The sequence below is a fragment of the Streptomyces endophytica genome, from assembly GCF_026153355.1.
Lineage (GTDB): Bacteria > Actinomycetota > Actinomycetes > Streptomycetales > Streptomycetaceae > Streptomyces > Streptomyces endophytica.
The window spans coordinates 2,186,136-2,243,806 of record NZ_CP110636.1 but is presented as its reverse complement, the minus strand read 5'-3'; the positions used below and the strand labels follow the sequence as shown (position 1 = coordinate 2,243,806).

The following is a 57,671-nucleotide window of genomic DNA, read 5'->3' as shown; positions in this document are numbered from 1 at the left end:
CGTACCGGCGGGAGAGCTCCGGGGGGACGTCCGGGTCGTCGGTGCCGTGCAGGATCGTCACCGGGACGCCGGCCGGTGGATGGCGGACCGGGTCGGCGGCGGCCAGGCGTTCCGCCAGGCCGGGCTCCGGTCCGAGCAGCTCCGCCACCGCCCCGTCGCTGAGGCCCAGCTCATGGGCGCGGGCCAGGTCGGCGACCGGCGAGACGGCCAGCACCCGGGCGACCGGGGTGCCGGGCCGGGCCGCGGCGAGCAGCGCGAGGTGGCCGCCCGCCGAGTGCCCGACCAGCACCGGAGCGCCGGCGCCGGGTGTCAACGCCGCCACGGCCGCGATGCCGGCCGCCACGTCCTCGAAGGTCCGCGGCGCGCCGCCGCCCGCCCCGACCCTGCGGTACTCGACGAGCGCGACCGGCCGCCCCTGCCCGGCCAGCGCGGCGGCCAGCGGCGACAGATGGCACCGGTCGTAGGCCGCGCGCCAGAACCCGCCGTGCAGCAGCACCACCGGCGGGCCGGTGACGGCGTCCCACGGGCCGTGGAGATCGACGACCTGGTCCGGGTGCGGCCCGTAGGCCAGCGTGCGGTCCGGCGCCACCGGGGCGAGCCCCAGCAGCGCCGACTCCTCGTCCGCCGCGCTCACCCGGCGGTCCCGGGCGCCACCGCGTCCGGCTGCGCGCCCAGCACCTCGCCGAGCACCCGCGCCGCCCGCTCCGCGTCCGCGAAGGAGGTGTAGAGCGGGGTGAAGCCGAAGCGCAGCACGTCCGGGTGGCGGAAGTCGCCGACCACGCCGCGCCGGATCAGCTCGTCCATCACCTCGCCGGCACCCGCACACTCCAGCGCCACCTGGCTGCCGCGCTGCCGGTGGTCGGCCGGGGTGACCGACCGGACCCGGCCCGGCGGCACATGGGCCGCCACGCACTCCAGGAAGAAGTCGGTCAGCGCCAGGCTCTTGGCCCGCACCTCCTCGATGGACACCCCGTCCCAGGCCTCCAGCGCCGCCTCCAGCGCCAGCAGCGACAGGATGTCGGGGGTGCCGACCCGGCCGCGCAGGATGCCGTCGGCGGGGGCGTAGCCGGGGTCCATCGCGAACGGGTCGGCGTGCGAGTTCCAGCCCGGCAGCGGTGACTCGAACCGCTCCTGGAGCCCCTCGCGGACGTAGAGGTACGCGGGCGAACCCGGGCCGCCGTTGAGGTACTTGTACGTGCAGCCGACCGCGAGGTCCACGCCGTACGCGTCGAGGCCGACCGGCAGCGCGCCCGCGCTGTGGCACAGGTCCCAGACGGCCAGCGCGCCCGCGGAGTGCAGCGCGGCGGTGATGGACGGCAGGTCGTTGAGCCGGCCGGTGCGGTAGTCGACGTGGTTGACCAGCGCGACCGCGGTGCGTTCGGTGACCTCGTCGGCGATCCGGGCGGGCTCCACCGGCCGCACCGCGAGTCCGGTCATCCGCGCCGCCGACCGGGCGATGTAGCCGTCGGTCGGGAAGGTCGTGGCGTCGACGAGGATCTCCGTACAGCCCTTCCCGGCCATCCGGACGCCGCCCACCACGGCCTTGAAGATGTTCACGCTGGTCGAGTCGCCGACCACCACCCGGCCGGGACCGGCCCCGATCAGCGGAGCGATCTTGTCGCCGATCCGCTCGGGCGCGGTCCACCAGCCGGATTCGGTCCACGAGCGGATGCGCAGCTCGCCCCACTCGCGGGCGACCACGTCGGCGATCCGCCCGGGCACCGCCCGGGGCAGCGCGCCGAGGGAGTTGCCGTCCAGATAGACGGTGTCGTCGAGGACGAACCGCTCACGGACCGCGGCGAGCGGATCGGCGGCGTCCAACTCCGCCGCGCGTATCGCCAGTTCGCTCCCGGACGCGGGAGCCACGGGGAACTCGGGGGTCTCAGACATGGCTGCGCGCCGTCCACAGCTCGGGGAACACGTTCTTGCGGGCCCGCTTCTCCAGCCAGGCGACGCCCGCGGAACCACCGGTACCCATTTTCGCCCCCATTGCCCGCCGGGTCGCGACCAGATGGTCGTTGCGCCATCGCCAGACCAGCTCGGCGACCTCGGTCAGCGCCTCGCCCAGCCGGACCAGCTCGGACTCCTGCTCCCCCGCGTAGATCTCCGCCCACACGGCCTCCACCGCCGGGTCCGGCTCGTAGCGCTGCGCCGGGTCCCGCTCCAGTACGGCCGCGGGGACCGGGTGGCCGCGGCGGGCCAGCAGCCGCAGCACCTCGTCCCACAGGCTCGGCTCGTGCAGCGCCTTCTCCAGCTCGGCGTGCGCGCGGGGGGCGCCGCGGTGCGGCACCAGCATCGACGCGGACTTCTCACCGAGCAGGAACTCCAGCCGCCGGTACATCGCCGACTGGAACCCGGAACCCTCGCCGAGCGCGCTGCGGTAGGCGTTGAACTGGGCCGGGGTCAGCTTGGCCAGCGGCTTCCACGCGGCGTTCAGCGCCTCCAGCTCGTACGCGGAGCGGCGCAGCGCGTCGATGGCCACCGGCAGGTCGTCACGGCGCAGCGCCTCGGCCGCGGTCCGCCACTCGTGGACGATGACGGTGAACCACAGCTCCATGACCTGGGTGGTGACCAGGAAGACCATCTCGCCGGGATCGTCGGAGAGCGGCTGCTGGAGATGGGTGAGGACGTCCGCCTGGACGTAGTCCTCGTACGGGGTGGTACCTGCGAAGTCGAGGTTCGGGGTCTCAGGCTCCTGAGCCCCGCCGGTTACCTCGTGGGACATCGCTGTCTCCTCGAAACGTACTCCGGGTAGCGGTCCGCCCCTGCCGATTCCGGCACGGGGGCCCCGGTCCCCACCGGGCATCTTCCGCAATGGTCCCTGGCATGTGCAAGGCCCGCCTGGTCTGGAGGCCAGGCGGGCCAGCGGGCACCTTCGCGGGCGCGGCGCCGTGGGCCGGGTCCCGTCGGGGCCCGCGGTCGCGTCGGGGGGTCAGCCCAGGGTCTGGGCGGCCGTCGGCGAGGAGTCCTTCAGGAACTGCGAGCAGCGCTCGTACTCGTCCTGCTCGCCGATCGCCCCGGCGGCCCGGGCGAGGGCGTGCAGCGCCCGCAGGAAGCCGCGGTTGGGCTCGTGCTCGAACGGCACCGGGCCGTGGCCCTTCCAGCCGGCCCGGCGCAGCGCGTCCAGGCCGCGGTGGTAGCCGGTGCGGGCGTACGCGTACGACTCGACGACCCGGCCGCCCTCGAACGCGTCGTCCGCGAGCTGCGCCCAGGCGAGGGAGGACGTCGGGTACTTCGCGGCGACATCGGCCGGCGCGGTACCGGCCGCGAGCGCCTCACGGGGCTCGGGGTCGTCGGGGAGGTGGGTGGGGGGCGGTCCCCCCAGCAGGTTTTCGTGAATGGGCATGCTCTTAGTTTCCCCACGGTGTGCGTGCGGCGGCCCCGCGCAGGTACGCGGCTTTCCCGCCGCGGGGCGACCGCTTCGCCTCACGTCCACGGACCAGGCCCCTCCGGCCCGTCCCCTCCCGTGGGGGAGGAGCGGTGGTGGGTGGGGGCCGGCGTCTTGGCTCAGGTGACTGGTCGCCGGGGTCCAACGGTGGGGAGGCCACCCCGCAGTGGTAGGTGCATTCGGGGTGGCAGGGTTCCTTGGTGGGTGGGGTCGGGGGGTGGGGTGCGGGGCGCACCGTCGTCCAGGCGATGAGGGCGCCGGCCAGGAGGACGGCGGCGCACAGGGGCATGGCGCGGCGGAAGGTGGCGGCGAATTCGTCGGCCGAGCGGTACGCCTCGGGGCCCATGCCCGCCAGGAGGGGCAGGGCGGCCACCGCCATCAGGCCCGCGGCCCGGGCCGCCGCGTTGTTGATGCCGCTCGCGAGACCGGCCCGGTCCACGTCCACCGACGCCAGCACGGTCGAGGTGAGCGGCGCGACCAGGGTCACCATTCCCATGCCCAGCACGACCAGCGCGGGCAGCACGTCGGCCAGGTACGAGGCGCCCGGGCCGACCCGGATCATCAGCAGCATTCCGGCGGCACACAGCACCGGTCCGGCGGTGAGCGGGATCCGCGGCCCGATGCGCTGGCCGAGTTCACCGGAGCGGGCGGAGAGCAGGAGCATCAGCACGGTGGTCGGCAGCAGGGCGACGCCGGCCTGGAGGGCCGAGTAGCCCGCGACGACCTGGAGCTGGAGGACGGCCAGGAAGAAGAAGCCGCTGAACGCCGCGTAGACGCACACCGTCACCGCGTTGATCGCGGAGAACAGGCGGATGCGGAAGATCGCGGGCGGCAGCATCGGGTCCGTCCGGCGCCCCTCGACGCGGACGAAGGCCGCCCCGAGCAGCACACCGGCCACCGCGGGGACGACCACGCCGGGCGAGGCGCCCCGGCCGGGCGCCTCGATCAGCGCGTACGTCACCCCGGCCAGCGCCAGCGCGCCCAGCACCGCGCCCGCCACGTCGAACCCGCGGCGCGCCGCCGCGTCCCGCTCCCGGGTCTCGGGGACGTGCCGCAGCGCCACCGGTACGCACACCAGCGCCAGCGGTACGTTCACGAAGAACACCCAGCGCCAGCCGGGCCCGTCCACCAGCCAGCCGCCGACGAACGGGCCGATCGCCGCGGCCACGCCGCCCAGCCCCGACCAGGCACCGACCGCCCGGGCCCGGTCGTCCGGCCGGAAGACCGCCTGGATCAGGGCGAGCGAACCGGGCGTGAGCAGCGCACCGCCGACCCCCTGCAGCGCCCGGGCCGCGATCAGCACCCCGGCCTGCGGCGCCAGACCGCACAACAGCGAGGCGGTGGCGAACCAGATCACCCCGATGACGAAGATCCGCCGCCGCCCGTACCGGTCCCCCAGCGCCCCGCCCAACAGGATCAGCGCGGAGAGGGTGAGCAGATAGGCGGTCACCGTCCACTGCAGCACCGCCAGGTCCGCATGGAGGTCCTGTCCGATGCGCGGCAGCGCGACATTGACGACGGTGCTGTCCAGCATCGCCATCCCGGACCCCAGGACGGCGGTCAGCAGGACCCACCGCCCCTGCGGGGACCTCAGCCGCACATCGCTCATAGCCCGAGCCTGCCCGCCACCCGGGCCCCTCGCACGACGAAGGGGCGGACGCCCACGGGCGCCCGCCCCCACTCGGCCCACCAGCGGCGGGCCGGCCGTAGACCTACGGCTACTTGATCTTGGTTCCGGTGGAGCGGAGGTTCGCGCAGGCCTCCGTCACCCGCTTGGCCATGCCGGCCTCGGCCAGCTTGCCCCAGCTGCGCGGGTCGTAGGTCTTCTTGTTGCCGACCTCGCCGTCGACCTTCAGCACGCCGTCGTAGTTGCGGAACATGTGGTCCGCGATCGGACGGGAGAACGCGTACTGCGTGTCCGTGTCGAGGTTCATCTTGACCACGCCGTTCTCCAGCGCGGTGGCGATCTCCTGCTCGGTGGAGCCGGAGCCGCCGTGGAAGACGAAGTCGAACGGCGCGGACTTGCCGTACTTGGCGCCGACGCCCTCCTGGAGGTCCTTGAGGAGCTCGGGGCGGAGCACGACGTTGCCCGGCTTGTAGACGCCGTGGACGTTGCCGAAGGAGGCGGCGAGCAGGTAGCGGCCCTTCTCGCCCAGGCCCAGCGCCTCGGCGGTGCGCAGCGCGTCGTCGACCGTGGTGTAGAGCTCGTCGTTGATCTCGTGGGTGACGCCGTCCTCCTCGCCACCGGTCGGGGTGATCTCGACCTCAAGGATGATCTTGGCGGCGGCGGCCTTGGCGAGCAGCTCCTGGCCGATGGCCAGGTTGTCGGCGAGGGTCTCGGCCGAGCCGTCCCACATGTGCGACTGGAAGAGCGGGTTCTGGCCCTTGGCGACGCGCTCCGCGGAGATGTCGAGCAGCGGGCGGACGTAGCCGTCGAGCTTGTCCTTGGGGCAGTGGTCGGTGTGCAGCGCGACGGTGATGCCGTACTTGTCGGCCACGACGTGCGCGAACTCGGCGAGCGCGACCGCGCCGGTCACCATGTCCTTGTTGTGCTGGCCGCCCAGGAACTCCGCACCACCGGTGGAGATCTGGATGATGCCGTCGCTCTCGGCCTCGGCGAACCCTCGCAGTGCGGCGTGCAGCGTCTGCGTCGACGTGACGTTGATGGCCGGGTAGGCGAACTTGCCTGCCTTCGCCCGGTCCAGCATCTCGTTGTAGACCTCGGGGGTTGCGATGGGCATCTGTCCGCTCCTTGTATGTGCGGGTGTGCGTTCTTGGCCCTGACCTGGGACGGCGACGTTGCCGAGCACATCTTCCCAGACTCCGCGGATTGCTCCACCTCCCCCATCCGGCCACCACGCGAAAGGGGTGGTCGGTTTCCCGTGAAACCGCCCACCCCTCAACGAACCCGCAGGTCAGCGCGGTAGGTCCGCGTCAGCGCCGGGTGCCGCGCCGCCCTCAGGCAAGGCCGAGGTCGGCGAGCTGGAAGCCCGTGATATAGGGCAGTCCGGCGTCGGCGATCGCGGACGCGGCGCCGCGGTCGACGATGGTGGCCACCGCGACGACCTCGGCACCCGCCTCGCGGGCCGCCTCGACGGCGGTCAGCGGGGAGCCGCCGGTGGTGGAGGTGTCCTCGACGACCAGGACCCGGCGGCCGGTGATGTCCGGGCCCTCGATGCGGCGCTGCATGCCGTGCGCCTTCTGGGCCTTGCGGACGACGAACGAGTCCAGCCGCCGGCCGCGCGCGGCGGAGGCGTGCAGCATGGAGGTCGCGACCGGGTCGGCGCCCAGCGTCAGCCCGCCCACCGCGTCGTAGTCCAGGTCGGCGGTGATGTCCAGCATCAGCTGCCCCACCAGCGGCGCGGCCTCGCCGTCCAGGGTGATCCGGCGCAGGTCGATGTAGTAGTCGGCCTCCTTGCCGGAGGAAAGCGTCACCTTGCCGTGCACCACGGCCTTGTCCTTGATCTGCTGCAGCAGCTCGCCGCGCACGTCGTCACTCATGCTCTTGAGCTTATGCGGTGTCCCCGGACAGGCTCCGCCAGCTCCAGGTCATGGAGATCTCCAGCGGATCGATGGGCGTGACCAGGCGCGGCAGGGTGTTGAGTCCGTTGGGCGGGCCGGTCTGCGGTTCGACGCAGACCGCGGCCTCCTGCTCGTCGTAGACCACCACCCACTCGGTGCGGCTGGTGACCTTCAGTTCCAGGCGGCCCGGCCAGGTGAGGGTGGCGGCCACCCCGCGCGGCATGCCGAAGCAGTCGTCCCAGGGGCCGGGCCGCGGGGTGATCCGGCGGCCGGTCGGGAGGTGGTCGGGGCCCCGCTCCTCCTGCCACTCGGGCAGGAAGTCGAGGTGTACGTCCTCCCCTCGCCGAGGTTGCGCCGGAACCACGGGTGCCAGCCGGCCTGCGCCGGGAAGGAGTCGCCGGTGGCCTCGACGCCCATGGTGAGGGTGAGCGAGGCGCCGTCCGCGCCGAGCTGGACGAGCTGGGTGACCCGTCCCGGGTACGGCCAGGGGGCCGCCGGGTCGGTGAGGTCGTAGGTGAAGGCCGCCTCCGTGGGGCCGGTGCGGACGGTGCGCCAGCGGAGGTTGCGGCCGGTGCCGTGGATCGCGTGCGGCGGGGCGTTCAGCGGCATGCGGTGCAGCTCGCCGCCGTTGCGGAACTCGCCGTGCGCGAGCCGGCCGCACCACGGAACCATCGGGAAGCAGCCGTACTTGTCGCCCTGCCGAAGCAGTTCCGTACCGCCGACGCGGAGGCTGTCGATCCGGCAGCCGTTGTCCGGCCGGACGGTCACTTCGGTGTCTCCGGCGGCCAGCCGTACCCCGTCCGGCGCGCCGCCCTGCGTGGTGTTGTCGGTACTCACGGGGCCCGACCCTAGCGGTGCGCCGGGCCGCGCCGCGGGAAGTCGCCGGGGGCCGCGGTCAGCGGCGGCGGCGCAGCACCCGGCCGACGACGACGGCGGACGCCAGCACCACCGCGGCGGCCGGCGCCGCCCAGCGCAGGGTGAGCGACGTGGCGTTGGGCTCGGGTGCGGGTACCGGTGCGTACCGGCCGCGCGGCGGGGCGTGGTCGACCTCCTCGGCGCTGCGCCCGATCATCGTGCGGCGGGCGTGCGCGGCCTCGGCCGGGGCGACCTCGTCCAGCTCGCCCTCGTAGCCGAAGCCGGCCTCCTCGGCGGCGTCGCCGGCGTCGGCCAGGTCGGCCTCCTCGATGGCGTCCTCGTCGCTGAGCGGGTCCAGGGCGGGCGGTGGCACCTCGGCGTCGAAGACGCCGGTCCGGGCGGGCCCCTCGGCGACCGGGTGCTGCCGCAGGTCGTCCGCGAGGTTCTCGGCGAACCGGTCCAGCAGCCGGCGCCCGGCGGTCTCGGCGGACCGGTCGGTGGCCTCGGCCAGCCGGCCGTCGCTGTGGACCGTGCCGGCGCAGGCCAGGGTGGTACCGGGGCCGGGCTCGGTGGCGGGGGAGAGCCGTACGGTCAGGGTCAGCACGACCGCGCCGTCGCCCACGGATTCGGTGCCCTTCGCCTCGACGGTCAGTTCGGCGGTGCCGTCGTCACCGGGGCCGCCGTCCGCCGGTTCGCCGACCGTGAGACTGCCGCGGTAGGTGATGGTGGAGCTTCCGATGCGCAGCCGCAGCCGGCCCTCGGGGCGGTGCGGGGCGGCATCGGCGTCGAGCTGGACTCCGGGGACACAGCGCGCCACCCGCTCCGGTTCGGTGAGCGCCTGCCGCACGGTCCGGACGGGAAACGGAACGTACACCTCATGCTCCATGACAACGGAGCCTACCCAGCAGCTCCGGGACCGTGCCCGCCCACGCACAACTTTCTGCACTCCGGCCCGGGTCGGGGCCGCCGCGCGTACCCTGCCCCGGGTCGCGGAGGGGGTCAGTCCTGGTAGCGCGGACGCATCAGCGTGGAGGCCGGCAGGCCGGGGATGCGGTCGCGGAGGTCGCCGTGGCGGGCGGCCCGGAGCGCCTCGCGGGTCACCGGTGGCGGGGGCGCGTCGGGCGCGGGGCCGAAGCGGGGGCGCTGCCGGGCGGCGAGCACGAAGCCCCAGTAGCCGGGCGACGGTCCGGCGGTGAGCGGTTCGCCGGTCGGCCGCGGGGTGGGATCGGCCGAGCGGTCCGGGCCGAGGAAGGACGCGGGGCGGCCGGGCATGCGGTACGGGTCGGTGGCCAGGCCCACCGAGCGGACCGTCGCGTCCACCGTCCAGTACGCCCGGGCCCGGGCCACCGGCGGTCCGGCGTGCACCACCAGCCGCCCGCGGTCGGCCAGCAGCCGCGTGGCGAGGCCGTAGAACTCCTGGGAGTACAGCTTGGTGCTGGCGGTGATGCCGGGGTCGGGGAGGTCGGAGACGATGACGTCGTACGGCGCCGTGCGGTGGCCGGGGACGTCCCGGTCGCGCAGCCAGTCGAAGGCGTCGGCGGTGACGACGTGGACCCGGGGGTCACCGAGCGAGTGGCCGTTCAGGCGGGTCAGGCCGGGGTCCGTACGGGCCAGCCGGAGGACGCCGGGGTCGAGCTCGACGACGGTGACCGAGCGGACCGCGCGGTAGCGGAGGATCTCGCGCACGGCCAGGCCGTCGCCGCCGCCGAGGACCAGGACCCGGGCGTGCGGCCCGGCGGCCATCGCCGGGTGCACCAGCGCTTCGTGGTAGCGGCATTCGGTGTCGCCGCTGACCCGGAGCCGGCCGTCGAGATAGAGCTCCAGGGGCGGGCCGGAACCTTTCCTCTCCCGTCCCGCACCGGTTCCCGTACCGCCGGTCAGCACCACTTCCTGGATCCCGGTCTGCACCGCGACCCGGGCCGCCGAGCCGTACACCGCCCGGCGCGCGGCCCGTTCGAAGGGCGCGGCCAGCAACACGCCGGTGGCGAGCAGCGCCAGCACGAGGGCGTTCGCCACGAGCAGGCTCCAGCGGGCGCGGCGGGACAGGTCGCGGCGGAACAGCCAGAGCACCAGGGCGCCGCCGGCCACGTCGTTGACGGTGCCGGTGACCAGCGCGCCGGTCAGCTGGCCGAGGCTCGGCAGCAGCAGGAAGGGAAAGGCCAGGCCGCCGACGAGCGCGCCGACGTAGTCCGCGGCGAACAGGTCCGCGACCGCCCCGCCGGCGTCCTGCCGCCGCACCCGCTGGATCAGGGTCATCAGCAGCGGCACCTCGGCGCCGATCAGGACGCCGATGACCAGGGAGAAGGCGACGAGTGCGGAGCGGGACTGGGCGAACCAGGCGAAGCAGGCGTAGAGCGCCATCGCGGAGCTGCCGCCGACCAGCGCGAGGCCGGCCTCGACCGCGCCGAAGCCGACCGCCGCCCGGCACCGCAGCCGCTTGGCGAGCAGCGCGCCGATGCCCATCGCGAAGACCATGACGGACAGCACGACCGATGCCTGGGTGACCGAGTCGCCCACCAAGTACGTGGCCAGCGCGACGAGTTCGAGTTCGTAGACCAGCCCGCAGGCGGCGCAGACGAAGACCACGCAGAGCACGAGCAGCCGGCCGAGCCCGGCCGGGACGGGCAGCCGCGCCGGCGTCATGACCTCCGGCGGCCCGAGGGTGCCGGTGAGAGCGGACTCTGGCGGGTCGATCATGAAGTGAACGCTACGTGACGATTCCGTACTGATTGGTCACCCACACGTGTGCACTCTGCGGGCTACACGCGTCAGTTGAGCGAAGTCGTCGTGCAAGTCGGCGGCGGACGGCGGGCGTTGTGCGCCCGCGTGCACCACACCGCGCGCGCCCCGCCGCCATTCCACCCGCCTGGCGCGTACCCGCAAGGGAGAGGTGTCCGCTCTAGACGGCCGCGACCGCTGCGCGTACGCCCACCCGGGTCCGGGTGGCCACCAAACGGCCCTCCTGCGGATACGCGTGCCAGGTCCGCCAGCGCACCTGGTCCCGCTGGCACTGCGCCAGCAGCGCCGTGAAGGCGTGCGGCGAACCGGGGAACGTCCCGGCGAGCCCGTACGGATGCTCGGCGACCAGCGCGAGCAACTCCTGCGCGCGCCCCGCGAACGAACCGCGCGACAGGGTCTCCACATGCGCGGCGAACTCGTACTCCCAGTCCCCCAGCCGCTTGGCCACGCCGAGCGGCAGCGGGGTGCTGCTGCCCGGCATGCAGGCGACGGTCTCGGAACACGTCCCGCGTTCCTCTTTCAGGATGACCTGGTGGGAGGCGCCGAGCAGCCTCAACTGGACCTGGATGTCGTGGTGTTGGAGGTCGAGCACGGCCAGGGCCGGCAGGGGTTCCCTGTCCAGCGCCCAGGCCAGGTCACAGGCGCGGGTATCGGTGTACGCCGTCTTCAAAGTGGTGAGCATGGGTCGGCTCCGCAAGCACGCAGTGGAATGGTGGGCCGGCCCGCCCGTGAAGGATCAGGAATGTACGTCTGCCTGCCGGCTCGTGCCCACGTGGGAATCGGAGAACGTGGGGGATTCTCTATGAAGAGGGAATCATGAATGCCCGGTCACCACAGCAGCTTTACCCATCTTCTCCGGGTTTCCATCCCCTAGAGGGCCTAGCAGTTCATCTGTTCAACTGCCGTGCGCCCAGCGGGTGTTGGCGCTCATCAGCGACCCGCCGGGCGCATATGCGGACGTGCATGCGCCACCCGCATGTGTACGGATCAGGACCCTCCGCCGCAGCCCCCGCCACCACCGCAGCCACCACCGCCGCCGCACGAGTGCCCGCCGTGGTGGCCACCGCCGCCGTGATGCCCGCCGTGGTGGCCGCTCGACCCCGAGTCACCACCCGCCCACCAGCTGGCGCCGGCCGAGCTCCCGCCGCGTCCGCCGCCCCCGTTCCGCGCGGCCGCGACCACGACCCCGATCACCACCGCACAGACCAGCGCGAAAAACACGAACCCCATCATCTGCCTCACACTCCTTTCGCTCCCCCGAAGCGAGGCACGCTCCGTCCGGCGCCCCATGCGCCGTCCCGGCCCCTCCCGGGCCGCCGGCCGCCGCGTCGGCGGCCGCTTGTCTCCGTGATGTGGTGGGGCTGATGCCCTGGCCCTCCCCGTCTCAAAGCACAGTTGAGGAAGTCCAGAGGTTCGGCGCAGGATGGCGCGCATGGACCGACCGCTGCTCAATCGCTGCCTCGCCGAATTCGGCACCACGATCTTCGCCGAGATGTCGGCACTCGCCGTCCGCACCGGCTCCCTCAACCTCGGCCAGGGCTTCCCGGACGCCGACGGCCCCGAGGAGGTCCGGGAGGCGGCGGTGCGTGCCCTGCGCGACGGCCGCGGCAACCAGTACCCGCCCGGCCCCGGCGTCCCCGAGCTGCGCACCGCCGTCGCCGCCCACCAGGAGCGCTTCTACGGCCACCTGGGCCTGTCGTACGACCCCGACACCGAGGTCCTGGTCACCGCCGGCGCCACCGAAGCCATCGCGGCCGCGCTGCTCGCCCTCCTCGAACCGGGCGACGAGGTCGTCGCGCTGGAGCCGTACTACGACTCCTACGCCGCCTGCATCGCCATGGCGGGCGGCCGCCGGGTGCCGGTGACCCTGCGCGCCGAGCCGGAATCCGGTACCTACCGCCTCGACCTCGACGAGCTGCGCGACGCCGTCACCGACGACACCCGCCTCCTCCTCCTCAACACTCCCCACAACCCCACCGGCACCGTCCTGACCCGCGAGGAGCTCTCCGCCATCGCCGCGCTGGCCGTGGAGCGGGACCTCCTCGTGATCACCGACGAGGTCTACGAGCACCTGGTCTTCGAGGGCGAGCACCTGCCCCTCGCGTCCTTCCCCGGCATGCGCGACCGCACCGTCACCATCAGCTCGGCCGGCAAGACCTTCTCCTTCACCGGCTGGAAGGTCGGCTGGGTCACCGCGGCGCCGGAGCTGATCACCGCGGTCCGCTCGGCCAAGCAGTTCCTCACCTACGTCTCCGCCGGCCCCTTCCAGTACGCCGTCGCCGAGGCACTGGCCCTGCCCGACGACTACTACACCGGGCTGCGCGACGATCTGCGCGCCAAGCGCGACGTGCTCGCCGCCGGCCTGGCCGACGCCGGCTTCCGGGTCTTCCGGCCCGCCGGCACGTACTTCATCACCACCGACATCCGCCCGCTCGGCGCCGAGCTGTCCCAGGACGGCGACGGCTTCGCCTTCTGCCGTGCCCTGCCCGAGCGCGCCGGCGTCGTCGCCATCCCCAACGCCGTCTTCTACGACCACAAGGACCAGGGCACCCCCTTCGTCCGCTTCGCCTTCTGCAAGAGCATCGAGGTGCTCCAGGAGGCGGCGGGGCGGCTGAAGGCGCTGACGGCCGGATAGCCGGCCGGCAGGACCCGCACACGACGACGCGGGCCCCGGAGCGGATGCTCCTGGGCCCGCGCAGCCGGGTCCGGGGTGAAAGGGGGCGTCAGCCCTCCTCCTCGCCCGGCTTGTCGTCGGAGTCGCCGTCGATCTCGGCCTCCAAACCGAGCTGCTCGACGATCCACTTGTCGAATTCGATCGAGGCGCGAACCCAGCTGACCGTGCTCGACACGAAGTGTTCGAGCGAAACACCGGTGCCGATCAGCATCGATGCCTCACCGATCAGACGGACCGTGCCGTCGTCATGGGTGTGGGTGTAGGCCTTGGGCCACAGCGTCCGGCGGTTCCAGTCGTCGATCGCCTCCAGCAGCTTCGACTTCTCGTCGAGGCCGTGGACACGGTCGTAGAACGTGCGGACGGAGAAGATCTGCTGCTCCTCCTCGCCCCGGAACATGAAGTACGTGCGGAACTGCTCCCACGGGGCGGCGAGGTCACCCTCCTCGTCGACTACGTACTTCAGCTCCATCTGGTCGAGGAGCTGCTTGACCAGGTCCTGGTCTGGCAGGACGGGACCATCAGGCCCCGACGGCTGCGGTTCGGGCTGGCCCCCGAAATTCGGAATCGAGGACGGGTCGATGCTCACCGTGGAATTCCCTTCGTATGGTCCCTGCCATCCTCCCCCACATCCGCCCCACCCTGGCAAGCCCGGACGGGGCCGGTGCGGGCAACGTGTGGGTCAAGGGCATGATCCGGACGGTCCACCGGCGGCACCTGGCCCGGCCCGGGCGGGCGGTCCGCCGCCCGGGCCGGGCCGGCTCAGGCCGCGGCGCGCCCGGCGGCCGCGATCGTCAGCCGCTCGCCGTCGCCGTCCACGTCCACCCGTACGGTGTCGCCGTCGAGCACCTCGCCGGCCAGGATGGCCCGGGCGAGCTGGTCGCCGATGGCCGTCTGCACCAGCCGGCGCAGCGGCCGCGCGCCGTACGACAGGTCGGGCGCGGGGGCGTCGATGACCGGTTCGTGCCCCAGCCAGGCGAGCCAGTCCAGCGCGCGGTCGGTGACGTCCAGGGTGAGCCGGCGGTCGCCGAGCCGGCGCTGGAGGTGGTCCAGCTGGATCCGGGCGATCCGCTGCAGCTGTTCCGTGCCGAGCGGGTGGAAGACCACCACGTCGTCGAGCCGGTTGAGGAATTCGGGCCGGAACGACGCCCGGACGGTCTCCAGCACCCTCTCCTTCTTCTCCTCCTCCTTCAGCAGCGGGTCCATCAGGAAGGCGGAGCCCAGGTTGGAGGTGAGGATCAGGATGGTGTTCCGGAAGTCGACCGTGCGGCCCTGGCCGTCCGTGAGCCGGCCGTCGTCGAGCACCTGGAGCAGGACGTCGAAGACCTCGGTGTGCGCCTTCTCCACCTCGTCGAGAAGGATCACGCTGTACGGGCGGCGGCGGACCGCCTCGGTCAGCTGGCCGCCCTCCTCGTAGCCGACGTAACCGGGCGGTGCGCCGACCAGGCGGGCGACGCTGTGCTTCTCGCCGTACTCCGACATGTCGATCCGGACCATCGCCCGCTCGTCGTCGAAGAGGAAGTCGGCGAGCGCCTTGGCCAGCTCGGTCTTGCCGACGCCGGTCGGGCCGAGGAAGAGGAACGAGCCGGTGGGCCGGTCCGGGTCGGCGATCCCGGCGCGGGTCCGGCGGACCGCGTCCGACACCGAGCGGACGGCCTCGCTCTGGCCGATCAGCCGCTTGCCGATCTCCTCCTCCATACGGAGCAGCTTCTGGGTCTCGCCCTCCAGGAGGCGGCCGGCCGGGATGCCGGTCCAGGAGCCGACCACGTCCGCGATGTCGTCCGGGCCGACCTCCTCCTTGACCATGGACTCCTTGGCGGCCTCCTGCTCGGCCTCGGCGGCCGCGGCCTCCTCCAGCTCCCGCTCGACGCCCGGGATCTCGCCGTAGAGCAGCTTGGACGCGGTGTCGAAGTCGCCGTCCCGCTGGGCGCGCTCGGCCTGGCCGCGCAGTTCGTCGAGCTTCTCCTTCAGCTCGCCGACGCGGTTGAGGCTCTGCTTCTCCTTCTCCCACCGGGCGGTCAGTCCGCGCAGCTCCTCCTCCTTGTCGGCGAGGTCCTTGCGCAGCTTCTCCAGGCGCGCGACGGAGCCGGCGTCGGTCTCGTTGCGGAGCGCCAGTTCCTCCATCTTGAGGCGGTCGACGGCGCGCTGGAGCTCGTCGATCTCCACCGGCGAGGAGTCGATCTCCATCCGGAGCCGGGACGCGGCCTCGTCGACCAGGTCGATCGCCTTGTCCGGCAGGAAGCGGGAGGTGATGTAGCGGTCGGAGAGGGTCGCCGCGGCGACCAGCGCGGAGTCGGCGATCTGCACCTTGTGGTGCGCCTCGTAGCGGCCCTTGAGGCCGCGCAGGATCGCCACCGTGTCCTCGACGGTCGGCTCGGCGACCAGCACCTGCTGGAAGCGCCGCTCCAGCGCGGGGTCCTTCTCGATCCGCTCGCGGTACTCGTCGAGCGTGGTCGCGCCGACCATCCGCAGCTCACCGCGGGCCAGCATGGGCTTGAGCATGTTGCCCGCGTCCATCGACGAGTCCCCGCCGGCGCCGGCGCCGACGACGGTGTGCAGCTCGTCGATGAAGGTGATGATCCGGCCCTCGCTGGACTTGATCTCCGCCAGGACGGTCTTCAGCCGCTCCTCGAACTCACCGCGGTACTTCGCGCCCGCGACCATCGCCCCCAGGTCCAGCGCGACCAGCCGCTTGTTGCGCAGCGACTCGGGCACGTCGCCCTTGACGATCCGCTGCGCCAGCCCCTCGACGACGGCGGTCTTGCCGACGCCCGGCTCGCCGATCAGCACCGGGTTGTTCTTCGTACGGCGGGAGAGCACCTGCACCACCCGCCGGATCTCGTGGTCCCGGCCGATGACCGGGTCGAGCTTGCCCTCGCGGGCGGCCGCGGTGAAGTCCGTACCGAACTTCTCCAGCGCCTTGTAGGTGCCCTCCGGGTCGGGGTTGGTCACCCGCTGCCCGCCGCGGTTCGCCTCGAACGCGGCCAGCAGCTTCTTGGCGGAGGCGCCCTGCTGCTCCAGCAGCTCGCCGGTGCGCCCGCCCTTGGCGGCGATCCCGATCAGCAGGTGCTCGGTGGAGACGTAGTCGTCCCCGAGGTCCCTGGCCCGCTGGGTGGCGTCCGCGATCGCGGTCAGCAGCTCGCGGTCCGGCTGCGGCGGGGCGACCGTCGAGCCCTGCGCGCTGGGCAGCCCCGCGAGCTGCCGCTCGGCACCGTTGCGCAGCGCGGCGGCGTCGGCCTCCACGGCGGCCAGCAGGTCCATGATGTTCTCGTTGTCCTGCCCGGCCAGCAGCGCGAGCAGCAGATGCGCGGACGTCATGTCCGCGTGCCCGGCGGTGACCGCCCGCTCATTGGCGGCGCTCAGCGCCTCCCGGCTCTTGTTGGTCAGCTCGGCGTCCACGGCCTCGTGATCCTCCTCGTACTCGTGCCCATAGCCCGTACCGGCGCAGGTTCCCTGAGCCAATCCTGCCTATGCCAACGTGCGATAAGTTGAGTCTATTCCACTCAAGCCTGATCCAGGCTCCGGCGCCCCTCCTTACCCTGCCCCCCATTACGCTGGCCCGCATGGCCCACGACCTCAGCGCCCTCAGTCCCGAGTACCTCGCCTTCTGGGGCGAGTACCTGATGTCGACGCTCACCACGCCGCGGCCGAACGGGACGCCGCACGTCGTTCCGGTGGGGGTCACCTACGACGCGGAGCAGCGGATCGCGCGGGTCATCACGCGCAAGGACAGCACCAAGGTCAAGAACGTGCTGGCCGCCGGGCCGGACGGGGCGAGGGTCGCGGTGTGCCAGGTCGACCGGGGCCGCTGGGCGACCCTGGAGGGCGTCGCGCGGGTGCGGACCGAGGCCGAGGCGGTGGCCGACGCGGTCGCGCGGTACGCCGAGCGGTACGGCCGGACGCCGGCCCCCAACCCCGATCGGGTCATGATCGAGATCGCGGTCACCAGGGCCATGGGCCGGGCCTGAGCGCTACCGGAGACCCCTGGTCCAGACCTGTCCGAAAACGGACTCTCCGCATCCGGCGTCACAGCATCACCTGGTACTCAAGTACGACGGGGACCGAACAGCACCGGACAACGACGGGCGACTTCAGCCTCGTCCCGGCCGGAAAAAGGCAGCTGGAGGCGCCATGGCGTCGGCTTTGCGCATCGTGACGACCGTTCCGCGCCGTCCGCACCCCGCCCGTCCCCGCCCGCACGCCGAGCTCTGCCCGCGCTGCGGCGGCCAGCTCGCGGTCAACCAGGACGGCTGGAAGATCTGCCACGCCTGCGGATACGCCTCGCCACCCGGTACAGCCCCTCCACCACGGACCGCCCTCGGGGGTATCGTCGCCCCCACAGTCGCCACGCACCGGAGGGCACGATGAACTCGGTCCGAGTGACGGCGATCGCCTGCCTGATGCCGCTGTCCGAGCTGGACGAGGACCCGTTCCTGGTCGATGACCGCAGCCAGCACGACATGTGCAAACAGTGGGCGGCGGCCCGTGATTACCACCTGACCTGCCAGCTCACCCTGCATCACCTGCGCGCCGACCACAGCGCGCTGTGGCGCGACGTCGAAAAGGGCCTGGTCGATGTGTTCGTGACGCCCAATCGGCGGGCGCTGGAGAACGCCATCGACGGCGCCGACGAGTTCAGCGCCCGGTGCGCGGCGGCCGGCGTCCGGCTGGAGATCGCCGACCTCGACGAGCCGGTCTACACGCTCGCGATGAAGTCCCAGGTGCACCGCCGGCTGTCGATGCCGACGGCGGGCTACAACGGCTGCTGAACGCCCCGCGCAGCGCCCTCGCCGGCCGGCAACGCCCCCTCGCCCGCCCGCACACGGCGAAGGGCCGGGGCGGCTCGTCACCACCCCGGCCCCAGGCCGGTGAACCGCGAGGCGCGGCGTCCGTCACTCGGACCGCTTCGGCCGCCACACCACCAGCGCGCTGGTCTGCTGCACGTCCTGATACGGCACCAGATCACGCCGATAGGAGGCGTGCACCGCGGCCTCCCGCTGCTGCATCGCGCTGGCCGCGCCCTCCAGGGCGCCCTGCAGCTCGGCGACCCGCTGCTGCAGGGCCGCGACCTGGTTCTCCAGCTCGATGATGCGCTTGATGCCGGCGAGGTTGATGCCCTCGTCCTGGGACAGCTGCTGCACCGTGCGGAGCAGCTCGATGTCCCGGGCGGAGTAGCGGCGGCCCCGCCCGGCCGTGCGGTCGGGCGAGACCAGCCCCAGCCGGTCGTACTGCCGAAGGGTCTGCGGATGCAGGCCGGAGAGCTGAGCCGCGACGGAGATGACGTACACCGGCGACTCTTCGGTCAGTTCATACGGGTTACGACGCTGCCCGCCCCGGCTCTCCATCTCAAGCTCCCTTCGCGGCCTGGAACAGCTCCGCCCGCGGGTCGGACCCCGCGGTCGCCTCGCGATAGGACTCCAGCGCTTCCCTCGCCTCGTCGCTGAGGTCCTTGGGAACGACGACCTCGATGGTGACCAGCAGATCACCCCGGGTGCCGTCCTTGCGGGCCGCGCCCTTGCCCCGGGCCCGCATCGTGCGTCCGTTGGGGGTGCCGGCCGGCACCTTCAGCGTCACCGGCGGGCCGCCCAGCGTCGGGACCTTCACCTCGCCGCCGAGCGCCGCCTCCGGGAAGGTGACCGGCACCGTGACGGTGAGGTTGTCGCCCTTGCGGCCGAAGACCGGGTGGGCGCCGACGTGCACGACCACGTACAGATCGCCGGCCGGGCCGCCCCGCTCACCGGGGGCGCCCTTGCCGCGCAGCCGGATCCGCTGCCCGTCGGAGACGCCCGCGGGGATGCGGACCTGCATCGTGCGCGCGCTGGTGGCCCGTCCGCTGCCCTTGCAGACGTCGCACGGGTCCTGCGCGATCAGGCCGCGGCCCTTGCAGTCGGCGCACGGGTCGGTCAGCGAGAAGCCGCCGCCCGCGCCCCGGCTGACCTGGCCGGTGCCGACACAGGTCGGGCAGACCCGAGGCGTACCGTTTTTGTCGCCGGTGCCCGAACAGGCCTTGCAGGCCGCCTGGCTGGACATCCGCAGCGGGACCGTGGCCCCGTCGACCGCCTCGGTGAAGCTCAGCGTCACCTCGGACTCGACGTCCTGGCCGCGCCGCGGCTGGGTACGCGTACCCGCGCCGCCGCCGCGGTTGAACAGACCGCCGAAGACGTCGCCGAGCCCGCCGCCGAAGCCGCCGGCACCGCCGCCGCCACCGGCCGAGCCCCCGAACAGGTCGCCCAGGTCGAAGTTGAAGCTGCCGCCGCCGCCCGGCCCCGGCCGGAAGCCGCCGTTGCCGAACAGCGCGCGCGCCTCGTCGTACTCCTTGCGGCGCTTGGCGTCCCCCAGGACGTCATTGGCCTCGGAGATCTCCTTGAAGCGCTCCTCGGCCTTGGCGTCGCCCTTGTTGGCGTCCGGGTGGTTCTCCCGGGCCAGCTTGCGGTACGCCTTCTTGATCTCCGCTTCGGTGGCGTCCTTGGGGACGCCGAGGACCTTGTAGTAGTCCTTCTCGACGAAGTCCTTGGTGCTCATCCCCGACGTCCCTCCTCCCGCGCGGTTCTTCTGTTGGTCCTCACGTCAGCCCTCTTCCGGGCCACCGTTCTCCTCGTCCGAAGCCTTGGCGTCCTCGTCCGAGGCGGACTTGGCGCCCTGCGCGCCCGGCTGCGGTTCGGCGACGGCGACCCGCGCGGGGCGGATCGTTCGCTCACCGATGCGATACCCGGGCTGCAGAATCGCCACGCACGTCGTCTCCGTGACGTCCGGCGCGTACGAGTGCATCAGGGCCTCGTGGATCGTCGGGTCGAAGGGCTCGCCCTCCTTGCCGAACTGCTGCAGACCGAGCTTGGCGACCACGGTTTCCAGCGACTCGGCGACCGACTTGAAGCCGCCGACCAGCTCGCCGTGTTCACGCGCCCGGCCGACGTCGTCGAGCACGGGAAGGAGCTCGGACAGGAGGTTCGCCGACGCGATCTCCTTGACCGCGACCCGGTCCCGTTCCACCCGACGGCGGTAGTTCTGGTACTCCGCCTGGAGCCGCTGGAGGTCCGCCGTGCGCTCGTTGAGCGCCGTGCGCACCTGGTCCAGCTGCGCCTGGAGCGCTACGTCCGTTACGTCCCCGGCCGGGGCCGAGCCCGCCGTGTCGGCGGACTCGGCTTCCTGCGCCGCGTCTTCGGGGGATGCGGCGTCAGAGGGGACGTCGGGCTTCTCCTCGAAGCCCGGGGTCTCCTCCGTCACGCGGCACCGTCCTTCTTGGGCTTCTCGTCGTCGACGATCTCGGCGTCCACCACGTCGTCGGCGGCGTCGGCCTTGGCCTGCTCACCGGCCGGAGCACCCTCGGCGCCCGCGGCCTGCGCGTCGGCGTACATGGCCTGGCCGAGCTTCTGGGAGACGGCCGCGACCTTCTCGGTGGCGGTGCGGATCTCCGCGGTGTCCTCGCCCTTGAGCTTCTCCTTCAGCTCACCGACGGCGGCCTCGACCTCGGTCTTGACCTCGCCCGGGACCTTGTCCTCGTTGTCCTTGAGGAACTTCTCGGTCTGGTAGACGAGCTGCTCGCCCTGGTTGCGGGCCTCCGCGGCCTCGCGGCGCTTGTGGTCCTCGTCCGCGTACCGCTCGGCCTCCTCCCGCATCCGGTCGACCTCGTCCTTCGGCAGCGAGGAGCCGCCGGTGACGGTCATCTTCTGCTCCTTGCCCGTGCCCAGGTCCTTCGCGGTCACGTGCATGATGCCGTTGGCGTCGATGTCGAAGGAGACCTCGATCTGCGGGACGCCACGCGGGGCCGGCGGCAGACCGGTCAGCTCGAACATCCCGAGCTTCTTGTTGTACGCCGCGATCTCGCGCTCGCCCTGGTAGACCTGGATCTGCACGGACGGCTGGTTGTCCTCGGCGGTGGTGAAGATCTCGGACCGCTTGGTCGGGATCGTCGTGTTCCGCTCGATGAGCTTGGTCATGATGCCGCCCTTGGTCTCGATGCCGAGGGACAGCGGGGTGACGTCCAGCAGGAGGACGTCCTTGACCTCACCCTTGAGGACACCGGCCTGCAGGGTGGCGCCGATGGCCACGACCTCGTCCGGGTTGACGCCCTTGTTGGCGTCCTTGCCGCCGGTCAGCTCCTTGACGAGCTCGGCGACGGCCGGCATACGGGTCGAACCGCCGACCAGGACCACGTGGTCGATCTCGGCCAGCTGGATGCCGGCGTCCTTGATCACGTTGTGGAACGGGGTCTTGCAGCGCTCCAGCAGGTCCGCGGTGAGCTGCTGGAACTGCGAGCGGGTGAGCTTCTCGTCCAGGTGCAGCGGGCCCTCGGCCGAGGCGGTGATGTACGGCAGGTTGATCGTCGTCTCGGTGGACGACGACAGCTCGATCTTCGCCTTCTCGGCGGCCTCGCGCAGACGCTGCAGCGCCATCTTGTCCTTGGACAGGTCGACGCCGTGGCCGTTCTGGAACTGCTTGACCAGGTAGTCGACGACGCGCTGGTCCCAGTCGTCACCACCGAGGTGGTTGTCACCGTTGGTGGCCTTCACCTCGACGACGCCGTCGCCGATCTCCAGCAGCGAGACGTCGAAGGTGCCGCCACCGAGGTCGAAGACCAGAATGGTCTGGTCGTCCTTCTCCAGGCCGTAGGCCAGGGCGGCCGCGGTGGGCTCGTTGACGATGCGCAGGACGTTGAGGCCCGCGATCTCACCGGCCTCCTTGGTGGCCTGGCGCTCGGAGTCGTTGAAGTAGGCCGGAACGGTGATGACCGCGTCGACGACCTTCTCGCCCAGATACGCCTCGGCGTCCCGCTTGAGCTTCTGCAGGATGAAGGCGCTCATCTGCTGCGGGTTGAAGTCCTTGCCGTCAATGCCGATCTTCCAGTCGGTGCCCATGTGGCGCTTGACCGACCGGATGGTCCTGTCGACGTTGGTCACCGCCTGGCGCTTGGCGACCTCGCCGACCAGCACCTCGCCGTTCTTCGCGAAGGCGACGACGGACGGCGTGGTCCTGGCGCCCTCGGCGTTGGTGATGACGGTGGGCTCACCGCCTTCAAGAACACTGACGACGGAGTTCGTCGTGCCCAGGTCGATGCCGACCGCACGTGCCATTTCAATTCCTCCAGCTGACTTGAGTGGAACAGGCTCAAGAGTGCAACACCGAGAAAAACCTGTCAACAGAGCTGAGTCGAGTCCACTCAACTTTTATGTCGCCCTTATCGTCACCCGGCCACCACCGAGGACGCCCGCCCCCGACGGAGGGTTGCCTTCGCGACACAGATCACCGGCCGGGCGCCTTCATGGGGCCGGGGAGAATGGGTAACCTCAGCCGCAGACTCAAAAAGTTACTCAGTAGTAGAGCGCTGGGCCCGCTCCACGCTCTCCGTCTTCCGCTCTCGCAGGTCCGAGGAGCCCCTCATGCAACTCGCCGCGATCATCGTGTCGCTGGTCCTCATCGCGGTCGGTGTCGCGCTATTCGGCCGCGCCATCTTGCAGATCTACCGCCAGATGCGGCTCGGCCAGCCCGTACCCGCCGGCACCCGCACCGATGCCCCCGTTCAGCGAACGGTCACCGTGGTCAAGGAGTTCCTCGGCCACACCCGGATGAACCGCTGGGGCATCGTCGGTGTCGCGCACTGGTTCGTGGCGGTGGGCTTCTTCTCGCTGCTGCTGACGATCGTCAACGCCATCGGCCAGCTCTTCAAGGCCGACTGGATCCTTCCGGTCATCGGTGACTGGACGCCGTACAACGTCTTCGTCGAGTTCCTCGGCACGATGACGACCCTCGGCATCCTCGCCCTGATCGTGATCCGCCAGCTGAGCAAGCCGAACAAGGCGGGCCGCAAGTCCCGCTTCGCCGGCTCCAACTTCGGCCAGGCGTACTTCGTCGAGGCCGTCATCCTCATCGTCGGCGTCTGCATCTTCACGCTGCACGCCCTGGAGGGCGCCCAGCACCACGTGGACGCCTACGAGGCGTCGTTCTTCATCTCGTACCCGGTGGTCGCCTGGTTCAGGGGCCTGGACGTCGCCACGCTCCAGAACCTGACCTACTTCTTCGCCGGCCTGAAGATCGCGACCTCCTTCATCTGGATGATCACGGTCGCCCTGAAGACCGACATGGGTGTGGCCTGGCACCGCTTCCTGGCGTTCCCCAACATCTGGTTCAAGCGCGAGGCCGACGGCGACGTCGCCCTGGGCGCGCTGCAGCCGATGACCTCGGCCGGCAAGCCCATCGACTTCGAGGACCCGGGCGAGGACGACCAGTTCGGCGTCTCCCAGATCGAGCACTTCTCCTGGAAGGGCCTGCTGGACTTCTCCACCTGCACCGAGTGCGGCCGCTGCCAGTCCCAGTGCCCCGCCTGGAACACCGGCAAGCCGCTCTCCCCCAAGCTGCTGATCATGGCCCTGCGCGACCACGCACACGCCAAGGCGCCCTACCTCCTCGCCGGCGGCGGCAAGACGATGGAGGGCGAGGAGAAGGCCACCGAGGAGCAGCTCGCCGACGTCCCCGCCAGCGCCCTCGCCGAGGCCGAGCGCCCGCTGATCGGGACGCTGGAGGAGAACGGCGTCATCGACCCCGACGTGCTGTGGTCCTGCACCACCTGCGGCGCCTGCGTCGAACAGTGCCCCGTCGACATCGAGCACATCGACCACATCGTCGACATGCGCCGCTACCAGGTCATGATCGAATCCAGCTTCCCCAGCGAAGCCGGCACCATGCTCAAGAACCTGGAGAAGAAGGGCAACCCCTGGGGCCTGGCCAAGAAGCAGCGCCTGGAATGGACCAAGGACGTCGACTTCCCCGTCCCCGTCGTCGGCAAGGACGTCGACGACCTCACCGAAGTCGACTACCTCTACTGGGTCGGCTGCGCCGGCGCCCTCGAAGACCGCGCCAAGAAGACCACCAAGGCCTTCGCCGAACTCCTCCACATCGCCGGCGTCAACTTCGCCATCATGGGCGGCGACGAGAAGTGCACCGGCGACTCCCCCCGCCGCCTGGGCAACGAATTCCTCTTCCAGCAACTCGGCGCGGAGAACGTCGCCACCCTCAACGCCGCCTTCGGCGAGGACGACGAAGACGAATCCACCAAGAAGCCCAAGGCCGCCAAGAAGATCGTCGCGACCTGCCCGCACTGCTTCAACACCATCGCCAACGAATACCCGCAGCTCGGCGGCCACTACGAGGTCATCCACCACACCCAACTGCTCCAGCACCTCATCGACGAGGGCAAACTCATCCCCGTCACCCCCGTCGAAGGCCTGATCACCTACCACGACCCCTGCTACCTGGGCCGCCACAACAAGGTCTACACACCCCCGCGCGAAATCATCGCCAAGGTCCCCGGCCTGCGGAACGAAGAAATGCACCGCCACAAGGAACGCGGCTTCTGCTGCGGCGCCGGCGGCGCCCGCATGTGGATGGAAGAGCGCATCGGCAAGCGCATCAACAACGAACGCGTCGACGAAGCCCTCTCCCTCAACCCCGACATCGTCTCCACCGCCTGCCCCTTCTGCCTCGTCATGCTCACCGACTCCGTCAACGGCAAGAAAAACGATGGCAAGGCGAAGGAATCCATCCAGGTCGTCGACGTCGCCCAGCTCCTGCTGGACTCGGTGAAGACGCCGACCGACCCGACGGACGAGCCGGAAGCGGCGAACGAGCCGGAGCCGGAGCCGGTGAAGTAGCCCACACCTGAAAACCCCGGGTGGGGGTGCACGTGAGCGATCACGTGCACCCCCACTCAGCTTTTGAGCGGGGGAGCGACTTTTCAGCGGGGGGGGCAACTTTTCAGCGGGGGAGCAACGGTGAGCAACCCCGCGGCGGGACAGCCGAGTACGCGGGCGGCACCGCACGGCGCGGCGCATGTCACAGCTCAGCCCCAAACGCACCCCCATCTCCCCACTCGGCCACCCGTCCCGCAGGGAGCAGGTACTTTCGAAGGCGTGGCTGGATTCAGGATGGGTCGCGGACGGGATGCCCGCCCCGCGCAGAACGGACAGCAGGGGCAGGCGCAGCAGGCGCCGTACGGGCAGCAGCAGGGGCCGTACGGACAGCAGGCCGCGCCGCCACCGCACGGGCAGTGGCAGCAGTACGGCGGCGGACCGCAGGGGCAGCCGCAGCAGTACGGCGAGCCCGAGTACTTCGGCGACGCCGGCGGCGCCGGCTACGCACCGTACGGCGGTGACAACAACGCCGGCAGCACCCGGCAGTTCAGCATCGGCGAGGCGCCGGACGCCTACGGCCCGTACCCCGATCAGTACGGCAACGGCCCGGACGGCGGTGAGTACGCCGCCGGCGGCACGTACCGCGCCGGCCAGTCCGCCGCCCCGCCGGCCGGCCCCCGGCTGCACTGGAAGCAGCTGCTGTCCGGCATCGTGCTGCGTCCCGACCCGACGTTCTGGCAGATGCGGGACCACACGGTCTGGGGCCCGGCCCTGACCGTCACGTTCATCTACGGCCTGCTCGCGGTCTTCGGCTTCGACAAGGCCCGTGAGGACGTGCTGAACGCCACGCTCTCCAACAGCATCCCCTGGGTGCTGATCACCGCCGTGATGTTCATCATCGGCAGCCTGATCCTGGGCGCGGTCACCCACACCCTGGCCCGCCAGCTCGGCGGCGACGGTGCCTGGCAGCCGACCATCGGCCTGGCCATGCTGATCATGACGATCACGGACGCGCCCCGGCTGCTGTTCGCGATGTTCCTCGGCGGCGACTCCACGCTCGTCCAGGTCCTGGGCTGGCTGACCTGGCTCGCCACCGGCTATCTGCTGACCTCGATGGTCAGCAAGTCGCACGACCTGCCGTGGCCGAAGGCACTCGGCGCCTCCGCGATCCAGCTGGTCGCGCTGCTGGCGCTGCTCAAGCTGGGCACCCTGTAGGCCACGGCCCGGCCCGGCCACACGTCGAGGGCCCGTCCCGGAGCACACCGCTCCGGGACGGGCCCTCCGCCTTACAGGGGCGCCGTACGTGATCGCCGTACGGGGGCGCCGCGCGTGATCGCCGTACCGGCAGCCGCCGTTACGCGAACCGCTGCCCCGTCGACCCGTCACACGCCCGCAGCCGCAGCGGCTCCTTCGCGCCGTCCAGCGTCAGGCAGAGCGACTGCGCGGCGGCCGGCCGGATCGTGCCGTCCGCCTGCCGGGCGAACTGCTGGTTGGCCACGCCCGAGCAGTTCCACAACACCAGCCCGGCCCCCGGCTCGTACCGTCCGCCCGGCACGTCCAGGCACCGGTCCTGGGTCAGCCCGACGTGCACCGACCGCTGGTCTGCGTCGTACCACCAGTCCTGGTGGCGCTGCCCGTTGCAGTCCCAGCCGCCGACCACCGTGCCGTTGCGGCTGGCGCCGCCGGTCGCGTCCACACAGCTGCCGGTGGCGGCGTTCCGCAGCGGCCGGTACGCGTCGTCCCAGGCCCCCGGGTACAGCTTCGGCCGCCCGGTGCTCGCCGGGTCCGCGCAGGACGCCTCGCGCAGTCCCGGTGCCGCGTACAGCTGGGTCAGGCAGGAGGCGAACGCCGCGTGCCCGCGCGCGTTGGGGTGGAAGGACTGCCGCACCGAATTGGAGTCGGGCGGGAAGGGGTTGGTGAGGTTCACGTACAGCCCGCGCGCCCAGGTGTCCTCCATGCACACCTCGTGGCCGTGGAAGAGCCGCGAGGAGTCGAGGTAGGTCACGCCGGTGTCCTGCGCGACCTTGCGGACGCCCCGTTCGAAGGCCGGTACGGCGGCGTTGCGCCCCCAGCCGGCGTCGGAGGTGTAGCCCGTGCAGCCGCCCGGCAGCTTCCCGGGGAAGTGCGGGTTGTCCTCCACGTCCGGCCCGATGGGGCTCGGGTACGACATCACCACGAGCCGGTAGTCGCCATCGGCGTACCCCGCGTTCCGCATCACGGTCCGCAGGTCGTTCACCGTCCGCTCGATCTTCGGCACCAGCCCGTCGACCCGCGCCTGCCACCCCGGCCGGTACTTCGGCTCGCAGGTGCCCTGGAGCAGGAACCAGTGCTCCACGCAGTCCGTCATCACCGGCCCGAACTGCAGGTCGTCATTGGCGCCGGCCACCAGGAGCACCATCTTCAGCCGGGTGTTCCGGGCCGCGATCGCCAGGCTGTCGCTCTGCACCAGCTCATCGGCGTACTGCTTGCTGCCGCCGATCACGATGTTCCCGCTGTACGCGCCCGAGCACGCGACGTTGTACGTGACGTCGGCCGCGATGCCGGTGCGGTGGATCGCCGCGTCCGGCGACCGGTGGCACCAGTTGGTGGGCCCGTCGGTCCCCGGCTCGTACGTCCCGACGCCCTCGCCGGAGATCTCGCTGTCGCCCAGCGAGATCAACGAGGTCTTGCGCTCGGCGAGCGGCCGCTCGGCCGGGTCCCCGTAGAGCTTGACCGCCTCCTGCGCCCGGACCTTCTCCAGCTCGGGCGGCAGCGGCGTGGTGGCCGTGATCGTCGCCCGGCCGGTACCGCCCGCGGCCCCGCCGGCGGCACTCGCCCCGCCGCCCGCCGCCAGGGTGAACACCACCCCCAGCACCGCTGCCGAGCCCATGACCGCGCCCCGTAAACCAGATCGTCCGCACCACCCGTGCCCCGCACGTCTCCCGCGTCTCGTACGCACCCTGCGGCCTCCCCTCCGGTCTGCTGTTACCGCGGGTTGTACTCGCAAGTAGGCGCCGGCGGAACACCAGGAACACCATTGGCCGAAAGACGCGCACAGCCCGCCCACCGCCACGCACCGCCCCCAACGCACAAGGGAGCCGGCCGAAGCCGACTCCCTTGTGTGGTGCGGTACTTATCGGGTCAGGCGTCGAGGATCTGACCCTCGCGCCGGACCACCGGCGGCTCGACGCTCCAGAGCAAGTGAACTGAATGATGGTAGTAGCATCTTTCTGCGCTGCCGGAGCAAGTCGCAGGCGGCCAGGGAGGGTTCGAGCATGGCACGCAAGGTGGGGATCTACACCCGTATCTCGCGGGACGACGAGGGCGAGGCACTGGGCGTTGCCCGTCAGCGCACGGACTGCGAGCGGCTGGCGGATCTCCGTACCTGGCAGCCGGTGAAGGTCTACGAGGACAACGACGTATCCGCGTTCAAGCGCAACGTGGTGCGCGACGAGTTCGAACTCATGCTGAAGGACCTGAAGGCCGGCCTGATTGACGGCGTCGTCGCCTACGACCTGGATCGGCTCGCCCGCCAACCGCGAGACCTTGAGCGACTGATCGAGATCTTCGACGAGCGCCCGCGGCTGGAGTTCGCGACCGTGACGAATGACGTGAACCTCGGCAGTGCGGACGGCCGGACCATGGCGCGGATCATGGTGGCGTTCGCCAACAAGTCGTCACACGACACTTCACGGCGGATCAAGCGCAAGCACCTTGAGTTGGCGCAGCAGGGGAAGAGCAACGGGGGGCCGGCGCCGTACGGATGGCGGAGGGACGACCGCAACAAGGTCGATCCGGAGGCGGCGAAGCACATCCGAGAGGCCCAGAAGGAAGTACTCGCCGGCGTTCGCATCGGCACCATTCGCACGCGGTGGCAGGAAGAGGGGCTGGGGAACCCTCGCGAAGGCACGAAGCGCATGGCCCACCATCATGTGGAGCACATCCTCACCAACCCCAGGCTGGTCGGGTACCGCACGTATCACGGCGAGATCCTCTACGACGGCGACGGCAAGCCCGTCATGGGTGAGTGGGACCCCATCAACACGGTCGAGGACTGGGAAGCCGTCTGCGCAGCCATCGCCGAGCGCAAGCAGGACAGGGCCGGCCAGTCGCTTGCCCGTAAGTACTTGCTCTCGGGCATTGCACGATGCGGCCTATGCAAGGCCAAGATCCGAGGCCAGGTCAATCGGAAGTGGCAGCCCGGCTCAAAGGGCGCGCAGTACACCTACCAGTGCTCCAAGGTGAACGGCGGGTGCGGCAAGGTCGGCCGCGTCGGCGAACCCGTGGACAAGCTGATCGCACGGCTGGTGCTCCAGGAGCAGCGTGAGAAGGCCAAGGCCACGGGTATCCCGGCCGAGGGGCGCTGGCCCAGGGAACAGGAGCTGGAAGACAGGCTCGCCGACATCGCTCAGCTCATCGAAGCGGAGAAGGCGAAGACCATCACCTTGTCCACCCTCCTGCAACTGTTGCCTGACAAAGAACGGGAGCGAGATGCCTTGAAGTTGGAGCGCGCCCGGTTCTACAAGGAGCAGAAGCAGGCGGAGGCCAAGGGGAGCACGGCCAACATGACCGAGGAGGAGTTCTTCGATCTGCCCATCGAGCGGCAGCGCGAGATCGTGTTGCACAGCCTCACGGCCGTGATCATCCATCCCGCAGGACGGGGTAAGCGGAAGTTCGATCCCGCTTTGATCGATCCAGTTTGGCGTTGACCACAAGAGCCCCGGATTCGTCCGGGGCTCCCTAATGAGCCCGTGCACGGCGACGCACTTGAACCGGCGCCTGATGGCCACACCGTTCTAATGATCGTCCGCCGACTGAACACGCGTGTAGGTGCGTCACGTCAGCCAGTCGTCGAAAATCTGCTGCGTCACAGCGCGGAGCAGTTCGTCCTCCACCGGACCGGCACCAGAACGGGGTGAGCGGAACTCGTACGGGACTCCTGCGGCGGCCCACACCTGCTCCGCACCCGGCGTGGCCACGACGCAGCCTAGCCGCAGGTCACCGGCGATCCACAGCACGCCACGCCCGTCGACCATGTCGTGCCACACGCCGTCGGGAACGACTGAGGAAAGTACCCGCGCCACGCCACCGTCCGGGCGCAGGAGGAGCACCAGCCGACCGCCGTCGCCTGTCTGCTCCAGCTGGCAGGGCCACGACTGGAACGGCTGGTCCAGGGCGACTTTCAGGATGGGGTCCGACCTCTTGAAGGCGGTTACGGCGACGCCCACTGACAGCGGCACGCAGCACATGGCGAAGGTGCCCACGTAGATGGCCCAGTCCGGGATGTCGCCGAACCCTTTGGGAATCCACTCCGTCAGCAACACGTAGACGCCCACAGCCGCTAACAGAACGGCCGCCCACGCCGCCCTGGGCACCCACCGCTGCTCGTTGCGCAGCCACTCCATGAAATCGGCGCGGAAATAGTGCGCCGCCGGCTGCGACGACACCTGATAGCCGTACTCGTCCGCCAACATAAAGCCCCCCAACTCCGTTGCGACGCTCCAATGATGGTCGAGCGCAGCGAGGTTGGGGAGCCTTCCGCAAGCCGATCGACGGACCAGCGGTGCCACCGGGCCACCGGGCCACCGCCCAGACAGGCCCGCGCGGCGCCGCCCGTCATCAAGACACTGAGCTGTTTCCAACCTGACGTCGACGTCCGTTGGTTGGGCAGCTCTGCAACACGATGAAGTTCCTGGTAGGAGGTGTCACGACCAAGATCCACCGCGCCCTGCATCATCGACGCTCTCGCCGAGGCCGGCCTCAAATGCTGGACCGAAAAAACCAGTGGCTACTGCTGCTCCCACTGCTCCTTGGTGATCTCGTACCGTACGCCCCCTTGCTCGGAGCCCTCGATCATCTCCATGTCGGAGGGGATGGGGATGTTGTCCGTGAGCGTCATCTTGAGTTTCTCCATGATGTTGCGCGAACCGTGGTTCACGGACATCGTCTCGGCCCAGATCGTGCGCACACCGAGCTCAGTAAATGCCTTCGCCAGCAAGCCTCGCGAGCCCTCGGTCGCATAGCCCTTGCCCCATGCCGCCTGCCGCAGTCGATAGCCGAGTTCGGCTTCGTCCAGCGGGCCCTCTGGTTGTGGACGCGAGTGGAACCAGCCGATAAATTCCCCGCTGTCCTTTTCGTGTGCGGCGAAGAGCCCCAGCGCGCCGCCCCACCGCTCGTAGCCGGCAAGGATGCGCGGCAGGTATTGCTCTCGGACGACCTGCGGCGCGGTCGGCTGGCCGCCGGTCAGGTAGCGCATCACCGCCGGGTCACTGTCCAGCTCGATCAGCAGGGCGGCGTCATCGGCAGTGAAGCGTCGCAGGACCAGGCGCTCGGTCTCCAGATAGACATCCATGAGTAGATCATGACTGGAGCAAGCCGGGCAGCCCAACGGATTTCCCTGGAACCTCGGTCGAGAGCTCTGCTGCTTCCAAGGCCGCACTGCGACACCCCGTCATCCCCTCACGTCAGCGTGAGAGTGGAAAGCGCTCACTGGAGATCATTTACGGGAAATCCTTTAGTCTCTACAGCCTGCCTTGAAGCAGGAGGGCGCGGCGTATCCACTCGTCATCGCGTTCGGGTGCGCGTGCCAGGTGCCGTCGCAGCCACTCATCCTCACGTGCGGCAGTCTCGTCATGTATCTCCGGCCGCTGTGTGCGCGGCTTCGTAGAAGTAGTCACTCCCCCACCTCCCCTTCATCCTTCGCACGTTCAGCGGCTTTTCTGGCTTCATGGATCTCGTAGCGGGTTTGGGCGGCTAGGAGTTCTTCGCCGGGTCGGTATCCGGAAGCGAGATAGGCCCAGGAGGATTCGGTGATGAGGGTGGTGTCTTCCTCGGCCTGCTCTTGGCCGGCCTCGGTGGCGGCTTGTGCGGTGCGCCAGGCTTTGCGGACATCGCGGAGGGCACCGAGGGTGGTGGAGTAGTTGCGGGACTTGGTGGAGAAGTGCCCGCGGAATCCGAGCATGTGCGCCCACTTCCACAGCTTGAGGTCAGCGAATTCGGGCAGGTGGCCGAGCGCCCAGGCGGTGCGGATCATCTGGCGGACGTGCTGTTGCACACGGAGGTCTTGGAGGGGTTCGGCCTGTCCGGTGCCTTCGCACTCGTGGCACAGATCGCGGAAGCCGTCGGGCCCGCGCTGGTAGCCGCGTCCGCCGCAGGGGACGCAGATCAGGGAGCGGTCGATGGTGCCGGAGTCTTCGGCGCTCTTGGTGGCGTACTTGGCGACGTATCCGGCAACGGCCTTGTCTGTGAGCTTGCCGTCCCCCAGTGCTGTGATCTCGCGGACATCGAGGCGATCGCCCCAGCGGATTTCGCGATCGCCGGTGTGGTCGGAGGTCACCGCGAGGACGGTGGTCTCGGCCGCGTCCCCGATGGCGGCTTTGAGGGCGTCGACGGTAGCCCAGGGGGGCGGGGGCTCTTCGCTGCCGTTGGGGCCGTCGAAGCGGATGACGGCGTGGAAGTGGACCAGGCCGCGCTTCTGGTACTCGGCAACCTTGGCGAAGGAGATGCGCAGGGCGGCGTTCAGGGCCTTTTGCGTCATCCGAAAATGAGCGGCGAGGGCGCGGCGGAGGTAGGTGGTGAAGCGCGCCCACAGGGCACCTGCGTGGGCGTTCCAGAGCACAGCGCCGGTGTAGTCGTAGGTGGAAGGGCGCAGTGGGGTGCCCAACTCGGGGGCGGTTTCGCCATGTTGCACGCCACAGGCACAGCGGGGTTTGTCGGTGGGAATGTTGTGGACGGGGCCGAAAGAGGGGGCGGTGAGGGTGGCAAAGACGCGGGGGTGGGTGCGGACGGTCTCGGGCACTGTCTTGCCGCCGGAAAGGCCGGCCTTGATCAGGTGGTAGGTATCCGCGGCGTAGACGCGCGAGCAGGCAGGGCAGCGGGAGGCGCGGCGGTTGCCGCAGGTGGTCAGGAGGCGGCCGGTGGGTTCGTCGGTGGTGCTGTAGGAGCGCAGGACGGTACGAGTGGCGGCGTCGAGAGTGGCGGTGCGGCCGACGAGATTCACGGGCCGGGTGCATCCCGCGACTTGGCGGACCTGTTCGTTGACACGGTCGAAGTCGCCGAGGTTGGCCAGTTCGAGCAGGTCCCGCACCGCAAGGCTCTTCACGTGGCGCAGGTCGAGTTCCCTGGGCATGACAAGGCGTCCTTTCCGCTGGGTGGTGGTGCCCTGAGCAGCACCGAGCGAGGGGGCTGCTCAGGGCATGGCGGACCGAGCCCGGTAGGGCAGGGCGGGAAGTAGCCGGGAAGGCCGGCGTAGAAATCAGGCGGTCAGGGCCTGGTGTGCTGCGGTCGCCAGGGCAAGACCGACGCCGAGGCGGGCTTTGAGCTGGGCAACCGTGATGGGTTCGCTGTGCTCGGCCTGGTGGGACGCGGCGATCTTGCGCGCTTCCTCCAGCAGCGGAGCGGGGACCGGGGCCGAGGCCACAGGAGCCTGCGGGGCCTTCGCAGGAGCTACGACCGGAGCCGCAGTCGGGGCAGGGGTCAGTACGGAGGCCGGGGCCGGTGTGGTGTCGGCCGGGGCAGGAGTCGACTCCGGAGCCGGGTCCGGGGCTGAGCTGGTTTCGACGGCGACCGGGGCCGGGGCCGGTTGCGTCACGGTGTGGAAGTGGCGCAGGAGCTGCGGGCCGACCGCTCCCCAGCCCAGCAGGAGCAGGGGTGCCACCGCGTCGACGGCGGCGCGGCCCCAGTGGTGGGTGATGAGGGGTTCGGCGATGTTGAGGGCCAGGGTCAGCAGTCCTGAGAGGTGCATCAGCCGGGAGGCGGAGCGCATCTGCTCGGCCGCGATGCCGCGCAGGGAAAGGTAGCGCAGGGCCACCAGGAGGCCGACGACGGACAGGTCGACCATGGGGGCGATCAGCGGTGCGACGGGGCGGGGGACGCCCAGGCGCAGGGCCAGGGACCAGACGTTGCCGAAGGAGAAGACGAACGCCAGGGCCGCGATGACAGCCATGACCACGGTGATGGTGCGCTGAGTGATCCGGTCCTCAGACATAGAGGGTTCACCTCCTTCCTTCTCTCGTGTGGTGTGCGTGGATCAGCGGTCGATTCCGGCGAGCCTGGCGGCGTTGGGGCCGAGGAAGGTTTCAAGCACCTCCCGTTCTTCCTCGTTGGAGACCCGGTAGGCAGCGATGCCGATTTCTCCGCACAGCTCCAGTTCGTCTGCCTCAAGGGCCAGGCGCATGGCTCGGATGACCGCTCGTATGTGTGCACGCATGTCAGGCCGCTTCCTTCCGGATGTCATCGTCCTTGTCCAGGTCGACGCGTGTTTCGAGGTAGGCGCCGGCGTGGTGGTCGAGGAGCGTTTGCGGGTCGTAGGTGTGGTGCGCGGAGTTGCTGGCGATCTCGGCGGTGTGCGCGTCGGCCACGTAGGGGGTGCGGATGCGGGTGAAGCCGGGGCGGTTCTGCAAGGCCATGGAGGCGACGCCGACATAGGCGGGGTCTTGCAGATGCATCGGGTTGGCGTCCGGCCAGTCCCGGATGGCTTCGCCGAGTGCCGCCACTGATGCTTCGGCGGTCTTCTGCGCGAAGGACAGGCCCACCGGGCAGACATCCCGGATGAAGGTGGGGATGGCATCGCCTGTGAGCTTCTGTGTGGCGAGGATGACCAGGATGCCGACGCTGCGGCCCTTCTTCACCAGGTGCTCGACGAGCCGGGCATTCTCCGCCGTGAGCGCCGCGAGCCGCTTGGATTCCTTGTCGCTGCCCCTGTAGTCGCGGAAGTAGGTGTGCGCCTCATCGATGATCAGGACCGTCAGAGGCCATTTCTCGGACGGTCCGACATGCCACATGTTCTTGACGCCCAGCACGTGACCGATGCTCGCCGAGCGCTCCCGGCTCAGCTTCACGAGCCGCTTGAACAGGTCGTTCGCCTCGTCCAGGTCGTCACCGACGAACGCGAACAGACGCGGCATGATGTCGGCGTAGTCGCCCTCATAAGCCTTCGATACCTTGCCGTCCGCTATCACGAACTGGACGTTCGGCGAGGGTGCGCAGTCGCAGAGGAACCGGTTGAGCAGTGAGGTCTTGCCGTAGCCGGGAAGGCCGGCAACGGTCACTCCGGGAACGTCCTTGAGCGACACCGTGACCGGTTGGGCGTACTCATCCACACCCAGGTGCCAGGTGGTGAGCTCTTCCGGTTCCGTGCCGGTGGGCTCGTGCTCGGTGGGAGTGATCAGCGGATCCACACGCACCCCACGTATCAGCACCCGTCCGGGCCCATCAGGTTGAACCGAGACGCGTTCACAACGCCAGGCGTCCGCGAGGAACCGCGCGGCCTTTTGGAACTCCTCCAGGCCGACCTTGGGCAGGCAGTTCGCCCGCACGATCACCCCGAACCGGTCGGGCTTGACCTTCAGTGCCGGAATCCTCACCCGCGGCTTGGGAGGCTTGTCGGCATCGGCGGTAAACGAGGCGAGCGCGGTGGGCATCTTGTCCGTGACCGAAAGTCCGGCCATCTGGGCAAGGCGCTTCCAGCCCACTCGCACGCGGACCGCCTGACGGATGCTGGCCCGCATGGTGCGGTCGGCCGCGATGTAGCGGCCCAGCCACAGCGACGCCATGACCGCGAAGACGGCCAGCACTGCCACGCTCACCAACGGGGCGTAGGCGTAGATCTCTTGCACTGTCATGCCGTGTCCTTCTCGCCGTAGATGAAGGCCGCGAGGGCCATTTCGAGATCGCCCCAGTCCAAGGCCTCGATCACCAGGGGGTAGCCGTGGTCGGCAAGAACGGCAGCCACTTGATTGATCAGCTCTTCGCTGAAACGGGGATCGGGCCGGGGGGCTGGGACCGGATAGGCCCGGTCCCAGCCAGGAATGAAGCCCCTCACTCCGCCGACACCCCTACCTGGTCAATCACCAGCTCGGAAGCGCGGTAGGCCACACCCGAGGACACCTGACCGTTGAACAGGTTGGCCCACGGATTGGCCATCAGGTCCACGGTCTTGACCGGCGTACCGGGCTTGAGACCGTCCGGCAGACCCTTCGCCGGAACGGTGACCTTCAGCGCCTCAGCGCGCTCCCCCTCCATCAGGAAGATCATCACCGTGTACAGCGGGGTGTTCGTCTCCCGGTCGAAGGCACGCTCGCCCTTCTCCTGGTCCACCCACTTCGCCACCGGCAGCGCGCCCACCATGAGCTGCGTCTCGGGCAACAGACCAACGCGAATGCTCGTGCGGCCAGCCATGTATCTCTCCAATCCGTTTCACACCGCCTGGTGCGGTGCTTGCGTACCTCCATATACACATAGCCAGGCTAGCCTAGTCAAGTCTGATAGCTAGAGATGTGCTAGCTAGCCCTGTTGCTGCAGGGGGATTCCTGGGTTAGCCGGGCTAACGCGGGCTACCCTGAGGACATGACGCCCCCAAGCCAGCACGACCCACGCCCGCCCTACCAGCAGGCCGCAGACGCCCTCCGCCGCGAGATCCAAACGGGCCGCCTCAAGCCCGGCGAGCAGCTCCCCTCACACCGTGAGCTGCAAGAGCGGTTCAACATCGCGAACATGACTGCGCGTTCTGCACTGCGCGTGCTGCGCGAAGAGGGGCTGATCTACACCGTGCAGGGGCGCGGCAGCTACGTCGCCGACAAGCCCGCCGGCCACCGCCCTGAGGTCGGGGAGAAGAAGGAAGCGCCCGAGAGGGCAGAGGCGGACTCGGCAGCCGGCCACGCGACCGAGCCCGTCACCATCGAAGACCTCCGGACTCTGCAAGAGCAGCTCTACAACCTCAACGCACTGGTCCAGGACCTGCGCAAGGAATTTGCCGAGCTGAAGGCGGAGCACAAGCAGCGCTAGGTGTGCTGTCCCGGCACGTTGGTGACAGGCGACACGCCTACCGCGGTGTTTGAACGAGGTGAGGGCCTTCTGGCTCGGTGGGGATTGCGACATCTACCGCCGAGTGCAGGAGGCCCTCGTGATCCACCGTAACGCCCCGCTGACGCCGACCGGCAGGCTGCGTCTGGCCCGGTGCGTCGTCGACGACGGCTGGCCGTTGCGCCGGGCCGCAGAACGGTTCCAGGTCAGCCACACGACAGCTGCCCGCTGGGCCGGCCGCTACCGACTGCACGGGCACGCAGGGATGGAAGACCGCGCCAGCAGCCCCCGTCATCAGCCTCGCCGCACCCCCGCCACAGTGGAGGAACAAGTCATCCGTCTGCGACGCGAGCATCGGATCGGCCCGCTGCGGCTGGCCGCCCGTGCAGGCGTCGCCGCCTCCACCGCACACCGCATCCTTAAGCGCCACGGGCTACCGCCGCTGGCCGCAGTGGACCGGGCCACCGGCGAGCCCGTCCGCCGCTACGAACGCGCCCGGCCCGGCGAACTCGTCCACATCGACGTCAAGAAACTCGGCCGCATCCCCGACGGCGGCGGTCACAAAGTGCTCGGACGGCCCGCCGGACGCAAGAACCGCACAAGCACCGGATATGCCTACCTGCACACCGCCCTGGACGACCACTCTCGCCTGGCCTACACCGAAGACCTCCCCGACGAGAAAGCCGCCACCTGCGCAGCCTTCCTCACCCGCGCCACCACCTGGTTCGCGCAACGTGGCATCACGGTCGAACGCGTCCTGACCGACAACGCCTGGGCCTACACCAAGAACACCTGGCGCCAGACCTGTCGCGACCTGGGCATCCAACCGCGCTGGACACGCCCCTGGCGCCCCCAGACCAACGGCAAGGTCGAACGCTTCCACCGCACCCTGCTCGACGAATGGGCCTACCACCAGCCCTACACCTCAGACGCCGAACGACAGCAAGCCTTTCCCGACTGGCTGGACTGGTACAACTACCACCGACCCCACACCGGAATCCGTGGCAACACCCCAGCCAGCCGCGTCACCAACCTCTCCGATCAGCACAGCTAGGCCGCCTCCCGATCCTCCCTCAGCTCCGCCATGTCTTGCCGCAGCGCCCGTACTTCCTCCGCTAGACGGCACGCCATCGCGGTCATTTCCCGGATCAGGGCGAGCGTATCCACCTCGTGCGCGCCCGCCGAGGTCTTCAGTTCGGTCCCGTTCATCGCCTTGGCCATCCCCGTCTTGTACGTCATTTCGCTTCCACCCCAATAAGCGCCCGCGCCCTTACCACCTCGCTCACCACATCGGCCCTGAGCGATAACGGATGCGTCTCAACGTGCGTGGTAAGCCCCACCCGAGGGCGGTAAGCGCCACGAAGAGCGATCCTCCGCCCCGTTCTGCACCACGGACCGCACAGGTTCACAGCACCCTCCCTCGTCCACTCAGCTCCCTTGAACGAGGGGCCATCCTTGGCGGGGCTTACGCCACTTCGCGAGAACATCCCGCCTCCTTTCGCCGCGTCACACCACATCACCGAAACCGGACACCTCCTCGGCACCGAGTACGGACACGAGGCCCATACAGCTGGCCCCGCAATCCCTTTCACCCGTACCAAGTCCGAGAAATAAGCCGTTTGTGACACGGCGTGACGCAGTTCACACAACTTTCGCTTCCTCCTCGTCGCTCGACACCGGGTGACCCATGGTCCGGAGAAACGCCGGTTGGGCCAACGGCCGATCTCGTGGTACGAGCACCCGCCTCACCACAGAGAAGGGAGCCGCGACGCGGCCGATGTGACACCCAGCCCTCAGGCATGAGGCAAGTCACACCCATCCCTCCCACCTCAGACGTCGAGTCACTGCGCGCGGAGCGCAAAGGACCTGTGGATAACTTTCGGCACCATCGACCTGAAAACGACATGCGAGAACCCTGCATCGGTCAGCCTGTGGATATTTTTCGGCAGCCCGAGAGACGAAGCCGCGCAAGCATCGCGGTTAGTGCAAGCAGGGACTAAAGCGTCACATCAGGGCGAAATGCCACATTCGGCTTCGCGGCAGCAGACAAGGTCGAGCAGCAGCCGAGCTGTTCAAAGTTTCTTTACTGGATCAAGAGCGGCCCGCTGCGCGGGCCGCGCGCGCTGGCGGCCGAAGGCCGCCGACGCTCGATGCCTTCGTCCCCGCTTACGGCGGCCCCCCGCCGCTCAGCGCGCAACGCCAAGCAAGCGGTCCGACTGAGCCCAGGAAGCAACCACACCAGCCCAATCCAGCACCGCCAGGCCCCGCCCCGACAGCAGCCCGCCAGTTCGCCACCACCCGGCCCACGCGACCAGCAGCCACAGCACGCCAATTCCACAGCCTCACCCCGCAGTTCATGACCGGATCAAAGACATGGCAGCGTGGTACAGGCCGGATGGGGCTGAGGTACACACGTGGCGGGCGCTCGTCACAGCGCGGGCGCGTCGTGGCTGACTGTCTGTGGCGGAGGCTGAAGAGCACCCCACTCTTACCGGCCGTCCGTACTGCCCTTTCCCCGACCCTGAACAGTTCCGCCACCCCTTCTCACCATCGACTTGTGGTGGGCCGGCCGCAGTGAGCACGACGACAGCCCCGGTACCATCGGCACCGGGGTTCTGATCAGGAACTCCCCGACCGGACCGCCCGCGTGCTGCCAGGCTCAGGGGTGGTCCGGTCTCTCAGTTTTTGTCGTAGTGGCCGGCATCTCCGGCGAGGCAATCAGCCAGCAAGCCCCCGCTGACAACGGTTACGTTGCGCAGCTCGCGGTACAGGCGCGTGGCGAGCATCCCGCGAAGCCCCGGATCACCGCAGGGCAAGAGCCCGTCGATCTCGTGAGCCTTCCAGCCTTCGGCGGTCAGCTTGTAGGGAGTGCCTGAGTACCCCCAAAGGCGAGGTGTCCGGACCCGCAGGACGACGAAATCCGTCTTCCGCAAATGGGGGCATTCTTCGATGGCCGTAACGGCGTGCTCGTCACAGACCGGAGGCATGGCCGTCAACGAGCGCTCCGGCCAAGTCGAAGGCGAGAGAGGTCCACGCCAGTCCAGGAAAAGCCAGCCATCCCTGTTCTTGGACGCCGGGTTGCCGCACACCTGGCACTTCATCCAGTACATGGTGTTGTACTGGCGCGATGGGTGCATGGAGTCAAACTCCGGCCGGCCTTCACCAGGCAGAAAGGCCATCCGGCCCCACAACACCTTGTCCCGGCCGACGCGGTCAGTCTCCCGCTCATTCCTGTATCCCAGCTTGGGCCCCTCAGGGCCGAAATTCACGACCAACTGGTCCTCGAAGTCTGGCAGTTCGGCCGACCACGAATTCACGAAGGGCACTACCGAAGGCTTGCGTACCGGACAGTCAGCCACCTCCGAACTCCTCACCATCTACCTCTCCATGTCCTTGATCCGGCGCTTCGACGGGTTGCCCGAGTCCACGCGGGCCGCAACACTCCAGCGCCGATCGCAGCAACCCCAAGGCGCCCTGCAAGTCGAGGCAATCAGCCCGGCCGTGCGCACGGCGGCAGACCAGAGCCCGCGTCCCCTCCACCTCGGCGGCCGTCAAACCCGATGCCACGGGCAGGGAGTCAGCCAACACATTCGACTTCCTGCGGAAACTCACGACTGCGCCCCCGAACAGCGACAGGTGCGCACTGGATCGCCCTGCGCAACAACAACGACCTGGGGATCGATGTCCGCGCGGGAGACCGGAGGCGGAACGCTGTGAGCGTCCACCGCCCCAGCAACGATCACCACAGGCGGGGTCAGCCCCAGCACACCCAGCAGGAGCACGGCCAGGCCCTCTCGGCCCGGCGTCACTCGCGCATGGCGGCCACTCACCGCGTGCTCCGGACGCCGGCCATCGCGCTCAACGGCGCCCAACTGAAAAACAACTGCGCGCCGTGGCGGCCGAGATGATCCAGCTCCGGGTAACGCCTCTCGCAGGCCTGGGACAAGGCGTTGGGCCACCGCGTGATGACCACCCCAACCTCACCCCGCTCGGCCATCTCCCGCACCCTCATCCAGCCGGCACGCCGCTGCGGAACCGGCTCACCGTACGGATCCGAAACCTCAGCAACGATGTGCAAGCCGTTCCTGACAGCGAAGTCACGGCCCTCTTGGACAGCGCGCTTGTGCGCCACGCCAGGTGCGTCCTGACTGCGCTCCGCACAGATGTAAAGAACGGCCGGAGTGCTGGTCTCAGTCATCGCGTGCCTCCTTGGCAGGGCCGGGTGAAACCGCATGGCGTAGCGGTCGGAGGTAGTTGCAATTGGCGGCCCGGTGGACATGCGCAGCAGCATCGCGTGGACGCGTATGGCGCCCAAAGGCCCAGCTGATTACCCAACTTGGGTAACATCACCCGCCGTAGAGAATGAGCGACCTCTCGTAGCCGTCAACCGGCGGGAGCCTGCCTGATGCCGATGCCGCCCGAGCCGCGAGAGCTTCCCGCCCGGCTGCTCACTGATCCTGAGATGGTCGACGCCTGCCGCGTCCGGGACTTCAGCAGGGTGTTCCGGCTGGTAAAGAAGCACGCCGGCGTTTATCCGTCGATGATCGCCCGTCTCTGTGACCTCACCCCGAGCCGCGTGGGGGAAGTGATCGCCGGAGAGCGTCGCTTGCAGCACATGGAAGTGATCGAACGCATCGCGGACGGGTTGCACATCCCCGGGCACATGCTCGGGTTGGCTCGGCGTTCTTGGGAGACACCCGCAGCCTTCGCCGTGATCGAGCGCGAGCCGGCTCAATCAACTGCGCTGGCCGAGCAGCCCAAGCCGGTGGATCTCCCTGGATCCGACCTGGACGGCATCCTTGCCCTCACTTCGTCGACCGATCCGAGCCCCTCCACCCTGCAAGCGCTCCGGGCCTCCATCGAGGACTACTGGCGGCGCGACGACCAGCATGGCGGCGAGGCGCTGAGGCCGGCGGTGGTCGGCCAACTTCGTTACGTCGTAGACCTTTTGGGCACCAGCAGGTCACGTTCCATCAAGGACGACTTGTACGGGGTAGCCGCCGAGCTTGCCCGCCTCACCGGCTGGACGCACTTCGACGCCCGCCAGTACAACCAGGCCCGCGCCTACTTCACGCAGGCCCTGAAGCTCGCCAAGGAAGTCGACGACCGGCAGTTCATGGCCAACGTCCTTGCTTGCATGAGCTTGCAGGCGACCTACCAGGAGAAGCCCACGGACGCTCTGGCCTTCGTCCAGGCCGCGCAAGATGCAGTCCGCGGCGGCACCGGATCGACTCCGCGCGTCCAGTCGATGTTGGCCATGCGAGAGGCGTTTGCCCACGCCTCACTGGGCAGCCGGGCCGCCACCCACGCGGCGATCTCCGAAGCACACCGCCAGTTCGAACGTATCCGTCCGGACGACGCGGACCCCGCTTGGGTGGTCTACTTCGACGAGCCCAAGCTCATCGTGGACACCGGCATCGCACACGGCCAGCTCGGCGAAGCAGCAGCCGCCGAACCACTGATCGCTGACGCCGTGCGCAGGGAGCACAGCACCAACCAGCGCGGCCGAGCCTTCCACGCGATCTGGCTAGCTCGCACGCAGCTGCAACTCGGGAAGCTCGACCAGGCGTGCCACACCGCTACGGAAGCCTTGGAGCCCGCCTCCTCGGTTGCTTCCGAACGACTGGCCGGCCACCTCAGGGAGTTCTACGGAGAGCTGGCTCCGTACCGGGGCGAGCCGGTCACCACCGCCTTCGAAGCGCGGCTCAGAGAAGTGCTCCCCACCTGATTCAGCGGACCGCCTCATCCATGAGCACGTACAGCAGCCCCACGAGCGAACCGCTGCTCACGACCTCCCGGCGGTCGATCATGGCGCGCGCTTCGGCGAGCGGAACCCACTCGATGCGGTCAGACTCGTTCTTCTCAGTCGGAGGCCCGACGTAGGTCGCGCTGTCAGCCCGGAAGACATGGTGCTGAGAGTCGGTGATCCCGTTCGCCGGCTCCGCGTAAATCAGCGGCTTCATCGGCCCCGGACGCCAACCGGTCTCCTCCAGAACCTCACGGGACGCGGCCTGCTCCGGCGTCTCCCCCTCCTCTATGAGGCCCATGGGCAGCTCCCACGCCCAGGAGTCGGTGATGAAGCGATGGCGCCACATCATCAGGATCTCGCGCTGATCATTGACCACGGCAGCCACGGCCAGGTGGCGGAGCCGAACGACATGGTGCTCCCAGCGGCGCCCGTCCGGTTGCTGAACATCCACCAGGCACAGATTCACCCACTGGTTCGTGTAGATCTGCCGTTCGCCATGGGTCTTCCACTGCATGAACGCCGCCCCTCTCGCTGATGGTCCACAGCATCTCAGACAGGGCCTGCCACCTGGCCCCCGACTTCGAGCTCAAAGATGGTTGAACAGGTAACGCCTACACCGCTCGATAGCCCACACCCCAACGCGTAGTATGTCCAGTAAGTACCTTTACTCCCCATGCTCTTAGTGATGAGGAGCGCGGTTGTGATGGGACTGCTGGCGTTGTGGGCCGAGCAGTTCGAACTGGATCCCGCGATACCTCGCGCCCTACGAGGCGCCGACCAGCGCCTCGCCAACACGGCGCGGGTGATGGATCAGTTGGGGGCTGCGTGGGCGTACGGGCGGCCGCTCCCGCCAACTTCCGGGAAGTTGGCAATGTGGGCAGAGTGGCTAGACCTGCCGGGTGTTGCCGGATTCTGGGGCGTTGGGCTCTGGCTGCCTGACGGGCCACGGGATGGAAAACCTCTACCAACCATGTTCGTCGAGCCGGGTCTTGCAAGTTCGGAAGGCCAGCCGTTCTACGGCCACGAGGACTCTGAGATACGTCAACGCATGTGCTCCCTAGGTTTCCCGGATCCATTGTTCGGCGCAAACATGTGGGTCGTTGGTCGGGAGGCACCTGAGCCCCAGAGTTGCCGCCCCGGAGCCCGTGTCCAAATCTTCGAGAACTCAACGCTTGGATGCCGGGCAACACTCAGCACTGGCGAGCGAGCGGCCACCACCGCAGGACACAGCGCTCGCCAGCGTGGCGAAACCGTTCGTGTGGGTGGGCGCCGAATTGGATACGTGTCAAGCACACAATGCCCCCAAGTTCGAGCCCCGGGCTCTACTTGTGCCGACATCACGTTGGTTAAGCTCGACGATACGCACAATGAGAGACCTCACACGCAATTTCACTCGTACGCGACGGCGATGCCCGGAGACGATCTGGTTGTAAATCTCGCATCCGGCAGAGAAGACGCATGGGTTCGCGGAACTTCCGACTCGTATTGGGAAGAGCGCACATATGGCGCTTGGGGTGCGGTCATTCACCTTAACCGTCTCGTCAGCGAGAAAGGGGATTCTGGTTCTCCGGTTGAAGTTGGCCCGCATTCCGGACATCTCACCGGGCATGTCATTGCTGGCGACCCTGGCCACACATTGGTGCAGGATCTCGACTACCAACTCAAGCACTTCGGTGCCCAGCTGCGGCCCTGACAATGAAGAGTGAGGTAACCATGAGCGTCTTGACTTGGATCGTTACCCTCGCTTCGGTTGCGAGCGCTGGCATCATGTTGGGAATCGGCATCTGGCAGGAGAATGTATACATCAAGCCTGTGCGTGCAGCAGCTACAAAGGCGGTGGAGATCGGAAAAGAAGCAGTTTCACGCAACGCTGACCTACTAGCCGAAGCCGAGAAAGTCGAGAAGAGTGAAGCCCCAGAAGCACTGGAAGCTCAGTCCAAGGCCCTTGACGCAATGGGCGGCACCCTCGAAGGTGTAGCAAAGTTTGCCGAGTCCCTTAAGGACCTCGATGCCGCCACCCGCGCTTATCTAATCTCTGTGGTATTTCTCCTCGTGGCAACCCTGGGCGTTTCCGTCGGTCAATTCGCTGGGTAGTGGCACTTTTCTACGGAGACCTCAGATTGAGATGCCGAAACCTTCAAGCCAGCGCCTCACAGCCGGCGCAGGGCGCCTGCCTCCCTATGGCACCACCGGCATGCACTGGCGGCCGTGGGCAGGGGAGCAAGGGAGCAAGGGAGCAGGGGAATGTTCGGCACTCCGGTGAGGGCCAAGCCACCTCTGCCAGGTTGAGCAAACGATCAGGTTGCCGGTTTGGGATCACGCCGACCGCCCAGGACGCCAGACGCCTCACCGGCACCCGGTGAGGCGATTGGTGTCTTGCTGAACCATAAGATCGCTTAGAGCAAACTCCGCCCGCCACTGTCTGGAATTTGCCAGGTAAGACGGGTCCTACAGAGCGTCCTTCGACGGCGTGATCGGTGTGCCAGACTTACGACATGGAGGCAACACAGACCAGGGGAAGTTGATCCAGTCGTCCGTGCGCTTCCAGACGTACTCGCACTTCACCAGCGAGTGCGACTTCTCGTAGATCACCGCGCTGCGCACCTCGGCCACGGTTTCCAGGCAGAAGTCGCGCACCAGCTTCAGCGTCTTGCCGGTGTCGGCCACGTCGTCGGCGATCAGCACCTTCTTCTCCGAGAAGTCGATCGCGTTCGGGACCGGCGCCAGCATGACCGGCATCTCCAGGGTGGTCCCCACACCGGTGTAGAACTCGACGTTCACCAGGTGGATGTTCTTGCAGTCCAGCGCGTACGCCAGGCCGCCCGCGACGAACACTCCGCCCCGGGCGATCGACAGCACGATGTCCGGCTCGTACCCGTCGTCCGCGATCGTCTGCGCCAGCTCGCGGATCGCCCCGCCGAACCGCTCGTACGTCAGGTTCTCCCGCACGTCACTCACGAATCTCTCTCAGACCTTCTCTGTTTCGACCTACGACCTGGCCCTCGGCCCACGGCCCGGGCCCGGCCCACGGCGCCCCCCGCCGTGGGCGGCCTCACACCTTCGTACGGTGGAAATTCCGGAACGACCGGGACGGCGTCGGGCCGCGCTGCCCCTGGTAGCGGGAGCCGTACCGCTCGCTGCCGTAGGGGTGCTCGGCCGGCGAGGTCAGCCGGAACATGCACAGCTGCCCGATCTTCATGCCCGGCCACAGCTTGATCGGCAGCGTGGCCACGTTGCTCAGCTCCAGCGTCACGTGCCCGCTGAACCCCGGGTCGATGAACCCGGCGGTGGAGTGCGTCAGCAGCCCGAGCCGCCCCAGCGAGCTCTTGCCCTCCAGGCGCGAGGCGACGTCGTCGGGCAGGCTGATGACCTCGTACGTCGAGGCCAGCACGAACTCGCCCGGGTGCAGGATGAACGCCTCGTCGCCCTCCGGAACCACCTCACGGGTCAGGTCGGGCTGCTCGACGGCGGGGTCGATGTGCGGGTAGCGGTGGTTCTCGAACACCCGGAAGTAGCGATCGAGACGCACGTCGATACTGGACGGCTGCACCATCGACTCGTCATAGGGGTCGATGCGCACCCGGCCGGCATCGATCTCGGCCCGGATGTCCTTGTCTGAGAGAAGCACGCAGACGAGGATACGCGCCCGCACCACCCCCACCGCACGACGAGGGCCCGGCCCCACCAGGGACCGGGCCCACCGCTCTCGGACGATCGATCCACGCGCGCTCGACGCCGTGGATCACCACCGCTACGGGTTGATCACTACCGCTTCGCGTGCTCGACGGGCACCGAATGCCGCAGCCGAGCACAGCGCGGGCAGCGCAACAGCCGTCCGGGACCGAGCCGGTCGGTGGTCTGCATCGGGAACGAAGCGGTGCTGAACACGTGGCCCTCGGCACAACGTACGACGGTGCGCTCCATCAAGTCCCTCTCCCAACTGCGTGGACAACAAAAGCCACATTAGGGGATGAACTGGGCGCCACCACACGCGGCACTCCGGGCCCCCACCGTACGCCCCAACTCCCGCCCCGCACACCCGCATCCCACGCGGACCGCGCCTCCGCGCCGCCCCCTCTTCCCGCCCCATCCGGACATGCCAAATGCACCGCGGGGCGGCGATGGGGTAGAGTGTGCGACGATGTTCCGCTCTCGGAAGAGACGGAATGACGCGGGTGTAGTTTAATGGTAGAACATGAGCTTCCCAAGCTCAGAGCGCGGGTTCGATTCCCGTCACCCGCTCCACATGGGAGCCCCAGGTCGGAGACCTGGGGCTTTTTCGTTGTTCAGGTCTCTTCGGTGCGGGTGCGCGCTCCGTGTGGCCGTCTCTGGGAAAAGCCCACAGCGAGCGGGTTGTTGACGAGGCGCTCACGTCACGCCGTGCATGACCATGTGAGGTCTGGGCCCGGGTCTCTCCGGTACCGGGAGATCCTTCCGTGCGCTCCTGTGCCGGAGCGCACGGAAGGGTGGCGGAGCCGTCCCGGCACCGGCTGGGCGTCAGGGTTCGATGACCGGTGCGCTGGCGCTGGACGGGGACAGGATGGCCGTCGGGGTGACCGCGCCGGCGAAGCTGACCTCATAGCCGTTGTTGCGGAGGATGAGGGTCAGGGTGAGCGTCTCGTTCACCCGGGCGACGCCCTGGGCGTCGGTGTTGGCGATGCCCAGGACGTTGCTGCCGGCCTTGAAGAGGATCGGCTGGTTGGGCACCGGAAGGCCGGTGACCTGGTCGGTCAGCGTGGCCGTCAGGAACGGGAAGTACACGTGCGGCGGGAACAGCTTGCTCAGCGCCGGGGTCGCGGTCAGCGAGGTGGCGTGGACCGGGAGCAAGTAGGTGAAGCCGCCCACCAGAGTGGCGCTGCCACCAGGGGTGGTGACGGTGACGTCCGCGGGGCCGGCCGCGCCGGGCGGAGTGGTCGCGGTGAGCTGCGTACCGGTGGCGTTGACCGTCACGCCGGTCGCGGGGTTGCCGCCGATGTCGACGCTCGCCCCGGTCAGGTTGGTGCCGGTGATCGTCACCACCGTGCCGCCCGTGATGGGCCCCGAGTTGGGGGTGATGCTGCTGATCGTCGGGTCGAACTGGATGACGCTGACGCTGGCCCCGGCGATGTTGGTGACGTAGACCTTGTTGTTGGGCGCGACCACCAGGGCGATCGGCTGGCTGCCGACGGCGATCGGGGCGCCGATGGCGGTGTTGGTGGTGGTGTCGATCACCGACACGTTGTTCGACCCGCGGTTGGCCGTGTAGGCGTTGCCGTCCGGGCCGACCGTGATGCCCCACGGGTTGGTGCCGACCGGGATCGTGGTGGTGATCGTGTCCGTGGTCGTGTCGATCACGGACACGTTGTTCGACCCGATGTTGGCGACGTAGGCGTTGCCGTTGGGGCCGATCGCCACGAAGTTCGGCTGGTTGAAGCCGGGGATCGTGGTGATGACGGTGGCGGTGGCGGTGTTGATCACCGTCACGTTGTTGGCGTTCCGGTTGGCGACGTACGCCTTGCCGTTGGGGGCGACCGCGATCCCGACCGGGCCGCTGCCGGTGGGGATCGCGGCGCCGACAATGGTGTTGGTGGTGGTGTCGATCTCCTGCACGTTGTTCGCCCCGAAGCGGCTGACGTAGACGTTGCCGCTGGGGATGACCGCCGCCGCCGCGGGGCCGCCGCTGAGGGCGATCGTGGTGAGGACGGTGCTGGTGGCGGTGTTGATGACCGTCACGTTGTTGGAGATGTTGTTGGGGACGTAGGCGTTGCCGTTGGGCGCAACTGTCAGCCAGGCCGGCGTGGTGCCGGTGGGGATCGCGGCGCCGATGACGGTGTCCGTGGCGGTGTCGATGGTGAACACATTGTTCGACCCGGAGTTGGCGACGTAGAGGTCGCCGTTGGGGATGAACGCCAGCCCGACCGGGTTGCTTCCGACGGGGATGGACGTGACCGCCAGGAAGGTGCGCACCGGCGCCGCCGTCCGGTGCACCGCCCCCGCCTCGGCGGCCGGTTGTGCCTGGCCGGGGAGGAGAGCCGTGCACAGGAGATCCTGGCACGGCGACTGAACGTGGGTATTCATGTGGGACCCCTTTGGTGGGGGCCGCCCGGGGCCCGGCACACCCCTGCGCGGGGAAGAGCACAGGTCCGGTGATCCCTGTCCGGGGCACCACACACCACAGCCGCGGCCGCAGGCCGCAGATCACCTCAACACGGCGGGCTGCGCACCCCCGAGAAGGGATGGGCAGCCCGTTTGGTTCGGTAGCGACGTCATCCCCATCTCGCGCGACAGCGAAACCTCCCCGCCCGCGGCCCCCGCCCGCGATCCCCGCCCGCCGGTTCCCGCCCTCACGGCCTCACTGCCTCACGCCCTCACGCCTTCACGGCCTCACGCCCCCACGGCCTCACCCGCGGCAGCCAGTCGGCGCTTTAGTAGAGGCCGAGCGGGACCGCCACGTCCCCGAGGAAAGTCCGGACCATTTCCCGGCCGGGAGTGCGTCGTCAGCCGACTGCCGATTCGCCCGCCCGCGCAGCCTCCGCTTCACCGGTCGGCACCGGGCTCTTCTCGGCGATGCTCACCGGCGTCCGCATGTTCATGGTCTCGTTCCTCCTCAGGACGAAAACCATTCTTCGCGCGAGGGCGAGACGCCGGCAGGTCCGACTGTCGCCGGTCAGGCAGGACAAATGTCATGCGGGCAGGTCACCTGAGGAGGAGAGGAAGCCGCCGCGATGAGCCCGGTGCGCACCTTCCTGACCGGGCCAGCGGGGGGGGAGACGCTCTCCGTTGTCCCTCCGGGTCACGGCCGGTTCGGGGCGCTGATTATGCTGACCGCTGCGCGGTGGGTGCGAGACGGTGCGCCACTCCGGTTGCTCTTGGGAGGGGTGTGGGTATGGCCAAGCCTGTGCGTGCGGCGGTCGGCGAGGTGTGGGTCAAGTGCACCTTCTGTCAGGGCGATCTGTTCCGGGACCGTGAGGTGAAGCTCAACAGCTCCGGCATGGAGATCATGGGCTTCGGCTGGGCGAACGAGTCGGCGACCGGGCTGGTCTGCTGGAACTGCGGCTATGTGCACCTGTTCGTGAACCGGGATCTCGAGCTGTACAAAGTGAAGAAGGACAAGGGTGAGTTAGGTCCCCCTCGGCGGGCGGGTCCGGTTCTCGTCGCCCGCTCCATGGCGAAGGCCCCGGTCGGTGACCGGGGCCTTGTGTGTTGCCGGGCCTGCTTCGGTGCGTGGTGGGGGGACGCGGGCCCGTGCGTGATGTGGGGGGCGCGGGCTCAGTACGTCATGTGGGGCGCAGGCTCAGTACGTCATGTGGGGCGCGGGGCTCAGCGCTTGATGAGCTTGCCGACCGCGTTGGCCTCCCATGCCTGGTCGGTCAGGAACTTCCAGGACAGGTTGATGAACCCGTGGTCGCCCCAGCCGGAGCCCCAGGAGTTCTCCACCCGCACGCCCTTGCTGTTGTAGCCGACGATGGCCATCGCGTGGCCGCCCGCCATGGGGTCACCGGCCGTCAGGGAGTAGCGGTAGGAAGCGGCCGTCCGGGGGGTGACGGCGAAGAAGCTGTTGTGGACCGGCATCGCGACGGTGACCGGCAGACCCTTGGCGAGCGCCGCCTTCACCTCGGCCTGCAACCGGCTTCCGGTGTGCAGCGGGGTGTAGCCGGACAGCTTCCACTTCGCGGCGTTTCTCGTCTCGGCGGCGGTCGGCTGGGTGGTGTAGTCGAAGTCCCCTTGCCAGTAGTGGGACTTGGCGTCGACGCCCTGCTTCATGGCGATCCGGAAGTGATCGGCCAAAGAGGTCCCGCGCTGCTGCCCCTTGACGACCTGCGCGTAGGTGAACATGGGCGCCTGGGGGCCGCCGGAGATCTTCTGCTCGCGCTCCAGGAGGCCGTAGGCCGTGTAGTCGACTGCCCAGGCGGCGCAGGAACCGACCTGGCCCTGGTTGCCGGGGGCGGGCGCGTACTTGCTCAGGTCGACGCTATCGGGAAGGGCGGCTTGGGTCGTCGAGGGCTTCGCCCCGACCAGGGCGCCGGGCGCGAGCGCCGCCAGCCTGGGCTTGAGGGCCTTGCCGAGCGCGGTCGTCCGCCCGTTCTCCTTGGACGGCACCGCGCCGGTGGCGAAGCGTTTCGGCTTGCCGGCCCCGGCATCCGGTATCTGCGATGCCCCGGCGGTGGCCGCACGGTGGTCGGCGGTCTTCCGGGGGCCGGTCGTCTCGGTGGCGGCCGACGACACACCGACGGTGACCGCGCCGACCACCCCCGCCGAGACGAGCGCGATCACCGCACGCGACCTGCCGCCCATCGCCTTCCACCGGTGCGAACCGTGACTCATCGATGTCCTCGTTCCTTCGGAATCCTGTGCTGTCAGGGACCTGACAGTGAGGGAGATTCCTCAGGTCGCGAGGGATAACAGGAATGCGGTGCCGGAAAGAAAATTCCCTTGTCGGGGAGGGGAGTTGGGTCAGTCGGAGAAGTCCTGGGTGAGCCAGACGGTGCCGTTGGCGTCCCGGTGGACGCCGATGCCGACGTGGCGGAACGTCGAGCTCAGGATGTTCTGCCGGTGTCCGTCGTTGGGCGGCTTCTCGTCCAGCATGGACTGCGTCAGGCCGACGGCGGCGGAGGCGATCTGCTGCGGGTCCGGCCCCGCCGAGGCCTGCCCGATGTTCTCCCCGGCCGCCCCCCAGTGCACGCCCTGGGCCGTCTCCCGGTCGCCCAGCGGCGCTTCACCGGGGCACTGGTGGGACAGGCCGCATCCGCCGTCCATCGCGGTGTTGTGGGCCTGGGCGCTGCGGGTGAGACCGGTGGCGAGGGTGTAGGGCGGCAGACCGTGGTCGACCCGCGCCTTGTTGATCAGGGCGAGGACCTGCTGGGCGGGGTCGACCGTCCGGCTCGGCCGGGGCGTCGGGGTCGGCGACGGGGTCAGCGGCGGACGGGCGGGCCGTTCGTCGCGGCTCGCCGCGGGGGTCTCCCGGCGGCTCGGCGCGGCCTTGGGACGCGCGGGAGGCGTGCTGGTGGAACGACGGACCGAGGGTTCCGGGCTGGGCGAGCTCGGCGACGTCGTGGCGGGCACGCTGCGGGGCAGGGCCGCCGCGCTCGTGGTGTCGTGGCCGCCGCCGGAGGGGACGAGGGTGAGGGTCAGGGCGGCCGCGGCAGCGGTGGCGGTCACCGCGGCGCCGCCGGCCATCGCGCTCGCGCCCCGGGGGCGGGCCTGCAGCATCCGGCGGACGCCCCTGCCGCCCGCCTTGGGCGCGCGATGCGCTCCCCGCCGTACTGCCGCCTTGGCCACCTGCCCGCCGCCGGTGCCGGGAATGTCCTGTTGGGAGGCGACGGAGGCGATGTTGACGACGGACGCGCCGTGGCTGCCGGACACCAGCCAGAGCAGACCGGCCGCCGGCGGCACCAGACCCAGACCGACGAGCAGCCCTTCCGCCGGGACCAGCCCGATCCAGTACCCCGAACACGCCGCGCAGCCGCGCGCGTGCCGGGCTATTCGCTTGCGCCACAGTGCGGAGGGGACGCCGTCCCAGTGGGCCACCATCGCCAGCAGTTCCCCGCAGCGCGGCTCCGCCGACAGCGCACGCACGACGACCCTGGCCGTCTCCAGCTGGACCTTCATCCGCTGCACCCGTACCGCGGTGTGCTGCTGGGTCAGCTCCAGGGCGGCGGCGACCTCTTCACGGGTGAGCTCGCCCGCGGCCTCCAGCCACCACAGCGACAGCAGTGCCCGGTCGTTCTCGTCCAGCCACCGGGTCGCCTCGGCGACCTCCCTGCGCTGTCCGGCGAGGCCCAGGCGGAGGATGGTCAGATCGACGAAGTCGGTGGCGGGGTCGGCGACGTCCGCGACGTCGTCCACCCTGGTGTCGGTCGGTGACGCCTGCCTGCGGTGCCAGTGCCGGCGTATCTCGTTCATCGTCACGGCCACCAGCCAGGAGCGGAACCGGTCGGGATCGCGCAGCCCGTCGAGCCCCTGCAGCATGCGGAGCATGACCTCCTGCACCACATCGTCGACGTCGGCGTGGCCGCGGAGTGCGCGGCCCACGATGTTGTAGACCAGCGGCAGAAAGCCGGTCACCAGCTCGTCCTGCGCCTGCTGATCCCCAGCACGCGCGGCCACCACAGTCGCTGCTCCAGGATGTGGGTTCACGTTCCGGCTTCCTTCCTCGCTGTGCAATCGGTCGTGCGATCGGTCGTGCCATCGGCCCGGCGATCGGTCGTGCCATGCCTGGGGATCCTCCCGCCCTGGCCGGATAACAGAAAACCTCGGGGTACTTCCCGAGGCCGGCATCGGGCCTTCGCTCAGGACCGCGACGGGAGCGGGGCACGGCACCGGAGGCGGGTACCGCGGGCGGGACCGACGGCCTCGCCGGCCGCACGGCAGCGCTTGTTAGTGGGGCGTTACCGGTGCGCTACCGGTGCGCTAGCGCTCGCCGCGAGAGTCGTACGCGTCCAAAGGGCGTTGGTCGGGCCTCACGTTCCGCCTCACGTTCCGCCTCACGTTCCGCCTCACGTTCCGCCTCACGTTCTGCCTCACGTTCTGCCCCTCGTTCTGCCCCTCTTTCTGCCTCTCGTGCTCTTCTCGGCCGCCTTCTCGGGGCGCGGTGGAACCTCGGTATCCGCTGTCCCCTCTCTTTGGGTGTCCCACTTCGCTGGGCGCGCCACCTACCAGAACTTCGAACCAATGCGATGGGATCGTCATGCGTGAATTCAGCCGCCGCCGAATATTCGGGCTCGGCGCGGGAGCGGCGGCCGCGCTGTCCGTCGCCGGCTGCTCCACCGCCGGGTCGTCGGCCTCGGGCACGGTCGGAAGCAATTCCGGGAGGGGATCGCAGGGCAAGCCGATAGGCGACGGCTCGACCGCGTACACCGGGCAGCAGCCCATGCAACCGCCCAGGCCGGAGCGGCTGCGGCCGGGGCAGAAGCCGCCGCAGTTCGTGGTCTTCTCGTGGGACGGTGCGGGCGAGGTGGGCAATGGTCTCTTTCCGCGGTTCCGCAAACTCGCCCGCGACCACAATGCCTCGATGACCTTCTTCCTTTCCGGGCTCTATCTGCTGCCCGAGTCGAAGAAGCGTATGTACCGCCCGCCGAACAACCCCGTCGGCGCCTCCGCCATCGGCTACCTCAAGGACGACCACATCAGGGAGACCCTGAAGAATGTGCGGGCGGCCTGGCTGGAGGGCCATGAGATAGGCACGCACTTCAACGGCCATTTCTGCGGTGAGAGCCACGGCTCGGTGAAGCATTGGACGCCCGCCCAGTGGGACGACGAAATCGAGCAGGCCGTGTCGTTCGTCACCAAGTGGCGGACGAACACCGGCTTCACCGACCTCGAAGCGCTGCCCTTCGACTACGGCAAGGAGCTGGTCGGCGGCCGCACGCCGTGTCTGCTCGGCCAGGACAACCTGCTGCCCACGGCGAGGAAGCGGGGCTGGCGGTACGACGCGAGCTCGCCCGGCGGCCTGCAGGTCTGGCCGGTCAAGAGGCAGGGCCTGTGGGACTTCCCGCTCCAGCAGATGCCCTTCCCCGGCCACTCCTTCGAGGTCCTCTCGATGGACTACAACATCATGGCCAACCAGTCGAAGAACTCCACCAAGGCCCCGCCGGCCAACTACCCGGGCTGGCGCAAGCAGGCCGCCGGGGCGTACATCGCCGGTTTCCAGCGGGCCTACGAGACCAACCGGGCGCCCTTCTTCATCGGCAACCACTTCGAGCAGTGGAACGGCGGCATCTACATGGACGCCGTCGAGGAAGCGCTCAAGCACATCGCCGACGAGAAGCACAAGGACGTCCGGCTGGTCTCCTTCCGCCAGCTCTGCGACTGGCTCGACGCCCAGGACCCCAAGGTCCTCGCCGACCTGCGCCGGCTCGGCGTCGGGCAGCCGTTCACCGGACGCGGCTGACGGCAGCGGGAAGGCCGCGCACGAGCCCGCCCGCGCGGCGGCATCCCGGGACGGGACGCCGCCGCGCCGCTGTGCTCAGGCTCCGGTCCGCTCCACCGGGATCCACAGTTCCGAGTCCGCCCGCGTCGCGTCCTGCGACAGACGGGCGCGCAGGATCTCGGGTCCCTGCCTGCTCTGGTACGGGTTGGACGGGAACCACTGCGTGAACACGTCCCGCCACAGGAGCTGGAGTGCCTGCGGGAACGGTCCGGAGTTCTCGAAGACGGCCCAGGTCCCCGCGGGGACGGTGAGCGCGTCCAGGTCCTCCGGCACGTCCGCCCCGGTCACCACGCCGTGGTAGTAGTCGAGTTCGGTGCCCTCGGCCCGGCTCGGGTCGAGGTCGTCGCTGACCGAGACGATCCCCTCCGGCTGCTGGTCCGACAGCGCGTTGATGCGCCCCACGGTCTCCTTGTCGATGCCCCGGATGAACTCCGCGATCGCCGGGTTCACCCCGACATGGACCAGCGGGACGCGGGCCTTCTTGCCGACGACACGGAACTCCCCCTTCTCCACCACGCGATAGCGCATGCTGCTACTCCCTTCGACGATGAGGCGAAAGGACATCCGGGGCTGGGAGCGCAGCGCCGCGCCGGTCCGCCGGGCCTCGCCCGGTCCGATGCCGTGCACGGTACGGAACGCCCGCGCGAACGCCTCCCCCGAGCCGTAGCCGTAGCGCACCGCGATCTCCAGCAGCGTCCGCTCCCCCGCGAGCACGTCGGCCCCCGCGACGGTGAGCCGTCTGCGCCGGACGTACTCCGACAGCGAGACCCCCGCCAGCGCGGAGAACAGCCGGCGGAAGTGGTACTCCGACGTCACCGCGATCCGCGCCAGCTCGGCCACCTCGATCCGCTGGTCGAGATGCGACTCGATGTGTTCCAGCGCCTCGTTCAACCGCTCCAGCACTCCGGTCCCCTTCCCTTGACGCGCCTCACGCCAGGAACACCGCAGCATGCCGCACCCGACATCCTGTGCCCGGTCCGATCAGGTGGGACGGGGGTGTGGTGGTCGACCCTGCGTCCGCGTCGACGGCTGTGCCGCAGGGGTGTTGAGCAGGGCCAGATAGTGGCTGAGGTGGGTGGATGCGTGGAGCATGGCGAGGCCCTGGGCGGTGAGCTTGTAGTGCCAGTCGTCCAGGGCGGCGGACAGGGTCGCGGTGTCGCCGGCCGTGCGGATCTGCTGGACCACGGCGGAGATGTGGTCCAGCAGGTAGCCGCCGCGCCTGAGGAGGTGGGCGAACTCGGCGTCGCGGATGTCGCTCGGGCGGTAGATGCGGTGTCCGGTGCGCGGGTCGCGGGCGGGGTGAGGATGCCGGCGTCCTCCCAGTTGCGCACGGTTGCCGGGGTGACGCCGAGTTGGTGGGCGAGTTCGCCGACGGTGCGGGCGGCGGGGGCCGCCGAGGATTCCGTGGTGGCGTCCCACTCCGCCGTCAGGTGATCCACCGCTCTGCGCACCGCGTCGAGGGTCTCGCGGTCGCGGAGCAACTGGCTGTGGCCGCGGTCGATGAGCACCAGGGCGTCATCGACGGCGTCGCGGTGGAGCGCGTTCATGATCTGGCCGCCGGCCGCGTGCCCGTAGCCCGGGATGAGGGCGAGGAAGGCGCGGAGCGCCGCCGCGTGCACCTCGGTGTAGATGCGGTAACCGCTCCCTGTGCGCTCCGCGGGCGGGAGGAAACCGTCCCGTTCGTAGTTGCGGACCGCCTGGGTCGAGATGCCGTGCTCGCGCGCGAGGTCGGAGGGGCGCATGGTTACCACCTGTTTGAGACTTTGGGCGGAGCCAGTCGTGCAGTACTTGGGCAGGAATGAGAAAAGTATCAACCGCCCTTTCAAGGATACGATTGAGGCTCATGAGTCAGGACATGCAAGACTTCGTGAGTACGTCATGTGAGCTGCTGGCGCTCGGTGAGCCGACGCACCTGGAGCCCGCCTTCGGGCGGCTGCGGAACGAGCTGCTCGTCCAGCTGGCCGACCGTGGCTTCCGGTCGATCGCGCTGGAGATCGACCGGGTGCCGGCGCTGCGGGTGAACGACTTCGTCCAGGGGGGACCCGGAACGCTCGACGAAGTGATGAGCGAGGGCTTCTCGACCGGCTTCGGGGAGGTGCTCGCCAACAGGCAGCTCGTTGCCTGGATGCGCGAGCACAACGAAGGCCGGCCGGCGGAGGAGCGCCTGGCCTTCCACGGCATCGACGCCGAGATGGAGAACTTCAGCGCACCCAGCCCGCGGCGCTACCTCGAATACGCCCGCGACTATCTGAAGCCCGACCTCGATGTCGATCTCGCGGGCCTCGCCGGGGAGGACGAGCGGTGGAGCCGCACGGAGGCGATCCTGGACCCGGCGATGTCGATCGGTGACACGGCCGAGGCCGAGAAGCTCCGGACGCTCGCGGACGACATGCTCACCGAGCTCCATGCGCGCGCCCCGGAGCTGATCGCGACGACGTCACGTGCCGAGTGGTTCCGGGCCAGGACACACCTCACGGCCGGGCTGGGCCTGTTGCGCTACCACAAGCAGTCGGCACAGCGCATCGACGAGAGCGCCCGGATCTGCGGGCTGCTGGCCACCCGGGACGCGCTGATGGCCCAGAACCTCCTCGACGTGCGCGACATCGAGGCCCGGCGGGGGCCGACGCTGGTCTTCGCCCACAACCTCCACCTGCAGAAGAACCGGAGCACCATGCCGATGGCGGGCAGGGACCTCGACTGGTTCTCCGCCGGCGCCATCGTGGGGTGTCTGCTGGACGAGCGGTACACCGTCGTCCTCGGCACCTTGGGCAGCAGCGACGTCCTCGGGCTGGGGGAGCCGGCGGCGGATACCTGGGAGGCGATCCTGCAGGACCGCATCACCGGCTGGGGGCTGACCGCGGCCCGTACGGTCACCGCGGCCGCCACGGCAACTCCCGTCCGTACACGGACCGATACCACCCCGCAGCAGGGCTACTTCCCGCTCGACCGGGCGACCCTCGACGCGGCGGACGCGCTCCTGCACGTCAGCGACGGCCCGACCGCCGTGCGGCCGTTCCGCCCGTAGGACCGGCGGGGGCGGCGGGGCGCCGGGTGTGACGAGGGGGATCCGGCGCCCGCTTCCCCCGAGCGCGAAAAATAGCGGGAAAAATAGCGGGAAATATACCGGTCGCATTCAGGACACGGCAGGAAAAGAGAGTTCGAAGCACCCGGGCAGGGATCTCGAAACCGATATGCAATCGCAGGTTCAAGAGGGGTTTCGGGTACTCGGGCGAGGCAAGTAAGGGGGCATGAACAGCCCTCATGACCCCATGCCGGTAAACGACAATTACGGCCCCTACAGCACTCATCCCGACATCCACCGGCGCGGCCGGGACGGCTCCGGGGCACACCGGACGGCCCTGGTCATCCACACGATCGCGGACATCGCCGCAGGCATTCTGGGCCTGTGGATCCTGCTGTACCTGCTGGAGGCC

At 69.4% G+C, this 57,671-nt stretch carries 47 protein-coding genes, 1 tRNA gene and 2 pseudogenes (2 of these 50 cut by a window edge); 14 read left to right on the top strand and 36 right to left on the bottom strand.

Annotated features, from left to right (window positions below):
* From OJ254_RS10120 to OJ254_RS10070, 11 genes and pseudogenes are all read right to left on the bottom strand, one after another.
* A protein-coding gene (locus tag OJ254_RS10120) for an alpha/beta hydrolase (RefSeq protein WP_265362080.1) crosses the window boundary here: on the bottom strand, nt 1–634 show its 5' portion. Its footprint begins 128 nt before the window's first position; 634 of the gene's 762 nt are visible here — the first part of the coding sequence; the start codon lies at nt 632–634; the stop codon falls past the left edge of the window.
* The gene (kynU, locus tag OJ254_RS10115; RefSeq protein WP_265362079.1) at nt 631–1,890 is read right to left on the bottom strand and encodes a kynureninase; all 1,260 of its coding nucleotides are present in this window, start codon (nt 1,888–1,890) and stop codon (nt 631–633) included. Before kynU ends, OJ254_RS10120 begins: the two co-directional genes overlap by 4 nt.
* On the bottom strand, nt 1,883–2,725 hold the full coding sequence (locus OJ254_RS10110; RefSeq protein ID WP_030809928.1) for a tryptophan 2,3-dioxygenase family protein: 843 nt from the start codon (nt 2,723–2,725) through the stop codon (nt 1,883–1,885). The genes kynU and OJ254_RS10110 overlap by 8 nt, the downstream gene beginning before the upstream one ends.
* A 207-nt stretch (nt 2,726–2,932) precedes the next feature.
* Nucleotides 2,933–3,346, bottom strand: coding sequence for a DUF3151 domain-containing protein (locus OJ254_RS10105; RefSeq protein ID WP_261956886.1), 414 nt, complete (start codon nt 3,344–3,346; stop codon nt 2,933–2,935).
* A gap of 4 nt (nt 3,347–3,350) precedes the next feature.
* Nucleotides 3,351–4,997 (bottom strand): MFS transporter, encoded by a 1,647-nt coding sequence (locus OJ254_RS10100; protein ID WP_265362078.1) that lies wholly within the window; start codon nt 4,995–4,997, stop codon nt 3,351–3,353.
* Nucleotides 4,998–5,106: 109 nt separating this feature from the next.
* Nucleotides 5,107–6,129 (bottom strand): class II fructose-bisphosphate aldolase, encoded by a 1,023-nt coding sequence (gene fbaA / locus OJ254_RS10095; RefSeq protein WP_265362077.1) that lies wholly within the window; start codon nt 6,127–6,129, stop codon nt 5,107–5,109.
* Between the two features lie 217 nt (nt 6,130–6,346).
* Nucleotides 6,347–6,889: an orotate phosphoribosyltransferase gene (pyrE, locus tag OJ254_RS10090; protein ID WP_030414455.1), complete on the bottom strand. Its 543-nt coding sequence runs from the start codon at nt 6,887–6,889 to the stop codon at nt 6,347–6,349.
* A gap of 10 nt (nt 6,890–6,899) precedes the next feature.
* Nucleotides 6,900–7,747 (bottom strand): annotated as a pseudogene (locus OJ254_RS10085) (aldose epimerase family protein).
* 58 nt (nt 7,748–7,805) lie between these two features.
* A complete protein-coding gene (locus OJ254_RS10080; protein ID WP_265362076.1) occupies nt 7,806–8,651 on the bottom strand; it encodes an SRPBCC family protein in 846 nt (281 codons plus the stop codon).
* A gap of 113 nt (nt 8,652–8,764) precedes the next feature.
* Complete coding sequence (locus OJ254_RS10075; protein WP_265362075.1) at nt 8,765–10,462, bottom strand: polyamine aminopropyltransferase; 1,698 nt, start codon at nt 10,460–10,462, stop codon at nt 8,765–8,767.
* Nucleotides 10,463–10,664: 202 nt separating this feature from the next.
* Complete coding sequence (locus OJ254_RS10070; RefSeq protein WP_265362074.1) at nt 10,665–11,186, bottom strand: DUF2617 family protein; 522 nt, start codon at nt 11,184–11,186, stop codon at nt 10,665–10,667.
* A 750-nt stretch (nt 11,187–11,936) separates the two neighbouring features.
* Here OJ254_RS10070 and OJ254_RS10065 point away from each other — a divergent pair.
* Nucleotides 11,937–13,139 carry a pyridoxal phosphate-dependent aminotransferase gene (locus OJ254_RS10065; protein WP_265362073.1) on the top strand — a complete coding sequence of 401 codons (1,203 nt, stop codon included), beginning with the start codon at nt 11,937–11,939 and terminating at the stop codon, nt 13,137–13,139.
* A gap of 88 nt (nt 13,140–13,227) precedes the next feature.
* On the opposite strand, the gene OJ254_RS10060 is transcribed toward OJ254_RS10065, so the two are convergent.
* Nucleotides 13,228–13,764, bottom strand: a complete 537-nt coding sequence (locus tag OJ254_RS10060; protein ID WP_030414448.1) for a YbjN domain-containing protein — start codon at nt 13,762–13,764, stop codon at nt 13,228–13,230.
* Between the two features lie 173 nt (nt 13,765–13,937).
* On the bottom strand, nt 13,938–16,574 hold the full coding sequence (gene clpB, locus OJ254_RS10055) for an ATP-dependent chaperone ClpB (RefSeq protein ID WP_265362072.1): 2,637 nt from the start codon (nt 16,572–16,574) through the stop codon (nt 13,938–13,940).
* A gap of 164 nt (nt 16,575–16,738) precedes the next feature.
* On the opposite strand from clpB, the gene OJ254_RS10050 reads away from it, so the two are divergent.
* Nucleotides 16,739–17,143 (top strand): pyridoxamine 5'-phosphate oxidase family protein, encoded by a 405-nt coding sequence (locus tag OJ254_RS10050; RefSeq protein WP_261956878.1) that lies wholly within the window; start codon nt 16,739–16,741, stop codon nt 17,141–17,143.
* Between the two features lie 396 nt (nt 17,144–17,539).
* Complete coding sequence (locus tag OJ254_RS10045) at nt 17,540–17,944, top strand: hypothetical protein (protein WP_261956877.1); 405 nt, start codon at nt 17,540–17,542, stop codon at nt 17,942–17,944.
* Nucleotides 17,945–18,067: 123 nt separating this feature from the next.
* Here OJ254_RS10045 and OJ254_RS10040 read toward each other — a convergent pair whose 3' ends face one another.
* The 4 genes from OJ254_RS10040 to dnaK are packed head-to-tail and all read right to left on the bottom strand — an operon-like array spanning nt 18,068 to nt 22,246.
* Nucleotides 18,068–18,520: a heat shock protein transcriptional repressor HspR gene (locus OJ254_RS10040; RefSeq protein WP_261956876.1), complete on the bottom strand. Its 453-nt coding sequence runs from the start codon at nt 18,518–18,520 to the stop codon at nt 18,068–18,070.
* A gap of 1 nt (nt 18,521) precedes the next feature.
* Nucleotides 18,522–19,697: a molecular chaperone DnaJ gene (gene dnaJ, locus OJ254_RS10035; RefSeq protein ID WP_261956875.1), complete on the bottom strand. Its 1,176-nt coding sequence runs from the start codon at nt 19,695–19,697 to the stop codon at nt 18,522–18,524.
* A gap of 45 nt (nt 19,698–19,742) precedes the next feature.
* Nucleotides 19,743–20,399, bottom strand: coding sequence for a nucleotide exchange factor GrpE (gene grpE, locus OJ254_RS10030; RefSeq protein ID WP_265362071.1), 657 nt, complete (start codon nt 20,397–20,399; stop codon nt 19,743–19,745).
* Nucleotides 20,396–22,246, bottom strand: a complete 1,851-nt coding sequence (dnaK, locus tag OJ254_RS10025) for a molecular chaperone DnaK (protein ID WP_265362070.1) — start codon at nt 22,244–22,246, stop codon at nt 20,396–20,398. The genes grpE and dnaK overlap by 4 nt, the downstream gene beginning before the upstream one ends.
* 306 nt (nt 22,247–22,552) lie before the next feature.
* Between dnaK and OJ254_RS10020 the strand changes: the two genes are divergently transcribed.
* The gene (locus OJ254_RS10020; RefSeq protein WP_265362069.1) at nt 22,553–24,820 is read left to right on the top strand and encodes a (Fe-S)-binding protein; all 2,268 of its coding nucleotides are present in this window, start codon (nt 22,553–22,555) and stop codon (nt 24,818–24,820) included.
* Between the two features lie 273 nt (nt 24,821–25,093).
* On the top strand, nt 25,094–26,014 hold the full coding sequence (locus OJ254_RS10015; protein ID WP_265365109.1) for a Yip1 family protein: 921 nt from the start codon (nt 25,094–25,096) through the stop codon (nt 26,012–26,014).
* A gap of 139 nt (nt 26,015–26,153) precedes the next feature.
* Here the strand turns inward: OJ254_RS10015 and OJ254_RS10010 are convergent, their stop codons facing one another.
* Nucleotides 26,154–27,668, bottom strand: a complete 1,515-nt coding sequence (locus OJ254_RS10010) for a ricin-type beta-trefoil lectin domain protein (protein WP_265362068.1) — start codon at nt 27,666–27,668, stop codon at nt 26,154–26,156.
* 385 nt (nt 27,669–28,053) lie between these two features.
* Here OJ254_RS10010 and OJ254_RS10005 point away from each other — a divergent pair, with 385 nt between their 5' ends.
* Nucleotides 28,054–29,487 (top strand): recombinase family protein, encoded by a 1,434-nt coding sequence (locus OJ254_RS10005; RefSeq protein WP_265362067.1) that lies wholly within the window; start codon nt 28,054–28,056, stop codon nt 29,485–29,487.
* Nucleotides 29,488–29,613: 126 nt separating this feature from the next.
* Here OJ254_RS10005 and OJ254_RS10000 read toward each other — a convergent pair whose 3' ends face one another.
* From OJ254_RS10000 to OJ254_RS09970, 7 genes are all read right to left on the bottom strand, one after another.
* Nucleotides 29,614–30,252: a hypothetical protein gene (locus OJ254_RS10000; protein ID WP_265362066.1), complete on the bottom strand. Its 639-nt coding sequence runs from the start codon at nt 30,250–30,252 to the stop codon at nt 29,614–29,616.
* Nucleotides 30,253–30,566: 314 nt separating this feature from the next.
* A complete protein-coding gene (locus OJ254_RS09995; protein ID WP_265362065.1) occupies nt 30,567–31,130 on the bottom strand; it encodes a GNAT family N-acetyltransferase in 564 nt (187 codons plus the stop codon).
* 321 nt (nt 31,131–31,451) lie between these two features.
* Nucleotides 31,452–32,906 (bottom strand): replication initiator, encoded by a 1,455-nt coding sequence (locus OJ254_RS09990; protein WP_265362064.1) that lies wholly within the window; start codon nt 32,904–32,906, stop codon nt 31,452–31,454.
* 126 nt (nt 32,907–33,032) lie between these two features.
* Nucleotides 33,033–33,764 (bottom strand): DUF2637 domain-containing protein, encoded by a 732-nt coding sequence (locus OJ254_RS09985; protein ID WP_265362063.1) that lies wholly within the window; start codon nt 33,762–33,764, stop codon nt 33,033–33,035.
* A 42-nt stretch (nt 33,765–33,806) separates the two neighbouring features.
* Nucleotides 33,807–33,986: a hypothetical protein gene (locus OJ254_RS09980; protein ID WP_265362062.1), complete on the bottom strand. Its 180-nt coding sequence runs from the start codon at nt 33,984–33,986 to the stop codon at nt 33,807–33,809.
* Nucleotide 33,987: 1 nt separating this feature from the next.
* A complete protein-coding gene (locus OJ254_RS09975; RefSeq protein WP_265362061.1) occupies nt 33,988–35,400 on the bottom strand; it encodes an FtsK/SpoIIIE domain-containing protein in 1,413 nt (470 codons plus the stop codon).
* 196 nt (nt 35,401–35,596) lie between these two features.
* On the bottom strand, nt 35,597–35,956 hold the full coding sequence (locus OJ254_RS09970) for an SCO3933 family regulatory protein (protein ID WP_265362060.1): 360 nt from the start codon (nt 35,954–35,956) through the stop codon (nt 35,597–35,599).
* Nucleotides 35,957–36,124: 168 nt separating this feature from the next.
* On the opposite strand from OJ254_RS09970, the gene OJ254_RS09965 reads away from it, so the two are divergent.
* The gene (locus OJ254_RS09965) at nt 36,125–36,562 is read left to right on the top strand and encodes a GntR family transcriptional regulator (RefSeq protein ID WP_265362059.1); all 438 of its coding nucleotides are present in this window, start codon (nt 36,125–36,127) and stop codon (nt 36,560–36,562) included.
* Nucleotides 36,563–36,680: 118 nt separating this feature from the next.
* On the top strand, nt 36,681–37,634 hold the full coding sequence (locus tag OJ254_RS09960) for an IS481 family transposase (protein WP_265362058.1): 954 nt from the start codon (nt 36,681–36,683) through the stop codon (nt 37,632–37,634).
* Here OJ254_RS09960 and OJ254_RS09955 read toward each other — a convergent pair.
* The 3 genes from OJ254_RS09955 to OJ254_RS09945 all read right to left on the bottom strand — a co-directional run bounded on the left by OJ254_RS09955 (nt 37,631) and on the right by OJ254_RS09945 (nt 40,778).
* Complete coding sequence (locus OJ254_RS09955) at nt 37,631–37,819, bottom strand: hypothetical protein (protein ID WP_265362057.1); 189 nt, start codon at nt 37,817–37,819, stop codon at nt 37,631–37,633. The genes OJ254_RS09960 and OJ254_RS09955 overlap by 4 nt on opposite strands.
* 1,439 nt (nt 37,820–39,258) lie before the next feature.
* Nucleotides 39,259–39,939, bottom strand: coding sequence for a hypothetical protein (locus tag OJ254_RS09950; RefSeq protein ID WP_265362056.1), 681 nt, complete (start codon nt 39,937–39,939; stop codon nt 39,259–39,261).
* Between the two features lie 467 nt (nt 39,940–40,406).
* Entirely contained in the window at nt 40,407–40,778 is a 372-nt protein-coding gene (locus OJ254_RS09945) for a hypothetical protein (RefSeq protein ID WP_265362054.1), read from the bottom strand.
* Between the two features lie 207 nt (nt 40,779–40,985).
* On the opposite strand from OJ254_RS09945, the gene OJ254_RS09940 reads away from it, so the two are divergent.
* Nucleotides 40,986–42,308, top strand: coding sequence for an NsdA family TPR-like regulatory protein (locus OJ254_RS09940; protein WP_265362053.1), 1,323 nt, complete (start codon nt 40,986–40,988; stop codon nt 42,306–42,308).
* A gap of 1 nt (nt 42,309) precedes the next feature.
* On the opposite strand, the gene OJ254_RS09935 is transcribed toward OJ254_RS09940, so the two are convergent.
* The gene (locus OJ254_RS09935) at nt 42,310–42,843 is read right to left on the bottom strand and encodes an NUDIX hydrolase (RefSeq protein ID WP_265362052.1); all 534 of its coding nucleotides are present in this window, start codon (nt 42,841–42,843) and stop codon (nt 42,310–42,312) included.
* Nucleotides 42,844–44,042: 1,199 nt separating this feature from the next.
* On the opposite strand from OJ254_RS09935, the gene OJ254_RS09930 reads away from it, so the two are divergent.
* Nucleotides 44,043–44,423 (top strand): hypothetical protein, encoded by a 381-nt coding sequence (locus tag OJ254_RS09930; RefSeq protein WP_265362051.1) that lies wholly within the window; start codon nt 44,043–44,045, stop codon nt 44,421–44,423.
* 354 nt (nt 44,424–44,777) lie between these two features.
* Here OJ254_RS09930 and OJ254_RS09925 read toward each other — a convergent pair whose 3' ends face one another.
* Both OJ254_RS09925 and dcd read right to left on the bottom strand, forming a co-directional pair.
* Nucleotides 44,778–45,287 (bottom strand): phosphoribosyltransferase, encoded by a 510-nt coding sequence (locus OJ254_RS09925; RefSeq protein ID WP_265362050.1) that lies wholly within the window; start codon nt 45,285–45,287, stop codon nt 44,778–44,780.
* Between the two features lie 94 nt (nt 45,288–45,381).
* Nucleotides 45,382–45,957, bottom strand: coding sequence for a dCTP deaminase (gene dcd, locus OJ254_RS09920; protein ID WP_261956870.1), 576 nt, complete (start codon nt 45,955–45,957; stop codon nt 45,382–45,384).
* Between the two features lie 543 nt (nt 45,958–46,500).
* Here dcd and OJ254_RS09915 point away from each other — a divergent pair.
* Nucleotides 46,501–46,574 (top strand) — tRNA-Gly (locus tag OJ254_RS09915).
* Between the two features lie 252 nt (nt 46,575–46,826).
* On the opposite strand, the gene OJ254_RS09910 is transcribed toward OJ254_RS09915, so the two are convergent.
* From OJ254_RS09910 to OJ254_RS09900, 3 genes are all read right to left on the bottom strand, one after another.
* Nucleotides 46,827–48,386 carry a virginiamycin B lyase family protein gene (locus OJ254_RS09910; protein ID WP_265362049.1) on the bottom strand — a complete coding sequence of 520 codons (1,560 nt, stop codon included), beginning with the start codon at nt 48,384–48,386 and terminating at the stop codon, nt 46,827–46,829.
* Nucleotides 48,387–49,628: 1,242 nt separating this feature from the next.
* Nucleotides 49,629–50,633: a C1 family peptidase gene (locus tag OJ254_RS09905; RefSeq protein ID WP_265362048.1), complete on the bottom strand. Its 1,005-nt coding sequence runs from the start codon at nt 50,631–50,633 to the stop codon at nt 49,629–49,631.
* 129 nt (nt 50,634–50,762) lie between these two features.
* On the bottom strand, nt 50,763–52,415 hold the full coding sequence (locus OJ254_RS09900; protein ID WP_265362047.1) for a sigma-70 family RNA polymerase sigma factor: 1,653 nt from the start codon (nt 52,413–52,415) through the stop codon (nt 50,763–50,765).
* Nucleotides 52,416–52,995: 580 nt separating this feature from the next.
* Between OJ254_RS09900 and OJ254_RS09895 the strand changes: the two genes are divergently transcribed.
* Entirely contained in the window at nt 52,996–54,198 is a 1,203-nt protein-coding gene (locus tag OJ254_RS09895) for a polysaccharide deacetylase family protein (RefSeq protein ID WP_265362046.1), read from the top strand.
* A gap of 75 nt (nt 54,199–54,273) precedes the next feature.
* On the opposite strand, the gene OJ254_RS09890 is transcribed toward OJ254_RS09895, so the two are convergent.
* Together OJ254_RS09890 and OJ254_RS09885 are read right to left on the bottom strand one after the other, a co-directional pair.
* On the bottom strand, nt 54,274–55,140 hold the full coding sequence (locus OJ254_RS09890) for an AraC family transcriptional regulator (RefSeq protein ID WP_265362045.1): 867 nt from the start codon (nt 55,138–55,140) through the stop codon (nt 54,274–54,276).
* A gap of 78 nt (nt 55,141–55,218) precedes the next feature.
* Nucleotides 55,219–55,979: pseudogene (locus tag OJ254_RS09885) on the bottom strand (TioE family transcriptional regulator).
* 101 nt (nt 55,980–56,080) lie between these two features.
* On the opposite strand from OJ254_RS09885, the gene OJ254_RS09880 reads away from it, so the two are divergent.
* On the top strand, nt 56,081–57,262 hold the full coding sequence (locus OJ254_RS09880) for an erythromycin esterase family protein (RefSeq protein ID WP_265362044.1): 1,182 nt from the start codon (nt 56,081–56,083) through the stop codon (nt 57,260–57,262).
* Nucleotides 57,263–57,506: 244 nt separating this feature from the next.
* Nucleotides 57,507–57,671: the 5' portion of a hypothetical protein gene (locus OJ254_RS09875; RefSeq protein WP_265362043.1), read on the top strand. It continues 180 nt past the right edge of the window; only the first 165 of its 345 coding nucleotides appear in the window; its start codon is at nt 57,507–57,509; its stop codon lies beyond the right edge, outside the window.

Coding starts and splice junctions, on each gene's coding strand:
- OJ254_RS10020 (WP_265362069.1), top strand. CDS start 22,553: ATGCAACTCGCCGCGATCATCGTGTCGCTGGTCCTCATCGCGGTCGGT.
- fbaA (WP_265362077.1), bottom strand. CDS start 6,129: ATGCCCATCGCAACCCCCGAGGTCTACAACGAGATGCTGGACCGGGCG.
- OJ254_RS10080 (WP_265362076.1), bottom strand. CDS start 8,651: ATGGAGCATGAGGTGTACGTTCCGTTTCCCGTCCGGACCGTGCGGCAG.
- OJ254_RS09965 (WP_265362059.1), top strand. CDS start 36,125: ATGACGCCCCCAAGCCAGCACGACCCACGCCCGCCCTACCAGCAGGCC.
- OJ254_RS10005 (WP_265362067.1), top strand. CDS start 28,054: ATGGCACGCAAGGTGGGGATCTACACCCGTATCTCGCGGGACGACGAG.
- OJ254_RS10015 (WP_265365109.1), top strand. CDS start 25,094: ATGGGTCGCGGACGGGATGCCCGCCCCGCGCAGAACGGACAGCAGGGG.
- OJ254_RS09905 (WP_265362048.1), bottom strand. CDS start 50,633: ATGAGTCACGGTTCGCACCGGTGGAAGGCGATGGGCGGCAGGTCGCGT.
- OJ254_RS09945 (WP_265362054.1), bottom strand. CDS start 40,778: ATGACTGAGACCAGCACTCCGGCCGTTCTTTACATCTGTGCGGAGCGC.
- OJ254_RS09910 (WP_265362049.1), bottom strand. CDS start 48,386: ATGAATACCCACGTTCAGTCGCCGTGCCAGGATCTCCTGTGCACGGCT.
- OJ254_RS09955 (WP_265362057.1), bottom strand. CDS start 37,819: ATGACGTACAAGACGGGGATGGCCAAGGCGATGAACGGGACCGAACTG.
- OJ254_RS10100 (WP_265362078.1), bottom strand. CDS start 4,997: ATGAGCGATGTGCGGCTGAGGTCCCCGCAGGGGCGGTGGGTCCTGCTG.
- OJ254_RS09975 (WP_265362061.1), bottom strand. CDS start 35,400: ATGACAGTGCAAGAGATCTACGCCTACGCCCCGTTGGTGAGCGTGGCA.
- OJ254_RS10105 (WP_261956886.1), bottom strand. CDS start 3,346: ATGCCCATTCACGAAAACCTGCTGGGGGGACCGCCCCCCACCCACCTC.
- kynU (WP_265362079.1), bottom strand. CDS start 1,890: ATGTCTGAGACCCCCGAGTTCCCCGTGGCTCCCGCGTCCGGGAGCGAA.
- OJ254_RS10075 (WP_265362075.1), bottom strand. CDS start 10,462: ATGATCGACCCGCCAGAGTCCGCTCTCACCGGCACCCTCGGGCCGCCG.
- dnaK (WP_265362070.1), bottom strand. CDS start 22,246: ATGGCACGTGCGGTCGGCATCGACCTGGGCACGACGAACTCCGTCGTC.
- OJ254_RS10010 (WP_265362068.1), bottom strand. CDS start 27,668: ATGGGCTCGGCAGCGGTGCTGGGGGTGGTGTTCACCCTGGCGGCGGGC.
- OJ254_RS09895 (WP_265362046.1), top strand. CDS start 52,996: ATGCGTGAATTCAGCCGCCGCCGAATATTCGGGCTCGGCGCGGGAGCG.
- OJ254_RS09995 (WP_265362065.1), bottom strand. CDS start 31,130: ATGGATGTCTATCTGGAGACCGAGCGCCTGGTCCTGCGACGCTTCACT.
- OJ254_RS09980 (WP_265362062.1), bottom strand. CDS start 33,986: ATGCGTGCACACATACGAGCGGTCATCCGAGCCATGCGCCTGGCCCTT.
- pyrE (WP_030414455.1), bottom strand. CDS start 6,889: ATGAGTGACGACGTGCGCGGCGAGCTGCTGCAGCAGATCAAGGACAAG.
- OJ254_RS09985 (WP_265362063.1), bottom strand. CDS start 33,764: ATGTCTGAGGACCGGATCACTCAGCGCACCATCACCGTGGTCATGGCT.
- OJ254_RS10050 (WP_261956878.1), top strand. CDS start 16,739: ATGGCCCACGACCTCAGCGCCCTCAGTCCCGAGTACCTCGCCTTCTGG.
- OJ254_RS10040 (WP_261956876.1), bottom strand. CDS start 18,520: ATGGAGAGCCGGGGCGGGCAGCGTCGTAACCCGTATGAACTGACCGAA.
- OJ254_RS10070 (WP_265362074.1), bottom strand. CDS start 11,186: ATGCTCACCACTTTGAAGACGGCGTACACCGATACCCGCGCCTGTGAC.
- OJ254_RS09990 (WP_265362064.1), bottom strand. CDS start 32,906: ATGCCCAGGGAACTCGACCTGCGCCACGTGAAGAGCCTTGCGGTGCGG.
- OJ254_RS10000 (WP_265362066.1), bottom strand. CDS start 30,252: ATGTTGGCGGACGAGTACGGCTATCAGGTGTCGTCGCAGCCGGCGGCG.
- dnaJ (WP_261956875.1), bottom strand. CDS start 19,697: ATGAGCACCAAGGACTTCGTCGAGAAGGACTACTACAAGGTCCTCGGC.
- OJ254_RS09970 (WP_265362060.1), bottom strand. CDS start 35,956: ATGGCTGGCCGCACGAGCATTCGCGTTGGTCTGTTGCCCGAGACGCAG.
- OJ254_RS10110 (WP_030809928.1), bottom strand. CDS start 2,725: ATGTCCCACGAGGTAACCGGCGGGGCTCAGGAGCCTGAGACCCCGAAC.
- OJ254_RS09880 (WP_265362044.1), top strand. CDS start 56,081: ATGAGTCAGGACATGCAAGACTTCGTGAGTACGTCATGTGAGCTGCTG.
- OJ254_RS09930 (WP_265362051.1), top strand. CDS start 44,043: ATGAGCGTCTTGACTTGGATCGTTACCCTCGCTTCGGTTGCGAGCGCT.
- OJ254_RS09935 (WP_265362052.1), bottom strand. CDS start 42,843: ATGCAGTGGAAGACCCATGGCGAACGGCAGATCTACACGAACCAGTGG.
- OJ254_RS10045 (WP_261956877.1), top strand. CDS start 17,540: ATGAACTCGGTCCGAGTGACGGCGATCGCCTGCCTGATGCCGCTGTCC.
- OJ254_RS10065 (WP_265362073.1), top strand. CDS start 11,937: ATGGACCGACCGCTGCTCAATCGCTGCCTCGCCGAATTCGGCACCACG.
- OJ254_RS09940 (WP_265362053.1), top strand. CDS start 40,986: ATGCCGATGCCGCCCGAGCCGCGAGAGCTTCCCGCCCGGCTGCTCACT.